We start from the raw sequence: 55,156 nt of genomic DNA, 5'->3' as shown, positions 1-55,156 counted from the left end.
ACGGATTGCTCAATAGCCGTTCATGCACTTGATTCTATTAACGCAAGGAGCGAACTTATGAAATCAAACTCTTTTCTTTCTAACAACATCGCAAACATCCCTCCCCGCCTGCTTATNCCTTTTACTGCAACTAACTCTTCGAGGCGGGCAAACTCACCATAGCGCTCACGATAGTCAACAATGGCTTCAGCTTTTTTTAAACCTACGCCTTTCAATGCTTTGGCAATAGTTTGAGCATCTGCGCTATTGATGTTTATGGCCTTACTGGTTTGTATTGAACTATTTGGTTCATTGTCTGCATAGCTAATATTGCTGAAAGAAAGCAGCAAGCTAAACAAAAAAGGGATAAGCAGGCGGGGAGGGATGTTTGCGATGTTGTTAGAAAGAAAAGAGTTTGATTTCATAAGTTCGCTCCTTGCGTTAATAGAATCAAGTGCATGAACGGCTATTGAGCAATCCGTGTCAAAGCTTGTGTCATGCAAGTTCGATATTAACGGCTTCAGAGGCGATAGTGAATACTAATTCTATGATTATTCCTAATTAATTTAACTCACTGACACAATTAGCGACAATCACTATTGTATTCACTAAGGACTTGGTTAAAATGAAGTCAGGCGCTCGCAGAAGCGCTCAGAAACTGGAGAATGATAAGGATAAATCGGACGTGCTAAGTAAGTTGTTACACCTTCCCCGGTACCAGAAACGCCTGGTTACGGTTTTTGCAGACAGTCTTTGTCTACCTTTCGCCTTATGGATGGCCCTAAGTTTACGTTACGATGAACTTTATTTGCTTGAAAATAGCTCCGTATTGTTAGTCGCTTTTGTCACCGTTTTTACCAGTATTTTTGTTTTTGCGCGTCTCGGTTTATATCGGGCTGTTATTCGCTATATGAGTAATCATGCTTTACTGGCGATTATTTCTGGTGTTTCTATCTCTGCTATTATGTTGGCGGCTTTGGGCTTTTTATTTCAGGCGCCGATTCCTCGTTCCGTTCCCATTATTTACTGGTGTTTAGCGATGATCTTTGTCGGAGGGACGCGTATGTTAGCTCGCTCTCTGGTACACCGCGATATGATGAAATCCAAAGATCGGGTGATTATCTATGGTGCGGGTAAGTCTGGCTTGCAGCTAAGTTCGATACTTTTTCATGGCAAGCAGGTTCAGCCAATTGCTTTTATTGATGATGATATTAGTAAGCACGGTAGCATTCTTAACGGTATCCGCGTTTATTCACCCGAGAATATTTCTGAGGTGCTCAAGCGTTATGGTGCGCAGAGTATTTTGTTAGCCTTGGGCCATGCTTCCAGGGCTCGAAGAGCTGAAGTGATAAAGGGCTTGGAGCAGTACCCGCTTGCTGTGCAGACCATTCCACAAATTAATGATGTTGTCAGCGGTAAGGCGCGAATTGAAGAAATTCGTGATGTTGATATTGAAGACCTGCTTGGGCGTGATGAAGTCGCGGCCGATAGGGCCAGGCTTTCGGGTTGTATCTCAAATAAGGTGGTGATGGTCACTGGTGCGGGGGGGTCAATTGGCTCTGAGTTGTGTCGCCAAATCGTCAAGCTAAACCCGCGAAAGATTGTCCTGTTTGAATTGTCTGAATTTGCCCTTTATCAAATTGAGCAAGAGATTTCCAAGTATATTCAAAAACATACATTAAAGACTGAAGTGCATGCCATTATGGGCTCTGTGCAGAAACAGCATCGCATGGAAGTTATCATGAAGAGCTACGCTGTCGAAACGGTCTACCATGCCGCAGCTTACAAACATGTTCCTTTGGTAGAACACAATGTCATTGAAGGTGTTCGCAATAACGTCTTTGGCACTTGGTATTGTGCCGAAGCGGCGATTAAAGCAGGGGTAGATACCTTTGTGTTAGTTTCAACCGATAAGGCTGTTCGCCCGACTAATGTGATGGGCGCAACCAAGCGTTTATCGGAGCTTGTACTTCAAGGCTTAGCCCAGCGCCAGAACGATACACGTTTTTGCATGGTTCGCTTTGGCAATGTATTAGGTTCTTCGGGTTCTGTTGTACCGCTGTTTCGTAAGCAAATTAATGATGGTGGCCCGGTAACGGTAACGCACCCTGATATTACTCGCTATTTTATGACCATTCCTGAAGCAGCCTTGTTGGTACTTCAAGCAGGCTCAATGGGCGAGGGCGGTGATGTCTTTTTGCTTGATATGGGCGAGCAGGTTCGAATTGCCGATTTGGCAGGTAAGCTGATTCGCTTAATGGGCCTTGAGGTGAAGGATGATGATAATCCAAATGGTGATATCGAAATTCAGTATACCGGCTTACGACCAGGCGAGAAGTTATACGAAGAGTTGTTGATTGGCGACGACCCTTTACCAACCAGTCATTCTCGAATTATGAAAGGTCGTGAGATCTCATTACCTTGGGTTGAAGTAGAAGCCTTGCTTGAGAAGATTGATAAATACTCTCATCTATTTGATTGTTCTTCAGTGCGTGAGACGCTACTTAAAGCGCCTCTAGGGTATAACCCATCGAACGAGATTGATGACCTTGTTTGGAAGCAATCTCAGCATGAGTTGATACCCGAACATAATGCTTCAGCGAATGAAGAAGCACCCGTAAAGCCAAAAGTGGTTTCGATTTCAAAATCGCCCAAAAAACTGGCCTGATTTACTGCGCTGCCAAATGAGGGTGGCGTGAGCAGAGTTATCTCGCTTTTTAGCACTACTTTATATAGTGCTAATAGTGCTAATAGTGCGGCGGGGGCGGCTCCTGCTCAGTGCTTGCGCTGCCAGATTTAAGTTCCCCAAGCCCTTCTTTTAATAGTCGGTTCGCTACCCACAAATCTTGGATTTCCCTGTCCTGCTTAGTGATTACATCGTTGAGGGTGTTCAGTAAATCATCTTGAAACGATAGTTTAACTTCGAGCTCACTGATTCGTTCATTAAGTTTTTCGATAAGGGCTTCGGGTAATTCTGATTGGCTCATGTTTTTACTATCTTAAGTATGGAGAGAGGGCGCTATTGTAATACATATTACCCGGTGCTCAAGAATTTAGTGTGTTGACTGTAGAATCGAATAAGTTCTAAGCAAGATATTGTGTGAGCCAAAAATCTGTTATCATGCTCGGCTTGCGTTGAGTCTGGTCGTGTTTATACAGGTCAATGCAGCGTTACCTGTCGATTGCCAATACTTTTACAGGGTTGTTCACAGGTGGGGGATGCAGATATTTTTTCCTTAATGGTGTTTGCTGAACCAATTCCACTATTTTAAGAGTTTGTTTAACGAGAAAATTTACATGTCTACACAGAGTTTATCTAAAAAATTATTAGTAAGTGCGGTTGTTGCGCTGCCATTTCCTTACGTTATGTTGGTATTGGCTTCGTCTGCTTCAGTATTACCACAAGGCCTTACAGCCGAGAATTTCCTTTCAGGTGAAAATGGTAGCGGCTTTTACGCTTTGGTTTGGTTGATGTTTTTTGCTGCATCTGCCATTTCGCAAATTGCGGCACAGTCTTCGTCTTCTTCTGCTTCAAGTAACAATGCGCAAGAAGCATCTGAGTCTGATGACGACGATGATACACCTGAGGGTGTAGAGTCCGGTACCGTTAAATGGTTCAATGTGAATAAAGGTTTTGGTTTTATTACGACCGATGCGGGCGAAGATGTTTTTGTTCACTTCCGTTCAATTCGTGGTCGCGGTCGTCGCTCATTGCGTCAAGGCCAAGCAGTGCGCTTTGATTTGAGTGAGGGTGAGAAGGGTATGCAGGCAGACAACGTTTCGGTTGCCAAGTAAGCCTCTAGCTCTTTAGCTTCTACAGAAAAGGCTTATCCCCAGCGGATAAGCTTTTTTTCGTTTCGGGTGATGGCATTCCAATATTCACCTGCTTCATCTTCCCCTTCTTGCCAGCTATGTGCGGCACACCTGACCTCAAGTTCATACATCTCTAACAGGCTTAGTGCGCAGGCTTCATCATTGTCCCAAGGTGTTTCAGACGATTTGAACCAAACACTGCAATAAGACTTTCCTGCTGCACAGGGCGTAACGACGATAGGGATCTTATTCCCTTCGCGTGAAAGGGTGCCCGAGATACTTTTCTTTTCGGATAAGCTGCTTGCTTCAAGGTTGATATCGATGGTTGTAAAGTGAGTATTTAGCCAGGCGAGCAATTCACTGTTGTTTATGTTCTTTATGTATATTTCTATATCGGGCGTTATCATTTATTTGTCCAAGAAATTCTGGATTCTGCTTACGAGAAGGCGAATATAGCAGTAAAAGGCGATGATAGCGCTAGGCACGCTAAGAATAAGACCAATTAGCGCAAGTAATTCCTGCTTTTCAGATGCGGGCAAGAGAATATTAACGTATACAATTGTTCCGAGGCCTGCCAGGGTACAAATGGCACTGATCAGAAAGTATTTAAAATAATTCTGCTGATTATGTTTTTTAGACGACACGGTAGTGGCTTTTAAACTCTTATTAGTGATCAGTACTGATAGTGGCTGATTTACTTCTTCTGAAATATATCAAACTGTATGTCTAGCTGTAAGTCTAGAGTATCAAGGGACTCAAGTAGAGCTCTTTTTTCCGGTTTACAGCGCCAGTAATGCGGTGTCATTGAAAACAAGTTAATGATGTCTTGTGAGCTAGGTAGTTGAATTGTTTGCTCAAAGTAATCAGTCTTCACATGCTGAAGGCTCGTAGGGAGGCTTTCAAATTCTGTTCGCGTTTCGGCTTTGAGTTCATCGTAGATAACACGGCGAAGCTCTATTAGATGTCTAGGGCCGGTATTTACAAGGATCACATGACCGCCGGGGCGAACTGTGCGAGATATTTCTTCCAGGTCAAAATGGAAAAACAGGCCGCTTACCAGATCTTGAGAATTGTCGGCCAAGGGGATATTCGCAGCGCTACCTACCCACCAGTTAATTGATTTGTCGCGCCGGCAGGCTGATTTAATTGCAGGTGTCGAGATATCAATACCGCTTGTGTATACCTCTTGAAAATAACTAAGCAACTTGGTGTGGAGCTTGTGAGTGTAATAGCCTTCGCCACATGCTAAGTCGCAATAGTGGAAGGCTTTTTCAGAATCTTTAGCTAGCGCGTCTTCAGCATGGTGAATAAATCGCTCGGCAAGATTAGCGTAGTAGCCTTGATCAAGGAAGTCACGACGAGCGGCGACCATTTCAGTCGTATCTCCCGGGTGCTTACTCCGCTTATTTTGGCTTAATAATAAGTTGTGGTAGCCCTGCTTGGCGCGATCAAACCTATGCTTGTTGCGACAGCATAGGCCTTTTTGATCGTCTGCAAGAACGAGCTGCTCCTTACAAACGGGGCAGAGTAAATAGGGGCTTAGAGTATCCATAGTATCTTAGCGCTTGGCTTATGTTAGCAGGTGCTCCAAGATCTGCTCGTAAATCACTGACAAGTCGTTCAGGTCGGTGATACTCACGTGTTCATCAACTTGGTGAATCGTTGCGTTGAGCGGCCCAAGTTCAAGCACTTGTGCGCCCGTTGGTGCGATAAAACGGCCGTCAGAGGTTCCGCCTGAGGTTGAAAGCTCTGTGTCGATACCTTTAACTGTTTTTATCGCTTTAACCGCTGCGTCGACGAGTGGGCCCGCTGCGGTTAGGAAGGGCTCTCCGCTTAATGTCCACTGGATATCGTAATCCAGCTTGTGTTGCTCAAGCACTTTGACGACACCTGCTTTAAGTTGCTCGGCGGTGACTTCAGTAGAAAATCGAAAGTTAAAAAGTGTCTCGACAGTACCGGGTATCACGTTCGTCGCACCGGTACCGGAATTGATATTGGTGATTTGGAATGATGTCGCGGGGAAGAATTCATTGCCACTGTCCCATTCAAGTTTGCATAGGTCGTCAAGGGCAGTCATTGCCAGGTGAATAGGGTTGTTCGCCAAGTGCGGGTAGGCAACATGTCCTTGTTTGCCTTTAATGGTAAGTTTTGCGTTTAAAGATCCGCGGCGGCCGTTCTTGATCACATCACCGAGCACCTTGGTACTGGATGGCTCACCAACCAGGCACCAATCAATTTTTTCATTACGCGCCTCCAATGTTTCAACAACCTTAACGGTACCGTTTGTTGCTGGTCCTTCTTCATCGCTGGTAATTAAGTAAGCGATAGAGCCTTTATGGTCGGGATGTTTTTTAACAAAGCGCTCACAGGCGGTGATAAATGCAGCCAGGCTACCCTTCATATCAGCTGCGCCACGACCATGTAGCATATCTCCCTGAATACGGGCCGAAAAGGGTGAGTATGTCCACTCTTGTTCAGGGCCAGTAGGGACAACATCGGTATGACCGGCAAACGCAATTAAAGGTGCTTCGTTACCTTTGCGAGCCCAAAGATTGGTCACATCCTCAAAGATCATTGTCTCGGCTTTGAATCCGAGAGGAGCCAAATGACGCATCATAATATCCTGACACTCACAGTCTTCTGGTGTGACAGAGGGCTGCTGTATAAGTGCTTGGCTAAGTTGGATCGTGTCAGTTGTGGTATCACTCATAATTTGGCTCGTCGTTTTAATCGTTTTGTATATGCAAAAAAGCGCATCCATAGATGTAAGCATTAAAAAGCTTTGATTATGAGTGCGCCTTCAAGAACTGTCCTGTTAGGGCAGTGTTAGTTGCTTAGCCAGATACTAGTTGTTGGCGTGAAGCTCTTCATTCAGTTCAATGGCAGTCTTATTAGTTAAGCATTCAACTCGACCATTTGCCGAGTTTCGGCGGAACAGTAGGTCGGCTTTATTTGCTAGATCACGTGCTTTAACCGTCTCAACGACCTGGTTTTCAGCGTCAAGCATAACTACTTTTGTACCGGCAGTAATGTAGAGACCTGACTCAACAGTACAGCGATCACCTAAAGGAATGCCGATACCTGCATTGGCACCTATCAAGCTGTTCTCGCCAACCGCAATGATGATGTTACCGCCACCAGATAAGGTACCCATGGTAGAGCAGCCACCGCCAAGATCAGAGCCTTTTCCTACCATAACACCCGCAGAGATACGGCCTTCGATCATGGAAGTGCCTTCTGTACCTGCATTAAAGTTTACAAAGCCTTCGTGCATGATCGTGGTGCCTTCACCAATGTAGGCGCCAAGACGTACACGGGCTGTGTCGGCAATACGGACGCCGCCAGGTACGACGTAGTCGGTCATCTGTGGAAATTTATCAACAGACTTAACTTCAATCAATTCACCGGCTACGCGTGCTTCAAGTTGCTTTGCTGTTAATTCAGATAGGTCAATAGGGCCTTTATTTGTCCATGCAACATTTGGCAGTAAACCAAAAATACCGTCAAGATTAATGCCGTGCGGCTTAACCAGGCGATGAGACAAAAGGTGTAGTTTTAAATACACTTCAGGCGTGCTGCTAGCCTTGCCATCTTCTTCGATAATAACCACTACAGCCGGGCTTTTTGAGCCTTTCATTTGGCTTGCGATGTCAGAAAGCGCTGCGATTTTTGCTAGCTCTTCAATCTGCTCATCATTTAATTCTGTTGTTGTATTGCCGCTTTCAAGGCCTAGTGTTTCTTGGATGCTAGCAACCAAAGAGGAGTCAGGTTGGAATTGTGGTGCTGGGAAGAATGTTTCAAGCCACTCGCCTGCGCCGTTTTTGCTACCGATACCAAGTCCTAGTGCAATTGTCATGGAATACTCCTAATTAAGTAATATGTATAAGTTGTTTAAGAGAAGAGGGCTGGCCTCGTCTTTTTATTTAGTCGTTTGTCTCGAATAAATGGGCGTAACTATCAGCCTTGAATCCAAGATGAATTTGATTGTCGATCTTTAAAACCGGACGCTTAATCATGGAATTATTGCTCTGAATTAGGCGAATAGCTTTTGCGTTGTCTATATCGCTTTTGTCCTCATCGCTTAGTTTACGCCACGTTGTACCACGTTTATTGATTAGTTCATCCCAAGGTACCTGGCTAAGCCAATCTTCGAGGCTTTGCTCATCAATAGGCGTCTTCTTATAGTCATGAAATTCAAAATCAATATCATGCGATTCCAGCCACGTTAGCGCTTTCTTCATGGTATCGCAGGCTTTAATTCCGTAGATTTTTACTGTACTCATTGTTTTACCTTGTACGAAAGTTGTTTGTGGAAAGAGCGTTAAAGAGATTCAACGAATTCACGAATTCGAGTTGCCGCTTCGATGCACTCTTCTTCACTGGCAACTAAGGCCATTCTGATTCTATTTTTACCCGGATTTAGACCCTTGACGGTACGAGACAAATAGCTGCCCGGAAGCACGGTGACATGCTTTTGTTGATATAGCTTTTGAGCAAACTCTTCATCCGATATCGGTGTCTCTGGCCAAAGGTAGAAGCTCGCATCACTTTGCTTGATGTTCAGTACCGGGCTTAAAATTTCAAGAACTGCCTCGAACTTTCGTTTGTAGGCTTTACGGTTCTCTTGTACGTGAGCTTCATCGTTCCAGGCTTCAATGCTTGCTAACTGGTGTTGAATCGGCATTGCGCAGCCGTGATAAGTTCGGTATTTCAAGAAGCCTTTTAACAAGTCTGCATCACCTGCAACAAATCCTGAGCGTAGGCCGGGCAGGTTTGAGCGCTTTGACAAGCTATGAAAGACAATACAACGCTTATAATCATCTCTTCCTATTTCGGCGCAGACCTCTAGCAAACCAGTCGGAGCTTGGTCTTCATCGCAATAGATCTCCGAATAGCATTCGTCCGATGCAATAATGAAGTCATGCTTGTCGGCTAGTTTTATGAGCTTTTTAAGCGTTTCAGCGGGCGTGACAGCGCCTGTCGGGTTGCCCGGAGAGCACATGAATAGAATCTGGCAGCGGTCCCAAGTGCTATCGGCGACTGAGTCGTAGTCGGGAATGAACTGGGTATGCTCTAGTGTAGGAAGTAATTCAAGCTCAGCCCCTGCAAGATAGCTAGCGCCCTCATAGATCTGATAAAAAGGATTAGGGCTCAGCACTAAAGCTTGATTACTGGCTTCTCTATCGATGACCGCCTGAGTAAAAGAAAAAATTGCCTCTCGTGTGCCGTTTACCGGAAGAATATTATCTTCGCTGCAAAGAGTGCCGGGCTTTAGATTAAAGCGTTGTGTCGCCCAGTTTGTCATGCTCTTTCGAAACTCAGGTAACCCTTTTGTGCTTGGGTATATTGCGACTTTGCCTAGGTTATTGGTGATGCTGTCGAGCACAAACTGCGGAGAAGGGTGCTTCGGTTCACCAATAGACAAGGGAATAGCTGAATAATCTGCTGATGGTGTTACTTGCCCGAGCAGTGCTTTAAGCTTTTCAAAGGGATAGGGCTGAAGTTTATTCAAGTCTGGGTTCATGAGGTTATTTCTACCTGCTCATCTAGAAGTGTACATATGTCGTGCTGTAAGGCCTCGCAAATCATTGCGTCACTAAGCGGTTGACCGTCTGTGTCGGTAATGAAGAAAACGTCTTCTACTCGCTCGCCCAAGGTGGCAATACGTGCATTGATCAATGATAAATTATGCTTTAGAAGTGCCTGACCAATCCGTGCGAGTAGGCCTGGACGGTCAGGCGTTACAACCTCCATCACGGTACGCTGATTAATCATGTCATTGCTGAAAGTCACTTCCGTCGGGAAGGCAAAATGCTTCAGTTGGCGCGGCGTGCGGCGGCTGATTATCTCGGGGTAGTCTTCCGGGTCGTCGAGCTCTTCTATCAAGCGTGAGCGAACTTGCTCTTTTCGTTCTACATCGTTTGCTAAGGGCATGTTGTGCGCATCGGTAACAATAAAGTGGCTCAAATTGAACTCACCTCTTGATGCGCTTATGCGGGCATTTAAGACGTTAAGGTTCAGCTGCTCAAGTACAGCGGTGGTGGCGGCAAATAGATCGTCTTTGGAACGTACATAAACCATAACATGGCTGAAACCGTCACCTTGCATGGTTTGGGTGTCGCGAATGATGATCAGTGGTTCACTTGAGCTGCCATGATTAAGTACTTCAGAGATTTGCCAGACAATGTCGGCGGTTGAATCTTGAAGGAAGTAGTCGTCTTCAAAGGATTCCAATAAAGCATCGATTTCGGGTGTGGTATAGCCGCTATCGATGAGTAGGGTTCGGACTTCGCGTTTAGTGGCTTCTATCCAGTCATTGCGATCAACAGGCTTATCTGTGCCGCGACGTATTGCGCGCCTGGTTTCGATATATAACTGCTGCATCAGTGTCGCGCGCCAGCTGTTCCACAAGGTGTGATTGGTCGCAGAAATATCACAGACAGTCAAAATATATAAGTACTCAAGGTGAGTAAGGCTAGGAATTAGTTGCGCAAACTGATGAATAACTTCAGGGTCATCAATATCTTTCTTCTGCGCTGTCATAGACATTAGTAAGTGGTTTTCGACCAGCCAGGAAGTGAGTCGTGTATCGCGCTCGCTAAAATGATGGTTCTGACAGAAGTTTTCAACATCGATGGCGCCAAGTTCGGAATGGTCTCCGCCTCTCCCTTTAGCAATGTCGTGATAGATACCAGCAGTATAAAGGATTTCACGTTTAGGGATATAACGGTATAAACGACAGGCAAGTGGAAACTCTTTTTTTGCCTCAGGGTAGTCAAGATGAATCAGGTTCTTGATAAGCTGAATCGTATGCGCGTCAACTGTATAGCAATGAAACAAGTCATGCTGCATTTGGCCGATGATCTGTCCAAACTCAGGTAAGTAGCGGCCCAGTACATTGTACTTAAGCATGGCGTTTAAGGTTTTATGAAGGTCGTGCGGTGTGCGCAGTATCTCCATAAATAAGCTTGTGTTAGCCAGGTCGTTTCGGAAACTGTCATCAATAAGATATTGATGTTCACGGATTTGACGAATTGTCGTGGTTTTTATGCCAATGATCTGAGGGTTTTGTGCGAGTAGCAAAAAAATCTCTATCAACGCATAAGGTGAGCGGTCAAAAATATCTTCTGACTTAGCTTCAATATAGCCGTGATTAATTTGGAATCGTTTACCTAGTTCTTGGACACTGTCATCACTCTCGGGGTTTAGATAAAACTCATCAAAGTACTGAAGTATCACGTCAGTAAGTTCGGCTAAACCCAATACGATGCGATAGTAGCGTTGCATCATTTTCTCGACACCGAGCTTTTGCTCGTCATCTTCAAAGCCGAGTATTTCTGCAAGCTTGCGCTGGTGTTCAAATAGCAGTCGGTTTTCGTTGCGGTCGGCAATAATCTGCAGGCCATAACGAAGGGTAAGAAGAAAGGTCTCGCCGCTGACTAGCATGCGGAATTCTTCGTCTGTCAAAAAGTGGTAGCGTGAGCGTGTGCTGGGAGCTTCAGCACCAAAGTGGCGCTTAGAAATCCAGGTAATGGTCTGAATATCTCGCAAGGTGCCAGGGGAAGATTTCAGATTTGGTTCGAGGTTGTATTCGGTGCCGCTATATTTCAGGTGGCGTGCACTTTGTTCTTCGCGTTTAGCTAGAAAGTAGGCTTTAGAGGTATAAACTGCGTCGGAGTAGACCTTGTCTGAAATAATGCTCAGCAGTTCAGGGTCACCATCGATAGTGCGCGTTTCCAATAGGTTGGTCGCAATGGTGACATCGCTTTTAGCGGCTTCAATGCATTCATCAATCGTTCTAACGCTATGGCCGATGTCTAGTTTCAGGTCCCATAATAGTGTGATAAAGTCAGACAGTTTGGTGCCCAGCTGATCATCAATTTCATTCCTTACCAGGATAAGTAAGTCAATGTCTGAATGTGGTTGCAGCTCGCCTCGGCCATAACCGCCAACAGCAATAAGGCTAACATGTTGGTCGAACCCGAAGCGTGCCCATAAACCTTTAAGAATATAATCCATGAGTTTGGATTTAACTTCGATAAGCTGACGGATATCTTCGTTTGCCAGATACAGCTGATCAAGGACTTGCTTACTATCTTCCAGGATTGTCCGAACATTCAGGGCTGGTTGTGAGCAAGTACTTAAGTCAGAGACTAATGTTTGCATGTCCAGGCTAGATGCGTGGGTGAACTTTTCGAAGAGCGAGCTGTGTTGCGTCATAGTTTTATCGGCTTGTGCTTAACTTAGCAGACCTTCCTCTTCCTTACGTAAGGTCAGTATTTCACAACCGTCTGAGGTAACTAGCAAAGTGTGCTCCCATTGCGCAGAAAGCTTGTGATCTTTGGTCACGACTGTCCACTCATCTGGTAAGAGTTTGCAGTGGCGTTTGCCTTGGTTAATCATTGGCTCGATAGTAAAGGTCATGCCTTCTTTTAGCTCAAGGCCGGTGCCTGGTTTACCATAATGCATGACCTGCGGCTCTTCATGGAAAACAGCACCAATGCCATGGCCGCAATACTCGCGTACTACAGAATAGTAATTGTTTTCAGCATGCTTTTGAATAACAGCGCCAATATCGCCTAGTCTTGCACCCGGCTTAACAAGGGCAATGCCTTTGTATAAACATTCTTGCGTAATTTTGCATAGTCTTTCGGCAGCAATGCTTCGCTTGCCAATGAAAAACATTTTACTGGTGTCACCGTGGTAGCCATCTTTAATGACAGTGATGTCGACATTTACTATGTCACCACTTTTTAGCACTTTCTTGTCGCTTGGAATACCGTGGCAGATGACATGGTTGACCGAGGTGCAGATAGACTTTGGAAAGCCTTTATAATTAAGTGGTGCGGGAATGGCGTTTTGAGTATTAACGATGTAATCATGACATATCCTGTCTAGTTCACCGGTTGAAACGCCAGCAACAACGTGCTCTTCGATCATTTCCAGTACTTCGGCGGCGAGTCGCCCGGCAACCCGCATCTTTTCAATTTCTTCGTTGGACTTGATGGTAACTTTAGTATTCATAACTCGAAAAGAGAGCCTTTTGTCTAAGGGTTGTTATGGTGTCGGGAGAGCATTATAGCGCCATTTGCGACACAGACTTTTATCAAAAATGCGCCGCATTCTACCTCGAAAGGGGAGTTAATTGAATAATTATTGTTATTTGCTGGTGGCTGCTCGATTTATATTGTTAAAGGTTGAACGTAGAATGGAGTGGCCTGGCCTGCTATAAATGTAGGAATGCGCTTTTTATTTTGAAGAGGATATGGTATAAAGCGCACGCAAATTTCGGGAACTCACATCCAGCAGGGTGTCGGTAATCTCGATTGACTTAAATCCGCACACGTTTCGACACATTGATCTGGGTGCTGTGTTCTGCTTCTGCTACGGTGGTTTTGGTTCATGGTTGATTAATGGGACTCGTGGAGGTCTAACCCAAACATATTAAAGGAAAAGAACATGGCATCAGTATCTATGCGTGACCTGCTTAAAGCAGGTGTACACTTTGGTCACCAAACTCGTTACTGGAACCCTAAAATGGGTAAGTACATCTTTGGTGCTCGTAACAAAATTCATATCATTAACCTGGAGCAAACAGTTCCTGCGTTTAATGAATCTTTAGCTTTCGTTAAAAAGCTGTCAGAGGGTAAGAACAAGGTATTGTTCGTTGGTACTAAGCGTGCTGCTGGCAAGATTGTTAAAGAAGAGGCAAGCCGCGCTGGTATGCCTTACGTAAACCACCGTTGGTTGGGTGGTATGTTGACTAACTACAAAACGATTCGTCAGAGCATTCGTCGTTTCCGCGATCTTGAGACTCAAAGCACTGATGGTACTTTTGATAAGTTGACTAAAAAAGAATCTTTGATGCTGACTCGCGAAATGCAGAAGCTAGAGCGTAGTATTGGTGGTATCAAGGATATGGGTGGTCTACCTGACGCATTGGTTGTGATCGATGTTGATCACGAGCGTATTGCGATCAAAGAAGCTAACAAATTAGGTATCCCTGTTATCGGTATCGTTGATACAAACAGTGATCCAGATGGTGTTGATTACGTTATCCCTGGTAACGATGATGCGATCAGAGCTATTCAGATTTATGCAAAAGCTTTTGCTGATGCAGTGCTTGAAGGTTCTTCAAAAGGTGGTGAGTACGTTGAAGTGGCGGAAGAGTCAGCGGCATCTGAAGAAGGCGAAAAAGCAGCAGAGTAATCTTTCTGTAAGCGTTTTCTTATAAAGTGCTCAAGGGTCGGTTTTCCGGCCCTTGTTTTCATTCGTTATTAATAATGCTTCGGTTCTTATTTGGTTGAAGGTGTGTTCCGCTTGCGAACATTTTAGCGCCTTTTGGGCCCAGGTAATGGAAGCAAATTTTTTAATTTTACAGCCGCTTGGGTTGTAACGGTAAAGAGGAATTGACATGGCCGCTATTAGCGCATCAATGGTAAAAGAACTTCGTGAGCGTACAGGTCTTGGTATGCTTGAGTGTAAAAAAGCACTTGCTGAAGTAGACGGTGATATCGAAAAGGCAATTGAAGAGTTGCGTAAGAAAAGTGGTATGAAGGCAGCTAAGAAAGCTGGCCGTACAGCTGCTGAAGGTGTGGTTGTGGCTAAAGTATCTGCTGACAACGCTTCTGCAATGTTAGTTGAAATTAACTCTGAGACTGACTTTGCTGCTAAGAACGAAGGTTTCCTTGCGTTTGCAAATAACGTAGCAGGCGCTGCATTTGAAGCAGGTTCTACTGATGTTGCTGGTCTTCTTGATTCAGAGCGTGAAGCTTTGGTTCAGAAAATTGGTGAGAACATTTCTCCTCGTCGTGCTGTTAAGTCTGAAGGTGAAGTTGTGGGTGCTTATGTTCACTCTAACAATCGAATTGCTTCGATTGTTGCGCTTAAAGGTGGTACGCCTGAGTTGGCAAGAGATATCGCTATGCATGCAACAGCGGTTAATCCTCGTGTTCTTAACCCTGAAGATATGCCTGAAGAAGAGTTGAATAAAGAGAAGGATATCATTAAGGCTCAGCCTGATATGGAAGGTAAGCCAGATGCGATCGTCGAGAAAATGATGGGTGGTCGTATTAAGAAATTCCTTAAGGAAAACAGCTTGGTTGAGCAGCCTTTCGTTAAGAATCCTGAAGTTACAGTTGGCCAGTTGGCTAAAGATGGCGGTGCAGAAGTTGTTTCTTTTGTCCGTATCGAAGTAGGTGAAGGTATTGAGGTTGAAGAGGCTGACTTCGCTGCAGAGGTTGCGGCTCAGCTTAAAGGCTAATTTAGTCTGTTTACATGGGTTTGTTAACAGGTAAATGTTGAAAAGATAGTTCCACTTTTTACCAATCCTGATACAATTCCCAACCGTGCCGTATAAGAAGGGTGATATAACCATTTTTCTTATGCGGCATTATTGTATCTGGCAATTGGTTTTTATCTTAAAGTTGTCTGGGGAGTACTTGCTCATCTGGAAAGACTGTTTTTAGTGGGGGCGACTCCCCCGAAATTAAGATACGTCATATGCATATTAAGCAGGTTCTTAACCTGTATTTGTTAACTACGCTTTAAATGCCGAGAGTGATTCATGCCTGTAAATCTCCAGCCAAAATATAAACGAATTCTTCTAAAACTTAGTGGTGAAGCTCTAATGGGCGATGAGGACTTTGGGATCGATCCAAAAGTACTTGATCGCATGGCTTTAGAAATTGGTCAGCTGATTGGTATAGGTGTTCAGGTTGGCATGGTCATAGGTGGTGGTAACTTGTTTAGAGGTGCTGCCCTAAGCCAGGCTGGAATGGATCGTGTTACTGGTGATCATATGGGTATGCTGGCTACGGTTATGAATGCCTTGGCGATGCGTGACGCATTAGAACGATCCAATATATCAACGCGTGTTATGTCAGCTATCCCGATGAGTGGTGTTGTTGAGCATTACGATCGGCGCAGAGCGGTTAGAGATCTTAAAGATGGTGATGTTGTAATATTCAGCGCAGGAACGGGTAACCCTTTCTTTACAACTGACTCTGCTGCATGTCTACGAGGTATTGAGATTGATGCTGATGTTGTATTGAAGGCAACAAAAGTAGATGGTGTCTACAACGCTGACCCGATGAAAGATCCGACAGCCGTGAAGTATGATGCTTTGAGTTATGATGAAGTCTTGGATAAAAAGTTAGGTGTAATGGATCTAACGGCAATTTGTTTGTGCCGTGATCACAATATGCCTGTTAGAGTATTTGATATGAATAAGCCTGGGGTTTTGCGCAGTATTGTAGTGGGTGAATCCGAGGGTACATTGATCGAGGCAGCTGCCGACGAATAAGATCGAGCCAGTTATATAAAGAATAAAGGAAAGATATATGTTAGATGAAATTAAACAAGATGCTGAAGAGCGTATGGCAAAAAGTATTGATGCGCTAGGTGTTGCTTTTGCCAAGATTCGTACTGGTCGAGCGCACCCAAGTATTTTAGATAGCGTATCAGTTTCATACTATGGTGTAGATACACCGCTAAAGCAGGCGGCTAATATTAGTGTTGAAGATGGCAGAACTTTGGCAATCTCTGTTTGGGAAAAACCAATGGTGCCAGTGGTCGAAAAAGCGATTATAGCAGCTAACCTCGGCTTAAACCCGTCAACTTCTGGTGACTTAATACGTGTGCCAATGCCAGCTCTAACAGAGGAAACTCGTAGGGATATGGTTAAGCTAGCAAAAGCAGATGCCGAGAGTGCAAGAGTATCTGTTAGAAATATTCGCAGAGATGCTAACTCCGATATTAAAGAACTTTTGAAAGAGAAAGAGATTTCAGAAGATGAAGAAAAAAGAGCAGCAGATGGTATCCAAAAACTAACTGACACTTATGTTGCTAAAGTTGATGCTTTATTGCAGGAAAAAGAATCAGACTTGATGGAAGTATAAAAACTGCCTGTTTCGGGCGAAAGTGTGTCCAATGCTTTCGCTCGTTAAATTTCGTGTTATTAAGTATTGGGTTGGATAGATAAATTGAGTGAGCACATTCCTCTAAGCTCAGGGAGTAAACCTAGACACGTTGCTATCATTATGGATGGTAATAATAGGTGGGCTAAGCAGCGCAAAAAGATAGGGATTTCTGGGCACAAGGCAGGCGTAGATGCGGTTAGAGATGTCGTTAAAGCTTGTGTTGAGGAAGATATAGAGGTGCTGACTCTATTTGCCTTTAGTAGTGAAAACTGGAGGAGGCCCGCCGAAGAGGTTGGTGCGTTAATGAAGCTTTTCCTTTTTGCCTTGCAGCGAGAAGTTAAGAAACTGCACTCAAATAATATCCGCTTGCGAATTATTGGTGATCGAGAGCCGTTTAGTGATGTGCTTCAGGAGCATATGGCGAAAGCGGAAGAACTAACAGAAAATAATGATGGTATGACTCTGGTCGTTGCCGCTAACTACGGTGGGCACTGGGATGTCGCGCAAGCGACGCGGAAAATTGCCCATAAAGTTGCTTCCGGCGAGATTGCGGCTGAAGATGTGAGCGAAGACTTAATTCAATCACATATCTCTTTGGGTGACTTGCCTTTACCTGATTTAATGATTCGCACTGCGGGTGAGCAGCGCATCAGCAATTTTATGTTATGGCAATTGGCCTACGCAGAATTCTATTTTTCCGATTTGTACTGGCCCGATTTCAAGAAGGAACAGATGCTGGAAGCCTTAAAAGCCTATGCTGGACGAAAGCGGCGCTTTGGGCAAACTGATGATCAGTTGGATCAGGCCGAGTAAATAATCACGGGACTCTTTTTGTGTTAAAACAACGAATAATTACAGCTTTAATTCTTGCTCCACTTGTTTTGGGGGGTGTTTTTTTACTGCCTCCAGAGTATTTTTCTTGGTTTGTCGCAGCTATTGTTATTTTAGGTGCCTGGGAATGGGCTAACCTTTCAGGCGTGAGCGCTTCTGCAGCGCGAGTGGTTTATGCTCTCGTTATGGCGGTTTTCCTATTTTTGCTTGTCGGCAGTATGTCTCTTCCCTGGGTATTAACACTTTCTGTTGCATGGTGGGCCTTGGCATGTGTTCTGGTCATGACTTTTCCAGAATCATCTTCCCTGTGGAAGGGGAAAATAGTTCAGTTACTGCTTGGTTTTGTTGTGCTTGCTCCTTTGTGGAAGGCTTTAGTTTTTCTACGCTCAAGTGAATATGCGCCCTTAGCTGACTTAAATGTTCTTTGGCTTATTTTTTATATCTTGATGTTAGTGTGGGCCGCGGATACGGGGGCTTATTTCGCTGGCCGAGCTTTTGGTAAGAAGAAATTAGCACCAAAAGTTTCCCCTGGAAAATCGTGGGCTGGAGCCTGGGGCGGTCTGGCTGCTTGTCTATTGTTATCTCTGATTGCTAGTAATTTGCTAGAACATAATTTCGCAATGACTATACAGTTTGCAGTCATTTCAATTATTACTGGTTCAATCTCAATAATTGGTGACTTAACAGAGAGTATGTTTAAGCGACAACGCGGTATTAAAGATAGTAGTAATCTGCTTCCTGGTCATGGCGGTGTGCTTGATCGTATTGATAGCTTGGTTGCCGCGATTCCAGTGTTTGTCTTTGCTTTATACAATCTCTCTTGGGTCGCCTAGTGTTATTCTACTTTTCGCAAACTCTCAGTAATTCAGGTTATTAAGTGTCGACTATTCAAAGTGTATGTGTCTTGGGGGCGACCGGCTCTATTGGTCTAAACACGCTCGACGTGATTAGTCGGCACCCAGACAGGTATCGGGTATTTGCTCTGACGGCGCATCGCAGTGTCGAGCAAATGCTAGCTCTGTGTTTGAAGCACTCCCCAAGTATTGCGGTTATGGTGGATGAAGATGCTGCGCAATGCTTGCAGGGTGAGTTGCTAAAACATGCTTCTGATATCAAAGTTTTGGCAGGTGCGGAGTCTCTGGAATGTGTGTCCGCACATGATGATGTTGATGTCGTCATGGCTGCAATCGTTGGTGCAGCCGGGCTAGAGGCGAACCTTGCTGCTGCTAGAAAAGGTAAGAAAGTTTTACTAGCGAATAAAGAGTCCTTAGTTATGTCTGGCCAGCTCTTTACGGAAGAGGTGAGTCGTTCAGGTGCAACGCTATTGCCTATCGATAGCGAGCACAACGCGATATTTCAATGTCTTCCTGGTTCCTATCAGTGTGGCCAGTCTTTAGAACGAGAAGTGCAGCGTGTATTGCTCACTGCCTCAGGTGGGCCTTTCAGGGGGTGGTCTCGTGATCGCCTTAGTACGGTGACGCCAGAACAGGCCTGCGCACACCCAAACTGGCAGATGGGAAGTAAAATCTCAGTAGATTCTGCCACGCTTATGAATAAGGGTTTGGAGCTAATCGAAGCGTGTTGGTTGTTCGATATCAGTCCGAAAGATATCGAGGTTCATGTTCATCCTGAGAGTATTGTTCATTCCATGGTTGAATACTTGGATGGCTCGGTCATAGCGCAAATGGGAAGCCCCGATATGCGTACACCAATTGCCTATGGCTTGGCGTGGCCCGAAAGAATTGCCTCAGGTGCCATTTCATTAGACTTATTTGAAGTTGCTCAACTAAACTTTGAAAAGCCTGATCTTGAAAACTTTCCCTGCCTTAAGTTGGCTCAAGAGGCTTTTGATGTTGGTGGTACTGCGTGTACGGTCTTAAATGCTGCGAATGAAGTTGCTGTCGCGTCCTTTCTAAAAGGTAATGTCTCCTTTACTGCTATCCCTGATATTATTGCGTCAACATTAGAAGATGCCTCAATCGCTCCAATAACATCAGTTAATCAGATATTGTCTGTTGATGAAGAGGCTAGAGTTATAGCTCAACAGCAAATAATGAAGAAGAAACGGCCTTAATGAAGATGAGCCAGTATATTTAATGACACTGATTCAGACCATACTCTCGCTAATTATTACGCTTGGTATTCTAGTTACGATCCATGAATATGGACATTACTGGGTTGCCAAGCGTTGTGGTGTCAAGGTCCTACGATTTTCAGTAGGCTTTGGGCGCCCGATTTTTATGTGGAAAAACAAGGATGGAACCGAGTTTGCCATTGCTAGTATTCCTTTAGGTGGCTTCGTCAAGATGCTTGACGAACGCGAAGCCCCTGTAGAAACCGCTTTGCTTCCTTATGCTTTTAATCGCAAGCCTGTCTCGCAGCGTATTGCGATAGTGTCAGCAGGCCCTATCGCGAACTTTCTATTTGCTATTGCAGCTTACTGGCTGATGTTCATTATTGGCTTCAGTGCCTTGACTCCAACAATAGGTGAAATTGATCAGGAGTCGGTTGCAGCAAGGGCTGGTTTGTATCCTGGTCTTGAAATAACTCAGGTGGATGGGCGAGATACTCTGAGTTGGCGCTCTGTCAGTATGGCTTTAGTGAACCGTATCGGCGACAGCGGTGATATTGAATTATTCGCTAAGGCTGGTGCTAGTGAGACTGCTGATGGTTATACATTAAGTGTTGAAAACTGGATGTTGGACCGTGAGCCACATGGACTGCTTAAGGACTTAGGTGTCCACCCATTAAAGCCGCCTGTTCCCGCAGTAATGGGGAGTGTCTTAGCCGATAGTCCGGCTGAACAGGGTGGCTTAAAAGCGGGCGATAAAGTAATTGAGGCCGGCGGTAAAGTTATTGAAGACTGGTTTGCTTTTGTCGATGTAATCAAAGTCTCTGCTGAAAAAGATGTTGTCGTTAAGGTTGAGAGGAGTGGAGAAAACAATGGGCTTATTGTCGAGACTCTGTCACTTAGACCAGAAGTATTTATACGTGAAGACGGTGCCTCGGTTGGTCGTTTAGGAGTGAGTGTTCAGCCCTTTACTTACCCGAAAGAGATGATAAGAACGATAAGCTACGGTCCTCTTGAATCCCTGATGCAGGCGAGTGAACAAGTTTGGGCTGATTGTGTTATGACACTTAACGCGATCAAGAAGATGATTATGGGCTTAATTTCTCTTGATAACCTGAGTGGCCCGATAACCATCGCTCAAGTAGCAAGTGAGTCTATCGAGTCAGGTTCTGAAGAGTTTTTGCGTTTTCTAGCTTTATTAAGCGTAAGCTTAGGAATCTTAAATTTACTGCCCATTCCTGTCTTGGATGGAGGGCATATTTTTTACTATTTGATCGAAGCTGTAAAAGGCGAACCACTATCTGAGAAATGGCAGGTGTTGGGTTTAAAAGTAGGGGTGTCATTTATATTGATACTTATGTCTCTAGCTTTATATAACGATATTATGCGTTTGTAGTGGTTATTCATTAATAGGATTGTCTGTGTTTGGCGTAAAAAAAATAATTCGTAGTTGGCTTGCTCTGAGCTTATTGATTCTAGCTATCGCCCCCTTAGCTGCTAAAGCAGAAGCTTTTATTATCAATGATATTCGTGTTGATGGTCTTAAGCGGGTATCAGCCGGTTCGGTATTTTCTGCGTTTATCCTAAGTGTTGGTGAGACTGCTAGTGAAGAAAAGATAGTTGAAGCAAGTAAGGCGCTATTTAAAACCGGCTTGTTTACAGATATCGAAATCGCCCGTGAAGATAGAGATTTGGTCATTATTGTTCAAGAGCGCCCCTCAATCTCGAAAATCGAAATTGAAGGAAATAAGGATATCTCTGAAGAAGATTTGCTGGAAGGGCTCAAAGCTGCCGGGATGGCAGAAGGAAAAGTATTCAAGCGGGTAACGCTTGAGCGTCTGGAGCTCGAAATCCTTCGCTCTTATGTTACACAAGGTAGATACTCTGCTTCTGTAGAGGCCGAAGTTAAAGAATTACCTCGCAACCGTGTGGCAATCAAGTTGAATATCAACGAAGGAGAAGTTGCCTCAATTCTTCATATCAATATCGTTGGTAACCAAGCATTTTCTGATGAAGAACTAATTGAGCTGATGGAGCTCAAGATGCCAAGTTTTTGGTCAGTATTTACCAGTGATGATAAATACTCAAAAGAAAAGCTGAGTGGCGATTTAGAGCGTATACGTTCTTTCTATCTGGATAATGGTTATATCAAGTTTGCCATCGAGTCGACTCAAGTTTCGATTTCACCACATAAAGAAGATGTTTTCGTTACGGTTAATATTTCAGAAGGCCCGTTATATACGTTAAAGGACTTCGACTTGAAGGGAGACCTTGTTCTAGAGAAGGAAGTGTTAGAAAAGCTTGTTATGTTAAAACCGGGTGACGTATTTTCACGTCAGAAACTGACACTTACATCTGACCTTATCTCTCGTGCTTTAGGTGCAGAAGGTTATACTTATGCAAATGTTAACGCTATCCCTGAGGCGCATGATGACTATACCGCTTCGGTTACTTTCTTTGTTGATCCTGGTAAACGGAATTATGTAAGAAGAATCAATTTCCGTGGTAACACTTCAACACGTGATGAAGTCTTACGGCAGGAGATGATTCAAATGGAAGGTGGGTCTGCATCAACGGACTTGATCGAAGGTTCTAAAGCTAAGCTTGAGCGTTTGGGCTTCTTTAGTACTGTTAATATTGATACGCCCTCAGTACCGGGCACGTCAGATCAAATTGATGTGAATTACTCGGTTGAAGAAACTTCATCCGGTAACCTTTCTGCAAGCTTGGGTTTTTCTCAGGGTTCCGGTTTTTCACTTGGTTTGAGTGTTTCTGAAAGTAACTTTTTTGGCTCCGGTAAGAAGGTCTCTTTTGGCGTGAATACCACTGAGTCCGTTAAGTCTGCTAACTTTTCCTATCTCGATCCTTACTTCACTGTCGATGGTGTGAGTCGAGGGTTTAGCTTTTTTGCTAGAAAAACTGATTTTGACGAAGATGACCGTTCAGATTTTGTTATCGATGAAACGGGAGCATCGGTAACCTTTGGTTATCCTATCAACAGTATTTCTCGCTTGAAGTTCACTTTTGGTTATACCAATACTCAGCTATCTGCAGGTGAGGATGTGCCGCTCGGAATCAATACTTTTGTTTCTGAATATGGTACGAGTTTTAATACTTACAGCTTTACCGGGTCATGGACCAGAAGCACATTGAATCGCGGGCAGTTTCCAACGCGCGGGTGGGGACAGGGCCTAACGCTTGAAGTGTCGGTACCTTTCAGTGATCTATCATTTTATAAACTTAACTACCGCTCAAATACCTACTTCCCAATCGATAAAGATCATGACTTTGTATTCAGGATTCGCAATAAATTGGCGTGGGCTGATGGGTATGGTGATACCAGCATACTTCCATTTTACGAAAACTATTTCACCGGTGGTATTACTTCGGTGCGAGGTTATCAAAGAAATTCGCTTGGTCGTCAGTCGGTTCCTAGTCAGGCTGGTGGGTCTACAGACCCCTTTGGCGGAAATCTCCTAATTGAAAATAGTGCTGAGTTGATCTTCCCTGTACCGTTTGTGAAAGACCAGCGATCGCTACGCCTATCGTACTTTGTTGATAGTGGTAATGTTTTTGATACAGCAAGGGGATATGATTTTGATGGGAATGAGATTCGTTGGTCGACTGGCTTGAGCTTACAATGGATAACCTTTATCGGGCCCTTGGGCTTCAGTTTTGGTAAGACGATTAATGACATTCCCGGGGACGATACGCGGTTCTTCCAGTTCTCCCTAGGGCAGCCTTTCTAGTTACTAAGTAAACATAAAATAGATCGTTGGAGGTCTTTAATGAAATTATTTAAGCAAATTATTTTGATGGGAAGTATTGCTTTCTTCTCTATGTCGGCACTTGCTGAAATGAAGATTGGTCTGGTTGATATGAGAGCTGCCTTATTTTCTTCAGATGCAGCAAAAGAGTTCACTGAGTCAATGGTGACCAAATATAAAAAACAGGACCTTGAAGTTCGTGCTATCGGAGAAGAAGGTCAGCGCTTGGAAATGCGCTTAAAAAATGACGCTGCAATTATGAGTGATAATGAAAGAGCGAAAATGGCATCTGATCTTGAAGAAGCGATTCAGGAATATAAGTACCGCAAAGGTAAGCTTGATAAGGCTTTGGCAGAAAGACGGAATGAGTTTTTGAGTGATTCAAAGCCCAAAATCGATCAAGCGATCAACGAGCTAGTAAAAGAAGAAAAACTGGATTTGTTGATTCCTCGTGAAGCGGCTTTATATGCCAATCAAGAAATGGATTATACAAATAAAATTATCGAGAAGCTTAACAAGCTAAACTGATCTTTCTATATTTCGTGAGTTTAATCAGATGAAGCAAAATGCCTTTACCTTAAAATATTTGGCGGACTATGTGGAAGGAGAGGTTCGAGGTGATGCGTCGATAAGCATCTCGGGCCTTTCGACTCTGCAGTCGGCTAAGTCAGGTGATTTAAGCTTTTTAGCGAATCCTGCCTATGAGAAATATTTAGCGGATAGCCAGGCCGGTGCCGTGATTGTTACCCCTCAGGTAGCCGAAGCATACGATGCAGATTTGATTATTCATGATAACCCTTACCTGGCGTATGCGCGTTTAACTCACTTGTGGGACAGTACCCAGCTTGACCTTAGTGCGGGTTCAGATATCCACCCTTCGGCTGTTGTGCATGACACTGCTGAGGTCGCTGAAGGCGTTTTTGTGGGAGCTGGCGCAGTAATTGGTAAAGGTGTTTTCTTAGGGGCTGGTTGTGTAATTGGTGAAAATACGACAGTTTCTGATGACTCGCGGATAGGTGAATGCACTCGACTTTATCCAGGCGTCAATATCTATCACGGCGTGACGATTGGTGCGCGCTGCATTATTCATAGTGGTGTCGTGATAGGCTCAGATGGATTCGGCTTTGCTCCTAATAAGGGAGGCTGGGAAAAAATAGTTCAGCTAGGTGGTGTTGTAATTGAGGACGATGTCGAAATCGGGGCTAATTCGGCCATTGATCGTGGAGCTTTGGACAATACAGTAATCGAGAAGGGCGTTAAGCTCGATAATCAGATTCAAATTGCTCACAATGTCCGTGTTGGCGAAAATACTGCCATGGCAGCATGTTGTGCTGTTGCGGGGAGTACGACGATCGGAAAGAACTGTGTTATCGGCGGCGCAAGTGGTATAGCGGGTCATTTAACGATAACTGACGATGTGCATATCACTGCAATGACGATGGTGATAAAAAGCTTGAGTGAGCCTGGCGTGTATTCGTCTGGAACGGGCGTTCAGCCTAATGCTCAATGGCGGAAAAGTATTGCAAGACTTCGGCAGCTCGATAAAATGGCTGGTCGTTTAAAAGCATTAGAGAAGATTGTTGCCGACAAGTAAATAGTTTTGATCTGCTGGCGATACTGCCTGAACTTGCTTTAAAAGAGTCGAATCTCATGATTATGGATATCAATGACGTTAAAGAATATCTTCCTCACCGCTACCCTTTTTTATTAGTGGATCGAGTTACAGAGGTTAAAGCCGGAGAATGGATCAAGGGCTTTAAAAATGTGACGGTAAACGAAAACTACTTTCAAGGACATTTCCCTGATCAACCAATCATGCCTGGTGTGCTTGTGCTGGAGGCACTAGCGCAGGTTTCAGGCATACTCGGCTTTATTACGACTAACAAAAAGCCAAGTGAAAACTTAATACACTATTTTGCCGGAACAAATAAAGCGCGCTTTAAAAGGCCAATTGTTCCGGGCGATCAACTGGTACTAGAATCTCATTTGATTGCAGCAAAGCATAACATCTGGAAGTTTGACTGTACTGCATATGTAGATGGTGAGGTTGCTTGTATTGCAGAAATTATGACAGCGGAGCGAGAACGTTAATGACAATCCACCCTGATGCCAAAATCCATTCAGACACTAAAGTTCACCCTCAAGCAATAGTAGAAAAGGGGGCAATAATTGGTGCTGGTGTGGAAGTTGGTCCTTGGTCGTATATTGGTGAAGGTGTCGAGATAGGGGAAGGTTCACAGATACTTTCTCATGTGGTTGTTAAAGGGCCGACAACGATTGGTCGGAATAACAAGATCTTTCAGTTCGCCAGTGTTGGAGAAGAGTGCCAGGATAAAAAATATGCTGGAGAGCCTACCCGATTAATTATTGGCGATAATAATATTATTCGTGAAAACTGTACTATTCATCGCGGTACTACTCAGGACCAGTCGGAAACGATCATTGGTAGTGATAACCTCTTCATGGCTTATGTACATGTAGCGCATGACTGTGTTATCGGTGATAACTGTATTTTTGCTAATAGCACAACCCTGGCGGGCCATGTTCATGTTGCAAGCAATGTGATTTTGGGTGGCGGAACGATGGTTCATCAGTTCTGTAAGATCGGGGCGCATAGTATGAGTGCTGGCGGGAGTATTGTTCTACGTGATATTCCTGCTTTTGTCATGGCTAGTGGTCAATCTGCCTCGGCTCATGGTCTGAATACCGAAGGTTTGAAGCGAAGAGGGTTTACCGCTGATGATATTCGGGAGCTAAAGCGTGCCTATAAAGTTATCTATCGTCAAGGCTTGAACTTGAAGGATGCGCTTATTGAGCTAGAAGAGGCAGCGGCTTCGTCTGCACATGTTGCTCACTTCGTTGAAAGTATCAAGAACTCATCTCGGGGCATTATTCGTTAGGCTGATATGAAGGGTAGCGCTGAAGAACACCAATCGGTTCAAGAACAACTTTCAGATAACGTTGTATCTGAACGTCCAGTGACTATCGCAATGGTAGCCGGTGAAGCCTCCGGAGATATTTTAGGTGCGGGTTTGATCAAGTCCCTGCTTAAGCGTTATCCCAATGCTCGGTTCGAAGGTATTGGTGGCCCTTTAATGCTAGCTGAGGGTTTTAACTCTCATGTACCAATGGAACGGCTTTCTGTTATGGGGCTTGTTGAGGTGCTTGGGCGTATTTTTGAGCTGATTGGTATTCGGCGTCGCCTAAAACAACATTTTCTAAAATCACGCCCGGATGCTTTTATTGGCATTGATGCCCCTGACTTCAATATAGGCTTGGAATTGGCCTTGCGCAAAAAGGGCTTGAAAACCGGTCATTATGTTAGCCCCTCTGTTTGGGCATGGCGTCAGAAGCGTATTTTTAAAATAGCGCGTGCAGTCGATCTGATGTTGACTCTCTTTCCGTTTGAGGCAAAATTTTATAAAGCGCATGACGTTGCAGTACGATTTGTTGGTCACCCTCTGGCTGACAGCATTCCAGAACATTCAGATAAAAGCTCGGCTCGTGAGGCTTTGGGCTTGGATCAAAATGCGAAACTGGTAGCACTGCTTCCCGGAAGTCGAGCAGGTGAGATTTCTTATATAGGTAAGAGCTTTCTTGATACTGCGTGTTGGTTGTATGAGCGCGACCCCAATATCAAATTTGTTTTACCTTATGTTAATGAGGCGCGCAAAGAGCAAATTTTATCCTTGTTAGACGATTGCGAGGTAAACCTGCCGCTAACCTTGATTTCAGGTCGCTCGCGTGAGGTGATGGCTGCAAGTGATGTGATTGTATTGGCGTCGGGCACTGCAACGCTCGAAGCGATGCTGGTAAATCGTCCAATGGTTGTATCCTATCGAGTCTCCAAGATTACGCACTATATTATGAAGCGCTTACTGAAGGCTCCTTTCATATCATTGCCTAATTTGCTGGCTGGTCGAGAGCTTGTTCCCGAGCTAGTTCAGGATGATGCTCAGCCAGAATTAATTGGAAAGCAGGTAATGGAGCGCTTTTTACCTTCTAAGGCAACTGAAACTCAAGAGTCGTTTAGTGAACTGCATAAAAGCTTGAGGTTAAATGCAAGTGAACAAGCCGCTGACGCGGTAGTTAAGCTGATAGAAAGTGGCAAATAAGGAAGTATTGTGACTAAGGAATATGAAGCTTTTGTTTGTCAGTATAATGGTGAGCTGCTTGCTGGTGTAGATGAGGTGGGTCGTGGGCCTTTAGTTGGGCCAGTCGTAGCTGCCGCAGTTATTCTCGATCCAGCAAACCCTATTGAAGGTTTGGCTGACTCAAAGAAACTTTCTGAAAAAAAACGCGAGATGTTGTTTGATGAGATTCATGAAAAAGCATTAGCGTGTAGCATTACTCGGGCCAGTGTCGAAGAAATTGATGAAATCAATATTTTGCATGCATCGATGTTGGCAATGAAAAGAGCGGTCGAATCGCTTTCAATAAAACCGGAATATGTTTTGATTGACGGCAATCGCTGCCCTCAACTAAATATTCCTAGTGAAGCAGTGGTAAAGGGTGACTCACGAGTTGCTTGTATTGCGGCTGCTTCAATTATCGCAAAAGTTTCAAGGGATAGAGAAATGAAAGAGTTGGATAAGGAATATCCAGGTTATGGCCTTGCACAGCATAAAGGCTACCCCACTAAAGCGCACCTAGAAGCGCTTCGTCAATTAGGCGTCAATAATCTGTATCGGCGTTCATTCAAACCTGTAAAGCAGCTTCTCGAGCACAAATAAATAAAAACTCCTAGTGCTTGTTTCTTAGACTCTGGCGGATTTTTTGTGAACTTTGTGCTGTATCACCTGTCATCGATTTCACATTTTTTATCATTTGTCGAAAAGTTGACGCTTTTTGTTGCTAAATAATGATGTTTATCCGTCAATTTAAGTGTTCTGGCGCTAAGATTTCCTTACTCAAGATCGAAATTTAATAGTGGAATCTTCTCATGCATACATTTTTCCTCAACACTGGTGAAAAGCGAATTGCCGCTCTTACAAAGAACCTATTAGCTTCAAGTGTGGCCATTCTTTTAACGGCTTGTGGTTCTGGTGGCGGCAGTGAAGAGTCAAATTCCACTCCGGATGATGGTAATACCAATACCGTGACTACAACGATTAGCGGTACCGCTATAAAAGGGGTCGTTTCAGAAGGCTTGGTAAACTTATACTCAGTAGAAGAGCAGGGTGGCAAGACTATTCGTTCTGTTAATCCAATGGTGAGTCCAGTCAGAACAGACTCTAATGGTCGCTACACCTTTAATCTTGAGCAGGAAATTTCACAAGGCTCAGTTGTTGTCGAAGTGACAGCTGATAGTCGAACCAGAATGAAGTGCGATACAACGGAAGGTTGTATTGATAATGATGGGCAAGGCGTTTCTTTTGGTGAAAGCTTTAACCCAGGGTCTGGCTTTAGTTTGCGCTCGGTTGCTTCAGGTATTGTGGCAGGGCGGGAGTATAATGTTCATCTTAGCCCATTAACGCATATGGCGGCAGCTCATGCGGAGGCTAAATCTATTGGTTTGACAGCTGATAGTATTCAGGAATCTATCGCTCACATTGAAGACTTGCTAGATCTAGATGCTGGTGCGATGCGTTTGGCGCCAGCAGATTTAACTGCTATTGAGTCGTATAGTTCAATTACAAAAGCAGAACTGGAAATGGGTGTTTTGTCAGCCTCTTTCTTGTCAATGGTTGAGCTGGGTCGTTGGGATACGATTGAAGAAGTAATCGAACATGTAGAGGAAGTGATTGCCAGTGATGGCGTTCTAGGGGCTCAAAGTACTGAGGGCGATGAACAGATTACTCTGGATGAGGTTTTTCTAGAGGCAAGCGAAATTGCATTAGATCTAGAGCAAGCGCTTCCAGATAGTGAACATGCCGAGACATTTGCGGCGGTTAGACAGGAAACGAATGATTCCTATAACGACGTAGCAGAGCTTAACGAGACTCCTGACCTCGAAATTATTAGCCAGCCTCAAGGTGTAATTGTTGATGAGTTGGAAGAGGTCTTATTAAGTGTGGGAGCTACCGGTGGCGAGCTAAGCTATCAGTGGCGTAGAGATGGTGTTGAGCTTCAAGGGGCGGTACTAAGTTCACTATTGATTTCAGCTGCAGATACTTCCGACTCAGGCAGTTATGATGTTCTGGTGAGCGATGAGTCAGGTACCCTGGAGTCTTTGACTGCTTTAGTAGTAGTTAACGAATTGCCACCAGTAGTTGTGATAGACCCTGTTCAAATTTCTACGCAACCTACTTCTGTTAGTGTAGATGAAGGAGAGGGAGCGGTACTATCTGTCGCTGCGAGTGGCGGTGGTGAGTTGGTGTATCAGTGGTTTAAGGGTGGGGTAGCGATTAGCGGCGCGACCTCAAGCTCACTCTCTTTCGCTTCAGCTTCAGTCTCAGATAGTGGTGTGTATAGTGTCAGCGTGACGAATTCGGTAGGCTCGCAAACATCTGTTAATGCGACGATTCAGGTGAATGAAGTGATTTCCATTGCGCCTGTCGTCATTGCTTCGCAACCGCAATCTACCGCTATTGATGAGGGTGAGACGGCAGTGCTGTCGATCGTTGCGACAGGCGGTGGTGACTTGAGTTATACCTGGCGTAAAGATGGTGTTCAGATATCAGGTGCTAACGCGAGCTCATTAAGTATTGAGGCTGCCTCTGTTGCAGATGCCGGAGCTTATGATGTCATTGTATCCAATTCTGTGGGGCAGCAGGTGTCGTCAGTTGCTAATGTAGAAATTAATGAGCTTGAGGTTTTACAGTCGATAGCCTTGGAGTGGTCAATTCCAGAAGAAAGAGCGGATGGTACTGCTCTAGATTTAAACGAAATTGACAGTTACCTTATTCGATATGGTACAGATGCATCAAACTTAGCTCAAAGTGTTGTTGTAGGTAGTGGCTCGGATACCAGTGCGCAGATCGATGATATGGTAGCAGGCACTTATTATTTTGTGATTTTGACTATCGATATCGACGGTGTTCAGAGTGAGGAATCGGAAATAATTTCCTTAACGATCTGAGATCAGTTAACGTTGATCAGTAACTAAGGCTAAGGCGATAATGTTGTAATTATCGCCTTTTTTCGTTTCCATGGGGGCGGATCTTAACTTGCATTGTTTGTGTGTATTGCTTCATTATTGAGTGCTTGAATATCATTAGGTGGCATGGCGTGAACGAACGGTTTCTAAATATTGCTAAACAACTAAAAGATGCTAATGACAAGCAGGATTGGGCGCTTTTAACTGAGCTCGATGCTCAGGTGCGTGTCGAGCTTCAGGCAGTTATTGCTAGTATGCGAACTAAAGAAGATAGGGCACAGCTTTTATCGATCTTGAGGCGCTATGAAAAAGTTTACTCTCTGGTGCTAAAAGATAGCTTGAAGCATAGAGATGAGATCTCTATGGAACTTAAGCAGATTACCCGCGAAAGTAAGGCTGCGAATACCTATCTGGATTCGTCTCAATATAAAGCTTGATTGAGTTTTATTGCGCTGGCAATAACTTATAAGATAAGTGACAAAATTTTGAACATTTATTTATGTGGCGCTTATTTCGTCTTTTTTGCGCCACTTAATTGACTAATTAATCTATCCGTACTTTAATTGCTAGATATCGAATATTGAAGAATAATCGCTTTTTGCAATTAACCGCTCGAGCGTACTCATGGGTGCAAAAGTTTACTGTTTTGCTCTATTCATTACTTCAAGTTAAACCCAAAAAATAAACAACTATAAGGTCCATCTATGGCCCAGGATATGAAAGTTTTGGTTATGCATAATAACCAAGAAGTGCTTCGTGATATCTCTGTTATTTTATCCTTTCTTGGTGAAAGTGTTCTTAGCGCATCCTTGTCAGGTTGGCGCTCTACTATTGAAGAGCATGCAATTGAGCCAGAGCACTTAAGTGTCGTTTTTTTGGGAGCAGACTCGGAGCCGGTTGAGCAGATCGTTAAAGATTTACATGAGTGGGATGAGGGTGTTCCTGTGCTAGGGCTAGGTGATGCTGCTCTAGACGGGCTTGATGATATTCTTAGACGAAAGGTCATTGCGCAACTTGATTATCCTCTTAACTATAATAAGACGCTAGATAGTTTATATCGTGCCCAGGTTTATCGTGAACAATACTCGGCGCAAACAGGGCGTGGTAAGCAGCGTCAGGTAGAGCTTTTTAGAAGTCTTGTAGGTACTAGTCGCGGCGTTCAAGATGTTAGAGCTTTAATGGCACAGGTTGCGGATAAAGATGTGAGCGTCTTGATTACAGGGCAATCGGGTACTGGTAAAGAAGTAGTTGCCAGGAACTTGCATTATAATTCGCACCGTAGAAACAAGCCTTTTGTGCCTGTCAACTGTGGTGCTATTCCGGCGGAGTTGTTGGAAAGTGAATTGTTCGGTCATGAAAAGGGTGCTTTTACCGGCGCCATTACTGCGCGTGCAGGTCGATTCGAACTGGCTGAAGGTGGTACGCTTTTTCTAGATGAAATTGGCGACATGCCGCTGAACATGCAGGTTAAGATTCTAAGGGTCTTGCAGGAGAGGACATTCGAAAGGGTTGGGGGAAATAAAACATTAGACACTGATGTTCGTATCATTGCGGCAACGCATAAAAACCTTGAGGATATGATTACCAGTGGTGATTTCCGTGAGGACCTTTATTACCGTTTGAATGTATTTCCTATTGAGATGCCTGCACTAAAAGATCGTGTTGAAGATATCCCTCTTCTGCTCAATGAGCTGATTTCAAGGATGGAGACTGAGAAGCGTGGCTCAATCAGATTTAATTCTGCTGCAATACTGAGTCTATGTCGTCATGAGTGGCCTGGAAATATTCGTGAGTTGGCTAACCTTGTCGAGCGCCTGGGTATTATGCACCCTTATGATGTTGTTGGTGTTCAGGAGTTACCGCAAAAATATCGCCATATAGAAGAAACTGATGACGTTGTTCAGACCGATGATCTGCAGCTACAAAATGCCCCTGGAATGGCGAGTATGGATTCACCAGCCTTGTTGCCTGTAAATGGTATCGATCTAAAGGATTACCTGGCAAATTTGGAAAAGTCGCTTATTCAACAAGCTTTGGATGAGGCTTCTGGTGTGGTTGCTCGCGCTGCCGAAAAACTTCGTATACGTCGTACAACTTTGGTTGAAAAGGTGCGCAAATACGGCTTGAATGCCTAGGTATTATATTTCTTAACTATTCTTGCTCAGTCAAAAATATGTCAGCACGCAGTTTTGCGTGCTTTTTTCGTTTTATGGCGTCATAAAATTGTCTTATCTTTCGGGTTGTTATCATATTGCTACAATTAAGTTGCTGATAATAAAGAAAAAAAATACTTTGGCCTACATAGTGCTTAGATCAGGTTGTTAAAGCTTATTTGAGCTGCGCAGAGCGTTTGGCTGACAAATAAGCGAATAGTATTCCACACTGTTTTGACTGAATGATGTAGGTAAGCCATGGGACAACAAAAACTAGCAACCTGGATAGATGAACCTGCTTTTATTAGCTCGGAGGCAATCAATGCACGTGTTTCGCGCGTTGCGCATGATAGTTCTGGCAGCACTTCAATAGAGGGTAATGCTGCATTCAAATTTCAGGGACAAATTGACTCTACTCAAGATAACGGTGAGCAGAAAGTCGAAGAAGCTTTGTCCTTGTTTGACCACTTGTCTTCGCAATTAACCTCATCATACCGAAACCTTGAGAACAAGGTTAGTCAACTCAAGAGTGATCTTTCACTTGAAGAAAGTCAAAAGCAAGCACAGCGCAAGGAAAAAGAAGACCTAGCTAATCGCTTGTCTACCTTGTTGGAGGTGCTTCCGGCAGGTGTTGTTGTTCTAGATGAAAAAGGTTTAGTCACAGAATGTAATCCTGCGGCAATGGATCTACTTGGCGAACCGCTGAAAGGTTTGGCCTGGGTCGATGTTATTGCGAGAAGTTTTTCGCCAAAGCACGATGATGGACACGAGGTTTCTTTAAAAGATGGCCGAAGAGTGAAAATTGAAACTCGTTCTATGTCATCCGGGCCGGGTCAGCTGGTACTCCTTAGTGATCTGACTGAAACAAGATTGTTGCAGGAGCAAGTAAGCAGGGCCGAACGTTTGAGCTCTTTGGGTAAGATGGTTGCTAGCCTTGCTCATCAGATTCGTACGCCCTTATCTACAGCAATGTTGTATGCGGGCCACCTTTGTCAGCCTGAATTAGATGAATCGATGCGCGTGGACTTGTCGGAAAAAGTAATGTCTCGTTTAACGCATTTGGAACATCAGATTAGGGATATGCTTATCTTCGCGAAAGGAGATGAGCGCTTAGTTGAACGTATGCCGCTAAATGATTTCATACTCGCGCTTAAGCTTGCAGCCGTTCCAGTGATGGATGCCGCAAGTGTTGAGAGCGAGTGGGATATAGAAGCGTCTAATGCTGAAGTCTTATGCAATAAAGATGCCTTGGTAGGGGCTTGTCTTAATTTGGTAAATAACAGTATTGAAGCTTGGGAATGTTCTGCAGTTAGCAAGGAAACGCCATTAACAATAAAGATTAGTGTTGGGGTTAAGGAGGATGGGGCTGTGTGTCTTGTGATTAGAGATAGCGGTCCTGGTATTCCTGGCCAGCACAGGAGTAAGATTTTTGAACCGTTTTATACAACCAAGCAAAAAGGGACTGGCCTTGGGCTGGCGGTAGTTCAGTCTGTTGTTAAGGCGCATAAAGGTAATTTCAGAATGCGTTCATCCAAGAAAGGGGTGACTGCAATGATTGACCTGCCGTCAATTAATGTTACTCCTACTAATAATAATTTTGCTCAGTGTTAAGAGGTAAATAAGTCATGTCAGCGACCAAAGTATTAATTGTGGAAGATGATAAGGAATTAAGAGAAGCACTGTGTACAACATTACAGCTTGCAGGGATGGGCTTCGTAGAAGCGGACTGTGCTGAGAATGCATTGAAGGAGCTTGAAAACGCGCATTTTGATGTAGTGATAAGTGATGTAAATATGCCGGGAATGGATGGCCACGAGCTCTTGCAGCAGGTTAAGTTAAAATATCCTGGTTTGCCGATGATGCTTATCACTGCCTATGGTCAAATTAAGCTGGCTGTTGAAGCTATGCAAAGTGGTGCCGCAGACTATTTAGTAAAACCTTTCGAACCAAAAACCTTAATTCAATCAATTATTAAAATTTTGGGGCTTGGTGATACATCTGAAGAAAAGTCTAGTGATGAGAAAGGGCCTGTTGCTGAAGATCCATTCTCTAAGCAATTTTTTGAAGTCGCTCGCAAAGTTGCTGAATCTGATTCGACAGTAATGATTTCAGGTGAAAGTGGTACGGGTAAAGAAGTATTGGCGAGATATATTCACGAGTCATCATCGCGAAAGAACAAACCTTTTGTTGCTTTGAATTGCGCAGCAATCCCAGAGAATATGCTAGAAGCAACACTGTTTGGCCATGAGAAAGGGGCTTTTACCGGCGCGTATGCAAGTTCGCCCGGTAAGTTTGAGCTTGCCAATGGCGGAACCTTATTGCTAGATGAAATATCTGAAATGGATCTAGGCTTGCAGGCAAAACTACTTAGGGTTCTGCAAGAACGTGAAGTGGAGCGAGTTGGCGGAAGAAAAGCGATTCCTTTGGATGTACGGGTATTGGCGACGACAAACCGTGATTTAAAAGAGTACGTAAACGAAGGAAAGTTTAGAGAAGATTTGTATTATCGTCTGAGCGTGTTTCCCATGGCCTGGAAGCCTTTGCGAGAGCGTCCTATGGATATTTGGCCGCTGGCTAAACGCTTGCTTGCTGAGCATTCTAGCAAAATGAAGCGTGAAAAAATGGAGTTTGGTGAGGGTGTAGAGACTTACTTGTCTCAATACCATTGGCCGGGAAATGTCCGAGAGCTTGATAATGCGATTCAGCGTTCGCTGATTATGGCCTGCAATGGTGTGGTTAAGGTTAGCGACCTATGCTTGGATTTATCCGAGTCGGCTAACTGGATACTTGAATCCAAGCAAGAGGTTCCGACTGAGCAAGTTAGGTCGGTGCAGGTCGAGGTTGAGCCAAACTCTCGAACAGGTTTAGGTAAAGATCTAAAGCTTCGAGAATATCAAATAATTATCGATACCTTGCGTCAAGAAAATGGCAGAAAGAAGAATGCTGCCGAGAAGCTAGGTATTAGCCCAAGAACCTTGAGGTATAAGCTTGCTCAAATGAGAGAGCAGGGTATCGATATTGCAGCTGAAATGGCTGCCTAGGTATCGAATTGAGTGTACGGGTGGCTCTGCTAGTTGCCTGTTACAACAGGATTTCGTCAATCTGCTGATGATCTGTATGGGAGCGTATGCTCCCTTTTTTTGTTATTGCTAAGAATTAGCAATGCTATCATGTTAAACCTTCCAATCTATCTATAATTTCAGCTTGTCTGTGAATTGGCCCGCTTTATGCAGTTACTAACTTAAGCGTATTTTTAGTAACGAAATTTTGACAAGGGGGATGTATGTCTGGGATTAACTCCGTAGGGGCTAGAGCAGATATCAATCAGGTGCTGGCTGAGATGAAAAATCTGCGTGCGCAGGTTCAGAAAACTCAGGTTCAGACTGAAGAAATATCTCCTACAAAAATTAATGCCACCCAGGAAGCGAGCCAAACACCTAAATTCAGTGACATGCTGTCTAGTGCGGTTGGCTCGGTCAATGATACACAATTAAAAGCGGGTCAAATGGCTAAGGCTTTTGAGCAGGGTGACCCAAGCGTTACGCTTTCGCAGGTAATGGTGCAATCTCAGAAAGCATCGGTATCTTTTCAGGCGTTGACGCAAGTAAGGAATAAGGTTGTACAGGCGTATCAGGATATTATGAAAATGCCGGTTTAAGTGTTTGCTTCTCGTTTGTAATGATTGGTATTTGAACAAGCACTGCTTATTTGGATTTTAGTAAAAGGTTAACTTATGGCACTCGCACCCACAGATACAGGTACAGACTCAGCATTGCCCGCTCAGGTGGGTGGTATCTCGGGTGAGCCTGACGTTGTCGGCACTGAAAGTGACTTGATGACCGGTATAAACCGGCTTGGAATCTTTCGGCAAGTAGGTTTGATGGTAGGTTTGGCCGCGAGTGTTGCCCTCGGTTTGGCGCTTGTTTTATGGCTTCAGGAGCCGGACTATCAGCCGTTGATGAGCTCGGTAGAAGCTCAGGACCTGGAAGAAGTTTCAAGCATTCTTAACTTGAATGGTGTTGACTTCAAGATGGATCACCGTACCGGCATATTGCTTGTTGAAGCGGGCAGGGTTCATGAAGCAAGAATGAAGCTGGCAGCGAATGGCATTACAAGCGATAACAGTGTCGGCTATGAGATCCTTGACCAGGATCAGGCCTTGGGTACTAGCCAGTTTATGGAGTCGACACGATTTAAGCGAGGCCTGGAAGGTGAGCTGGCGCGATCAATATCCAGTTTCAGAAATATCCGTAGCGCCAGAGTTCATTTGGCTATTCCGAAGAGGTCGGTGTTTGTTCGTGACTCAAGAGAACCTAGTGCATCAGTTTTGATCGAGACCTCTTCTATGCGGCCAGTGACACGTGAGCAGGTTGACTCGATTGTTAATCTCGTCGCCGGAAGTGTGCCGGAAATGGATATGAGCAAAGTTACTGTTGTTGATCAAAAGGGTAATCTATTGTCTCGGAACAACGAGTCCGAAGAAGACAAGCTGGTTTCAAGGGAGTTTGAGTATTCGCGTAAAATGGAAAAAGTTCTAAATGAGCGAATTACAGGTATATTGAGTCCTATCCTCGGGGCGGATCGTTTCAGGTCAGAAGTCTCGGCTGATGTGGATTTTACCCAGGTTGAAGAAACGGAAGAGTTTTACAACCCTGACATGCAAGCAGTCCGAAGTGAACAAACCTTGGATGAGCAGCGCCAGATGATGACAGATGGCGGTGTACCAGGCGCGCTTGCTAATCAGCCTCCCGCAGCGGGTGCTGCCCCTGAAGTAGCCAACGGTGCTGGCGCTGGTGAAGGAGGTTTACCGACAAATGTGCGTAAGCAAACCACTCGCAATTTTGAGGTGGACCGCACAATCAGCTACACACGTCACCAGCAAGGTAGGCTAAAGCGCTTAACGGTTGCTGTAGCAATTGATGATATACAGAATATCAACCCGGAAACAGGTGAGGTAAGCTATACTACATGGACGGCTGAAGAGCTTGAGCGTTTGACGCTATTGGTAAGGAATGCGGTAGGGTACTCAGCCGCACGAGGTGATAGCGTAAATGTGATTAATACGCCTTTTGCACCTAAGTTTGTGGAAGCCGTACAAGAGCCGGAAATATGGGAACAGGCGTGGTTCAAAGAGCTGGTGCCCAAAGGCATAGCAATGTTGTTCGCCTTGATTATTATCTTTACCGTCATTCGACCAGTGTTTAAGAATCTTTCTGAAGCTGGCGCTCAAGCGAAAGAGCTTGCTTTAGCGGGAGATGAGGACGGTTTGGCACAGATGGATGCCATGAGTGAAGGTGAGGCAGGAGAACGAGTTACTTTGAGTGCCTCTGATGAGTTTCTGTTACCGGGGGCTTCGGAAGGTTTTGATCGACAACTTAATGCCTTGAAAGGTTTGATTGCTGAGGACCCTGCTAGGGTTGCTCAGGTAATTCGTCAATGGGTAAATGTAGATGACTGATGGTGACGGCGATAAAAAGCTGCCAAAAGTTTCGCGGGTAGATGCTGCTGCGATTTTACTAATGAGCCTGGGTGAAGCGGACGCTGCCCAGGTTTTGAAGCATATGGGGCCAAAAGAAGTACAGCGGGTGGGTACCTCTATGGCGGCATTGAAAGATATTAGTCAGGAACAGGTCGAAGGGGTAATGATCGAGTTTCTGGAGGCTGTCGGATCCCAAACGGGTATGGGAATCGGTTCTGATGAGTATATCAAGAATATGCTGACAGAGGCTTTAGGTCAGGACAAGGCGGATAGCTTAATTGACCGAATTCTTGTTGGTGGTAATACAACTGGTTTAGATACGCTTAAATGGATGGATGGTCGTGCTGTAGCGGAGCTTATACGTTATGAGCATCCACAGATTCAGGCCATTGTATTGTCATATCTTGAATCAGATCAGGCTGCTGAAGTGCTAGGCGTATTAGACGAAAAGGTACGTCTTGACGTTATTATGCGTGTCGCTTCTCTCGAAAGCATTCAGCCACAGGCTTTGCAAGAGCTGAATGATATTCTCGAAAAACAGTTCTCGGGTAACGCTGCGACTAAGACCAGTAAGATCGGTGGTGTCAAGTGTGCGGCAGATATTATGAACTTTATTGATACAACTATTGAAGCCGACTTGATGGATAGTATCAAAGAAGTTGATGCTGAACTCGGTACTGAGATAGAAGAGCTGATGTTTGTCTTCGATAATCTCAAGGATGTTGATGATAGAGGGATACAAACGCTCCTCAGGGAAGTCTCCTCAGATATTCTTATTGTTGCACTCAAGGGTGCTGATACTGAATTACAAGAAAAAATCTTTAAGAATATGTCTAAGCGTGCTGCCGAATTACTCCGTGATGACCTTGAGGCGAAAGGTCCTGTTAAGGTGAGTGAGGTAGAAGGTGCGCAGAAAGAGATACTCACCATTGCTCGACGCTTGTCTGAATCCGGTGAAATTGCGCTGGGCGGATCTGGCGAAGCGATGATATAGCATGAGTGACAAAAACAAGCGTGTCCCTTTAGGTGAACTGAGCGCCTACGAACGCTGGGAGCTGCCGAATATTGGCGATCCCGGTCGTGCGGCTAGTCAGGCAGAAAACGCCAGAAAGGAGAAAGTCAAACCACCGACTGCACAGCAAATTGAATCAATAACTAAGCAGGCATATGACTCCGGCTTTGAAGAAGGCCATCGAGATGGTTTCGCTAAAGGTTCAGAGGACGGTCGTGCTGCGGGTCATGCAGAAGGTTTGGAGGCCGGTAAAAGTGAAGGTTACGAACAAGGGGTTGCCCAAGGCCAGGGTGAAATTGCCGAAAAATTGTCACAGCTAGATGCCCTAATGAACCAGTTGGTTAACCCCATTCAGCAGCAACAGCAAGTCGTTGAAGAGGCGATGTTAAATGTTGCGGTTGCGCTTTCCAGAGCAGTGATTCACCGAGAGCTCAATATTGATAGTGCAAGCCTTACACTGGCTTTGTCTCGAGTCATGGAAGGTTTGCCAGCGCTGGACTCAGGGGCAATGTTAAAGGTCAATGAGCAGGATTATGAAACTGTTTCAAAAGCACTAGAGGCTTTAGGTTCTGGTATTGAGCTAGTGAAAGATCCAAGTGTTATAGCTGGTGGCTTCTTACTGAAGACTTCAGCTCAGGTGATTGACTATACCGTTGAAAAACGATTTCAAAAAGCTGTTCAGAGTATGCTGGATACCGCTGTCAATAATACAGCTTCAGGTACTCAAGAAGTGCCAGTGACGATTGATAGTCTGAGTGACTATTCGGCTGACACCTTGAAAGAGGAACCTGAAACAGGCGATGATGAACTGCGCAAGCTTGATCATGAAATACAAGATTCCGAGTTGCCGGGCACCGAGGATACCGAGGACACCAGTACTTCTGGGGAATTAGATGAACAACTAACACCTGGCCCTGAAGATGAGTGATCTGCTTGAAATCAACACTGCTAGTAATATAGCTGCGAATCTTGGTGTACTGGCTGATTCTGTTCCGACGCAGGTGGCACCACAATTTAGCGGGCGCTTGACGCGCATGGTCGGTCTTACCTTAGAGGCTGTTGGTTGCCAAAGTGTTGTTGGTGATCGTTGCCTTATTCATTCTGTTTCGGGTGACTTGATCGAGGCTGAAGTGGTCGGCTTTGAGGATGATCGTACATTTTTGATGCCACTTGTTGCTGCGGATGGTTTGAAGCCGGGTGCCCTGGTTACGCCAGCTGACTCCATTGGTGAAGTCGCTGTAGGGTGGGGCTTGCTTGGGCGTGTGCTTGACGGTGCCGGAAACGTATTGGATGACCACGGTCCATTAGAAGCTGAAACCCGTATACCTTTTAATGGTGCGGTGATTAACCCGCTTGCCAGAGCGCCAATTCGTGAGTCCTTGGATGTCGGGATTAAAGCCATAAACAGTCTCTTGGCTGTCGGCGTTGGTCAGCGAATAGGCTTGTTTGCAGGTAGCGGTGTTGGTAAAAGTATGCTCTTGGGTATGATGACCCGATTTACTACGGCCGATATTGTTGTCGTAGGCTTAATCGGAGAGCGTGGACGTGAGGTAAAAGAGTTTATTGAGGATATCCTGGGTGAAGAAGGGCTAAAGCGTGCAGTGGTAATTGCTTCGCCTGCTGATGACTCGCCTTTGATGCGTCTGCGAGCTGCGATGCTAACGACTCGGATAGCGGAATATTTTCGTGATCAGGGTAAAAACGTGCTTTTGTTAATGGACTCACTGACTCGATATGCGCAAGCGCAGCGTGAAATTGCATTGTCTGTGGGGGAGCCTCCCGCGACAAAGGGCTATCCACCCTCGGTGTTTGCCAAACTGCCTCAACTCGTCGAACGTGCGGGGAATGGTAAGAAAGGAGGCGGTTCCATTACTGCTTTTTACACGGTTCTCACTGAGGGTGACGATCAGCAAGATCCTATTGCAGACGCCGCCAGGGCTATTTTGGATGGTCATATCGTGCTCTCTCGTAGCTTGGCCGAAGAGGGCCATTATCCAGCGATCGATGTCGAGGCTTCGATCAGTCGAGTTATGCCTCATATCATCAGTGCTGAGCATTTACAGAATGCACAGCGCTTCAAACAAATCTATGCAAGGTATCAGCAAGCCAGAGACTTAATTAGCGTCGGAGCTTATGTTAAAGGTTCTGACCCACAAACTGATTTTGCTATCGAAAGAATTGAAAAGATGAAGCAGTTCCTGCGGCAGGGATTAACTGAGGAGTCTGAAGCGCCCAGAGCGATAGCGGAAATGTCACAAACGATTGCTGCTGCAGCTCAAGCGCAATAATCTAGCTTGCGCTACAGTCTATAAGGTTGTCTATGAAGAAGTCGCAGCGTTTGAAGGTAGTTCTTGATCAGGCAGAGCGAAACGAGCAAGCGGCTTTGGAGCAGATGACAGCTGCAAAGCGCTATTTGGACGATCAGACTGCGCAAATGGATAATCTCAAACAATATCATAATCAATACCTTGCTGATATGAAGCGAGGCCTTGGTAGCGTCCAGAGCGTTACTCAATTGCAGTCAAGCTTGCACTTTGTTAATCAAATTGATGTCGCAATCCAGCAACAACAGCTTGTTGTTGATCAGGGACAAAAAGCGTTCAATATTACCAAAGAAAAGTGGTCAGCTTTGCACCAAAAAACCAAAGGCTTGGCAGACCTTATTCAGCGCTACAAGGATGAGGAAAACGCACTTGCCGACAAGCGTGAGCAAAAGCAGTTGGAAGACGCTCTTCAAGCCAGGATGTTTCGCCGAAAATAGATCGCTGCATCAAAGGCTTGGCTTAATAATAAGCTTCATTGATGATCAATCCTTTCTATAGCCTCTCATTGCCGATCTAGGGATAAAAAATCAGTTTATGATTTGTGGTATTCCTGAAAATAGCTACTAAAGTTAGTTGAAGAAATAACTATTTGGTGAGATTTAGGCTGATTATGAGTGAAGCAGCAATTGAGTTAGAAGGTGTTGTGAATATCGCTAAGGTTGAGTCGCTACATCATGAGATGGAAGAGATTCTTAAATTAGCATCTCCAACCGTTATCAGTGCGGGAGAAGTATCGAGAGTGGATACTGCAGCCTTGCAATTATTTGCTTCCTTTTTTACTTCAATGCGTACTGCTGAGGCTGAAGTTTCTTGGGGAAGCGTGTCCGAAGAGTTGCAAGCGGCTGCTAAGTTAGCGGGCTTGGAACAAATGCTAAATCTTAACTAAATGTTTTTGAATTTTGATTTCTTAGGGAAATTGCTTAATCGTCGCATACGGGAGAACGTAGATGGCAACAATATTGGCGGTAGATGATTCTGCCTCAATGAGACAAATGGTTTCATTCACTCTTAAAGGTGCTGGCTTTGATGTGATAGAAGCTGCAGATGGACAGCAAGCACTAGATAAAGCAAAAACTACTGCTGTTGATCTGGTTTTATCCGATGTGAATATGCCTGTAATGGATGGTATTGAGTTAGTTAAGAACCTCAGAACCTTACCGGATTATAAGTTTACTCCAATCTTAATGTTGACCACCGAATCAGCTGGCGATAAGAAAATGCAGGGTAAAAATGCTGGCGCTACGGGTTGGTTGGTAAAACCGTTTAACCCAGAGCAGCTATTAGCGACTATCAAGAAAGTAATGGGCTAAGCTTTACCTCTGTAATGTACAGCGCTACCAAGAACAAAAAATCGTTAATGTAACTACGCGTAGACAGGCCAATACAATGAGTGTTGATTTAAGTCAGTTTCATCAGGTGTTTTTCGAAGAGAGTTATGAAGGGCTTGATGTTATGGAGTCTGCGCTTCTTAATATCGATATCTCGAATCTCGATTCTGAAGCGATAAACGAAATATTCAGGGCTGCACACTCGATTAAGGGTGGTAGTGGTACCTTTGGTTTTAATGAGATTGCTGAATTTACACATGTTGTAGAAACGCTGCTTGATCTTATTCGTTCAGACCAGTTTGTTATGGAAGTGGATCATGTCGATCTGTTTCTGAAGTCTGTCGACTGTATCCGAACTATGATCAATGAGCTTGAGGCCGGTCAAAGCTGCGAAACCAAGTTGGCAGATGAGTTGCGAGTACAGTTCAACGCTCTGCTGGAAGGTGGCAGTGAAACAGCAGAAAACTGTGAAAGTCCTAGCGAGGAAACCGACGAAGGTTCTGATGGTTGGACTATCTATTTTAAACCCGACGCAGATGTCTTGCGCACTGGTAATGACCCAGTACGTATGTTTCGTGAACTGTCTGAGTTGGGTGAAGTCGAGGTTTCCAGTGTTGTTGATGAGCTGCCAGAACTTGGCTCGCTAGACCCCGAAGCATGCTATCTAGCTTGGAATATTGTACTTAAGGGTGATGCCGAAAGAGCTCAAATAGACGAAGTCTTTGAGTGGGTCGTTGATGACTCGGATATTCGAATTGAGAAAATTGATTCGCAAGCTTCTGAAGAGTCTGAGGTAAATGCTGAAGCAGCAGAGCCAGCGGTTGTTGCTGAAGCTGCGGTTGGTGTTTCAGCAGTTAAGACAGAAGATGTGCCCGCGTCTAAGTCGAGTGTTGAATCTAGTGCCAGTGTTGAGAAAGCGAGTAAAGCGCCAGCGCCTGTTAAAAAGGAAAGTAAGCCTGAAAGCGTTTCAATCCGTGTAGGCACAGACAAAATCGATAGCCTGATCAATATGGTCGGCGAGCTTGTAATTACCCAGTCAATGCTAAATGAACTGGGCAAAGACTTTACGGTCGATATGATGCCGAAGTTGATGGAAGGTTTAGAGCAGCTAAGTCTTCATACCAGAGAGCTTCAAGAGAGTGTCATGCGTATTAGGATGCTTCCTATTAGTTTTGCATTTTCACGTTTCCCTCGCCTCGTTCACGATATTAGTAAGAGTCTTGAAAAGAAAGTTGAGCTTGTTCTGCTTGGTGAGCAAACTGAACTGGATAAAACAGTGATGGAAAGAATAGGCGACCCTCTTGTTCACCTTGTTCGAAACTCACTTGACCACGGTTTAGAGTCGCCAGAAGCGCGTCTTGCCGCTGGCAAAGATGAAACCGGTAAGATTACCCTTAACGCATTTCACCAGGGCGGTAACATTGTTATTCAGATTATTGATGACGGTGCCGGCCTCAATGAAGATCGAATTTTATCGAAAGCAATCGAAAACGGTCTTGTTTCGCCTAACGATCATCTTGAACCAGAGCAAATTCACGACTTAATTTTCCAGCCTGGATTTTCAACTGCTGCAGAAGTTACCGATATTTCGGGGCGTGGCGTTGGTATGGATGTTGTGCGCAGAAATATACAGGACTTAAATGGTTCGGTCGAGGTTGAGTCGACTCCAGGCAAGGGGAGTATGTTCTCGATACGCTTGCCACTGACTCTGGCAATTTTGGATGGTCAGCTAATTCGTGTTGGTCAGCAGGTATATATTTTTCCTTTGGTATCTATTGTCGAATCGATTGAGTCTCAGGATCAGATGATACATCGCGTTTCTGGTGGCTGTGACGTCCTTCGCCTTCGAAACGAATATGTTCCGATTATTCGCCTTTGGGATATTTTTAACGTTCAGGCAGATCATGAACGGGTTGATGATGGTCTCCTCGTTATTGTCGAGGGTGACAATATTAAGGTAGCGGTGTTAGTTGACGACTTATTAGCTCAGCAGCAAGTGGTCATCAAGAGTTTGCAGGAAAACTATCGTTCAGTCCCTGGTGTATCCGGCGCAACGATACTTGGGGATGGTACTGTATCACTGATCCTGGATATTAGCGGGCTTATAAAGCTTGCTGGTGTTGGGCGTGATGCCTATAAGAAGATTACCGAGCCAGACGATAGCGAAGCGGCATAAAACAAAAGGTTTAATCTATGTCAGAGCAACAAGATTCAAAGCTAGAACAGATTAATGGTGAAGTCGATGATGCAAAGCAGGATGAGCCAACCGACCAATACCTCACCTTTTTTATGGGGGGTGAAGAGTTCGGTATCAATATTCTTTCAGTGCAGGAGATAAGAGGTTGGGAAGAGATCACCTCAATTCCCAATTCTCCAAGTCAGGTGCTAGGTGTCATGAACTTGAGGGGGACTGTTTCTCCTATCGTTGATTTGCGATATAGCTTTGGCATTAAAGATTTATCTTATACCGATGAAACGGTTGTGATAATCGTTTCGGTAGAAACCGAGTCTAACGCCAAGGTTATCGGAATCGTGGTTGATGCAGTGTCGGATGTGTATAACTTTTCTCATTCTCAAATTCAGCCTTCTCCCGAGCTTTCCCAAACGAGTCAGGCGCAATATGTTAAAGGTTTGGGAAGTACCGAAGAAAAAATGGTGATTATTTTGGAGCTTAGCGAGCAATTGATCGCTGATCCAGATCAGGTTGCCGGACGACAATTACTAGCGAGTTAAGGTTCTTAAGTGGATTCTGATCGATCACGAGAGTTTGCGATGTCCGATGCTGATTTCCAGGAAATCAGCGAGTTGGCCTATAAGTATACTGGCATAGTGCTGGGGCCCCATAAGAAAGATATGGTTTATGGCCGCCTGGCGCGTAGGCTCAGAGATGTTCGTTTGGGCTCAGTAAGTGAATATCTGTCTTTGATTCGTAATGAAAACAGCGAAGAAGTTAGTCGTTTTATTAATGCGATTACGACGAATCTCACATCCTTCTTTAGAGAGAACCATCATTTCGAGTTTCTTGGAGATAAGCTCTGTAAGGAGCTAAAGAATAGCAACGCTGCTTCAAGGCGAATTAGAGTTTGGTCTGCAGGCTGCTCTTCTGGTGAGGAACCTTATAGCATTGCAATGACCATTCGGGATAACTTTGATTTAAGTGGCTGGGACTGCAAAATTCTAGCTACTGACTTAGATTCCAAAGTTTTGGGAAAAGGTCAGCAAGGTGTTTACGGGGTTGAGCGAATTGAATCGCTTCCTCAAGAGATCAAGCGGAAGTGGTTCATGTTTGATAAGAACCACCCGGATATCGTTAAGGTTAAACCTGATTTGCAGGAGTTAATTAGATTTAAGCGCCTAAACTTATTGGAACGCTGGCCAATGAAAGGCCCGTTCGACCTAATATTCTGTCGGAATGTCGTTATTTACTTTAATGAAGAGACTCAAGCAGTTTTGTTCAACAGGTATGCCGATATGCTTAAAGATGGGGGCTATTTGATAATTGGTCACTCAGAGAGCTTGAGTAGAGTATGTACAAGGTTTAAGCCAATAGGTAAGACCATCTACCAGAAAATTTCTTAGTATTGAATGTTGATTGTCGTTCAGGGCAGCAATATTACAGTTAATGTAGGATAGTTAGTAAATGTCACAAAATCACACTTTACCACCACCCCTAGCAGGCTTTGAGCATGTGAACAGGTATTGGGATAAGCGAATGAATGTTCCCGCTGCTAAAATAATGCCGGGTGAGTTCTATGTGAGCAAAACTGGAGAAATGATTGTTACCGTACTGGGTTCCTGTATTTCTGCCTGTGTTCGAGATGTGCAACTTGGTATAGGTGGAATGAATCACTTTATGTTACCAGAGCAAGGGGCTCATTCGACGGAAAAGTGGGGAGCTTCAGAAATAAGCAGTGCCTCCAGGTACGGAAACTGGGCGATGGAATTTCTTATTAACGAAATCCTAAAGCTTGGTGGTACGCGTCGAAATCTCGAAATCAAAGTTTTTGGTGGCGGCAATGTTCTTAGCAACATGACTGACATTGGTAAGCGAAATATAGCGTACGTAAGAAAGTACATTTACGAAGAAAATTTTGAGCTAGCAGCGGAAGATGTTGGTGATATATACCCGAGAAAGGTCTTGTATTTTCCCGATACCGGTGCACTTAAAGTAAGAAAGCTTAGAGAAACAACAAACGATACAGTCTTGCAAAGAGAGATTAGCTATAGCAATGACTTGAAGCAAAAGTCCGCACCAAGCGGTGGTGTTGAGTTGTTTGACTGATTCGCGCAGTAATATGTCGTACTTTTCGTGGAGAAGTAGGTTTGAGTAAGATAAAAGTTTTAATTGTTGATGACTCCGAGCTAATTAGGCAGGTTTTATCTGAAATTATTGGCTCGGCACCAGACCTTGAGGTTGTGGCTGTCGCTGAGCATCCGCTTGATGCTCGTGAGAAAATTAAGCAGTTCAGTCCAGATGTACTGACTTTGGATATTGAAATGCCAAAAATGGATGGCATTACATTTCTGCGAAATTTGATGAGATTGCGTCCCATGCCGGTCGTTATGATCTCTACTTTAACTAGTAAAGGAGCTCCGGCTACGCTTGATGCGCTTTCAATTGGCGCAGTTGACTATATCGCAAAACCACAAGGTGGTTCCTGGGATAACCTTTCGGATTATGCGCTAACAATTCAGAGTAAAGTTAGAAATGCTGCCATTGCGAATATGGCGGCTCATGATAGAGTGCTTTCGTCGAAGCAAGCTTCTAGTGAGGCGACAGAAAAACGTAAATTTGACGGGCGAAAAATTATTTGTATCGGAAGTTCTACGGGTGGAACGGAAGCTCTACGTGAAGTCCTGCAAGGGATGCCAGCAAACTGCCCGCCTATTGTTATGGCGCAGCATATACCTGCTACCTTTAGTGCCTCATTGGCGCAGCGGCTTGATGGACACTGTGAAATCACAGTTAAGGAAGCAAAGAGTGGTATGCCTTTGGAGCCGGGCCATGCTTATTTAGCGCCAGGCGACTTCCATTTAAAAGTTTACGAGAAAAACGGGCGCTTGGTTACCTCTCTATATGATGGAGAGAAGGTCAGTGGTCATAAGCCTTCGGTCAATGTATTATTCGACTCAGTCGCACAGCATTATGGGAAATATGCAGTTTCAGCTATCCTAACGGGGATGGGAAGTGATGGCGCCGAAGGTATGGAAAGAATACTTTCAGTGGGCGGTGCAACTTTTGCTCAAGATGAAGCAACGAGTGTTGTATGGGGAATGCCCGGCGCAGCTGTTAAACTTAACGCTGTGCAAAAAGTGCTCCCGATAAATAAAATTCGAGAAGCGCTACTTAAGGCTTGTGAAAGGTAGCGTTAGGAAATATCTATTTAGACAAAGGTGAGGCATAAATGTCAATCACATCAGTACTTTCAACGGATGATAACTCTCTAACTATTGCGATTAAAGGTCGCTTTGACTTTGCTTCGCATCAGAGTTTTTGTGACGCTTACGAAGGAAAAGACAACGGTGTTAGTGAATATCGCATCGATATGCGCGACGTCAGTTATCTAGACAGCTCTGCTTTGGGAATGTTGTTGTTACTTAAGGATCACGCAAAAGAAAATGTAAAAATCAGCATAGTTCACTGTTCTGATGAGGTAAAAAAGATATTCGAGATCTCTAATTTTAAACAGCTATTCGATATTCATTAAATTAAGTACCATTCTCTAAATAGCGGATATTGGCCCGATATTCGCATAATCCTCCCTAAAGCGTAGTGTAATCAAGTTAGACGACTAACTTGAGCGCCTACAATTCGCTTGTCCTAAAGCTATTTTTTCTAAGTCATAATTAATATGGCTTGAGCGAAACGGGTGGTTGTTGTTCATGCAAAATATATCTCTATCAAACCCTGTATCAGCAGGAAACGCACCAGCAGCGTCAACTAGCGGTCCAGCATTGGGCGCGAGCAGCGAACCGGGTGCATCACCCATAGAGGGTTCATTTGGTGCTACATTAACAGGTGTCTATCAGTCTTCTATAAGTCCTGAGAAACTTGATGATATTGCTGCTAAGCTTGAAGCTTTAGGGCTGGATTCAAGCTTCCTGGATGATATCAACGCATTATTGAGTGGCAATTTAATGTCTCTGGATGCGGCACAGCAAGGCATAGAATTGCCGGAAATGAGTACTTTTCTTTCTAACTCGCTGGCAGAGCTTGAGAGTGGTCTTGGATTTTCAAGTGATGACATACCCGAAGATGTGTTGGCATCTTTGCTAAATACGGTAAATGGGATACAACAAGCCCTTGCACCGGTAAGTGCTAACCTTCCACAAGCATTGACTGGGCTTGATTCAGGTGTGGCGCCAGTAAGTGTTTTGCCTGGCGTATCTTTTCAAAACCAGGATGCTAAGAAGTCTCAGGTGAACCTAAATACGGCAAACCAAATTCAAGCAGCTCCGCTTACCAATTCTAATATTGATTCAGGGCTTGGGTTGTCTCCTCAGAATTTGTCCCAAAATGGCAGTGCTAAGCTCAATTTGGAAGAGGAGGTTGTTAGTCAGGCATTGCAAGGTGAATCAAAGTTTAAGGCGATTGCGGATAGTACTAGTAGTGTTGAAAGCATTCTGGAAAAAACGATTGGTAGTGGTGTAGAGCGTTCATCTTCGCTACTTAAAACAACGTTTTCGGAAGTGCAGCAGAAATTAGATAACGCGCCTTACTCGACAACAGTAATGACGGGTTTGGATGAGGTTGAGTGGGGGGAGGAAGTTGGCCAGAAGATAGTTTGGCTTACGGGAAAGGCAATTCAGTCTGCAGAGATCCACTTAAACCCTGCTGAGCTTGGTCCAATTGATGTAAAAATTTCTGTTCAAAATGATGCAGCAGCCATTACATTTAACGCCCATAATGCTTCAGTCAGGGAAATGCTTGAATCTAACGTTGTGCGTTTACGTGAAATGATGGAGACAAACGGCGTTGAGCTTCAGGAAGTGAATGTCGATGCACGCAGCGGTGATGAGCGTTTTGCATCCAATGATCAGCAGCAAGGTTCTAATGGCTCGGAAGATCAGCAAGAAGATTCTGAAGATTCTAGTAGTGAAACAGCTACGACAGAATCGATTTCACGCTCCTCTTCAAATCTCGTTGACTACTTTGCCTGATAAGTTTTTATCAGGCCCTCTTCATTTTCGCCCTCTTTAAGCTAAACTAATATCAAATAGTTAAAGGCAACAGTTAAGCTTCCGTTTAAACGGAGAACTGTTGTTTTTGGCATACACTTTGCTGGATATCTGTAAAGGTGCTCAGCTGCGATTTGATATGACGGGATTTTGACGTGGCAGAAGAAGAAAACAAAACTGAAGAAGAGCAATCTGGCGAAGGTGGTTCAAAGAAAAAGCTAATTATTATTATTGCGATCGTTGCAATTTTAGCTATTGGTCTATCGGTTGGTGTGACGATGTTTTTGCTTGGTGGCGATGAAGACGCACCAACTGAACCGGTTATTGAAGAAGAAGTAAAGGAGCCAGCTAGCTACATTCCAATTAAGCCAGCATTTTTGGTTACGTTTAATGTCGATGGGCGTCAGCGGTATATGCAGATTTCATTATCTGTTTCTAGTCGTGATGCCAGTGCTTTGGATGCTTTAGACCACCATATGCCTTTGATACGTTCACGTTTATTGAATGTATACGCAGATCAGGACTTTCAACAGATTCGCACTGAGGAAGGTAAGTTAGCGCTTCAAGCTCAGACAGTCGAAGTGATTAATACTGTCTTAAGTAGTGAAGAGGCTGGTGAGATAGAGAACGTTTATTTCACTAATTTTGTATTGCAGTAGTTTTGTTCAAGATGTTTTAAGTTATTTGTTTGGTGTTATTTTCGCGACCGTCAAATAGCTTATTTTGTGATTGCTTAAAAATTCATATAGTCAGGTATTAGTGTGCAAGATTTATTATCACAAGACGAGATAGATGCGTTATTGCATGGTGTCGATGATGGTGATATCGACACGGAGGACGATGCCGATGAAGAAGGTATACGCAATTACGACTTAGCGAGCCAAGATAGAATTGTGCGCGGGCGCATGCCTACGCTCGAAATGATCAATGAAAGGTTTGCCCGCTACACCAGAATCAGCTTGTTTAACCTGCTCCGTAGAAACGCCGACGTTTCTACGGGCGGTGTCCAGATCATGAAGTTTGGAGAGTATATCCATACTCTTTACGTTCCTACCAGTTTAAATATTGTCAAAATCAGACCTCTTCGCGGAGCTGGTTTATTTATTTTTGATGCCAAGCTAGTTTTTAAACTTGTTGATAACTTCTTTGGTGGTGATGGGCGTCATGCAAAAATTGAAGGGCGTGAGTTTACGCCTACCGAGATTCGGGTTGTTCATATGGTACTCGAACAAGTCTTTATCGATATGAAGGAAGCGTGGAGCGCAGTTTTCAAAATTGATTTTGAGTATATGAACTCTGAAGTTAACCCTTCAATGGCGAATATTGTTAGCCCTAGTGAAGTGATAGTAATTAGTACCTTTCATATCGAACTAGATGGCGGTGGTGGAGACCTTCATCTGGCCATTCCATACTCTACCATTGAGCCGATTCGCGAGATCCTCGATGCTGGTGTCCAGAGTGATGTTGACGATGTTGACGAGCGCTGGATGACAACTATTCGGAAAGATCTTTTAGAGGCTAATGTGCCTCTTAATGCGACAGTCCTAGAAGAACAGATATCACTTAGAGATGTTGCCAAGCTTGAAAAAGGTGATGTTATACCGATAGAAATGCCAGAGTTTATTACGCTAACTGCGAATAAGGTCCCTATGTTCAAAGCAAAGCTTGGGCAAAGTGATGGTCAGTTAGCGGCGAAAATTGAAGAAAAAATTGAACGACCCAACCTCATATCCAGTGTAGTTGACGAAAATTTGGAAGAAGAAAATGAGTGATAACGAAGATCAAAGTGAAGACGAAAAACTAGCATCTGAATGGGAAGCTGCAATGGAAGAGTCTGGTGATTCTGAAGGCGGCGAAGGTAGTGTTGAGGATGAGTGGGCGGCGGCAATGGCCGAAGCTGAAGCTATCGAAGGGGATGATGCTGATGATATTAAGTCTGCGCCTCTAGAGTCTTTTGATTCGCGTCCAGCTGCGGCTGCTAACGCTGGTGCTGGTGGCCCAGGCGCTCCCGATCTTGATGTCATTCTGGATATACCTGTTACGTTATCGATGGAAGTCGGTAATACCTCCATTCCGATCAGAAACTTATTACAATTGAATCAAGGTTCCGTTATTGAGCTTGACCGCTTGGCCGGTGAGCCATTAGATGTTTTGGTCAATGGCACACTAATCGCTCATGGTGAAGTTGTTATGGTTAATGATAAATTCGGTATTCGACTGACTGATGTAGTAAGTCCAACTGAACGTATCAGGCGTTTAGGGTAGTTTTGTGGGCTTACTGATTCGCCTTTGTGTGGTGTTCATACTGAGCACCAGTATTGTGTATGCTAATGAATCCTCAGATTCTACGAATCCTGGCACTGAGCCACAGCAACAATTAGTTGAGTTAGACGATACGTTAAAAACTGAAAACGAAGTTGTCAGCTCAAATACTGAATCGACCCACCTTAGTAAAGCTCGTGCACCAGAGTACGACCCGATAACGAGTTGGCCTATTGTTGTCGCTACTTTATTCGCAATGGTGGTCTTCATTTTTGTCTTGGCTTGGTTTGCTCGCCGATTTAGCGGATTTAATATTGCTAAAAATAGAGAAATGGAAGTGCTTTCGTCTCTTCCGCTTGGTGCAAGAGAAAAAGTTAGTTTAGTTCGTGTAAAAGGGCAGACACTTCTTTTGGGTGTTACCAATCAGCAGATTTCTTGTTTGCATACTTTTGACAGCGATTCTGATCTTAGTGATAACGCTCAAGAAGGTGGTGGTCGTGGTGCACATTCCGATTTTTCGACAACTTTAAAAGGCTTGCTCACTAAAAGTACGCCTGAGGAGCAAGGCAGCTCTGAGCTTAACTCTCAAGAGGGTAAGCTATGACAACGAAGTCAAAGTTTTCAGTGCGTACTTTTGCACTCCTAGCACTAGGTGTCGTTCTGTCATTGTTGTCATTTTCAGCTTTTGCTGAAGGTGCGCAAGGAAGCCCGGGTATTCCTGCTCTAACCCTGGTAAATAATTCTGATGGTTCGCAGACCTATACGGTGACGATCCAGGTTCTTGCGCTAATGACTGCGCTAACCTTCTTGCCTGCGATGCTGATGATGATGACTTCATTCACCCGAATAATCATCGTTTTCTCAATACTTCGCCAGGCCTTGGGGCTACAACAAACCCCTTCAAACCAGATAGTTTTGGGTTTATCGCTGTTTTTAACGATCTTTATTATGACGCCTGTTTTTGAAAAGGTTAATGAAACGGCTATCCAACCTTATATGAACGAGCAGCTAGCACCTGTTGATGCCGTTAAAGCCGCAAGCTTACCATTTCGAGAGTTTATGCTGACGCAGACAAGAGAAGATGATATTGCGCTGTTTGTGCGTATATCGGGTGCTGAATACAATACGCTTGATGACTTGCCGTTTTGGGTGTTGATGCCTGCCTTCGTAACAAGTGAACTGAAAACCGCCTTTCAAATTGGCTTTCTGCTGTTCCTGCCTTTTCTAATTCTCGATATGGTCGTGGCGAGCGTACTGATGGCAATGGGTATGATGATGTTATCACCTATGATTATCTCCTTACCTTTCAAGATAATGTTTTTTGTCTTGATTGACGGTTGGGCTCTGATAATGGGTAGTTTAGCCGCCAGCTTTGGAATATAACGAGGTAGATTAAGATGACGCCAGAGTTAGCAATTGACCTTGTAAGGGATGCCGTATTTGTAATTTTGATTTTGGTCACTTTAATACTCGTACCCGGCCTAATCGTTGGCTTGATGGTGAGTGTTTTTCAGGCTGCAACACAGATCAACGAGCAAACGCTAAGCTTCTTACCAAGGCTTCTGGTGACCTTGTTTGTGCTTATTGTCGCGGGTCCGTATATGATGACAAAAATTCTCGACTATTCAGAACGCTTATGGACTAGCATTCCATTACTGATCGGGTAAAAGATGGAATTTACCGACGCACAAATTGGCGCTTGGGTTGGGTCCTTCTTGTGGCCCTTATTCCGTATTGCCAGTTTCTTGATGGTGGTTCCGGTAATCGGAACACGGTTGGTGCCAATGCGTGTCCGAATTGGCTTATCCTTTGCCTTAACGCTAATCGTTGCTCCATTGATTGACCCTGTCCCTGTGATTGACGCTCTGTCAATCGGTTCTTTTTTGATTGTGCTTCAGCAAGTTGTTATCGGTACCTTAATGGGCTTCATGTTTGTGCTACTGATGCAGTTGTTTGTGGTGGCGGGGCAAATGATTTCGATGCAAATGGGTTTGGGTTTTGCTTCGATGGTTGACCCAACGAACGGTGTTAATACACCAATCCTGTCTCAGATATTCCTGATAGGCGTAACCTTAACGTTTCTTGCAATGAATGGTCATTTAGTGATGATTGAAGTGATTGTTGAAAGCTTTAGGGCGTGGCCGATTTCAGCAAGTATTATAGGTGAAAACTCGATAGAGCCTTACTTATTGTGGGATATGTTGATGAGGATTAACTGGCTCTTTGCTTCGGCTCTGCTGGTTGCGCTGCCAGTAGTAACTTCGGTATTGATTGTTAATATCTCCTTTGGAGTTATGACAAGGGCGGCACCGCAGATGAATGTATTCTCGCTCGGTTTTCCAATCGGTATGATTTTCGGTTTTTTCATTCTTTGGGTGGGTGTCGGAAATGTTGATACGCTTTTTATTCGTTTTAGCGAGCATACATATATTTATCTGCGCGATGTGATGGGGGCTTAGAGCGCTTATGGCAGAGAACGATAGTAGTCAGGATAAAACCGAAGAACCCACCGGCCGGAAACTCGAAAAAGCGCGAGAAGAAGGTCAGGTTCCCCGATCAAAAGAGTTAAATACAACTTTTTTACTGATTGTCGGGGCGGGGGGCTTGTTAATTTTTGGTAGCGGTATCGCAGCATCTTTAACAAAGATCATGACTGCTAGTTTTTCGTTTTCTAGAGAGGCGACACAAGATACAAGCCAGATGGGAATGTATCTCGCAAGAGCCGCGGTTGAAGTTGCAGAAGGTATTTTGCCGTTTCTAATTTTGTTGTTTGTATCGGCTATTGCAGGGTCCGTTGCTTTGGGTGGTTGGCTTTTCTCAACTAAAGCTCTGGCGCCTAAGTTTAGCCGAATGGACCCAATTAAAGGCTTGGCGAAGATGTTTTCCCTCAAGTCCTTAGTGGAGCTCATAAAGGCGATTGCAAAGGTGTCATTGGTTGTCGCAGTTGCAGTTTTGATTATTCACTCGCAATTGCCAACGCTTATCGGGCTTGCCGATCA

Annotated in this window: 55 protein-coding genes; 45 read left to right on the top strand and 10 right to left on the bottom strand. The window is 44.4% G+C overall.

Features of this window, described 5'->3' with window-relative positions; all coding sequences use genetic code 11:
- Positions 1-20 precede the first annotated feature (20 nt).
- Complete coding sequence (locus tag A3729_RS19380; protein WP_068634188.1) at positions 21-404, bottom strand: helix-hairpin-helix domain-containing protein; 384 nt, start codon at positions 402-404, stop codon at positions 21-23.
- A 200-nt stretch (positions 405-604) separates the two neighbouring features.
- On the opposite strand from A3729_RS19380, the gene A3729_RS19375 reads away from it, so the two are divergent.
- Positions 605-2,647, top strand: coding sequence for a nucleoside-diphosphate sugar epimerase/dehydratase (locus A3729_RS19375; protein WP_068512903.1), 2,043 nt, complete (start codon positions 605-607; stop codon positions 2,645-2,647).
- A gap of 79 nt (positions 2,648-2,726) precedes the next feature.
- Here A3729_RS19375 and A3729_RS19370 read toward each other — a convergent pair whose 3' ends face one another.
- Positions 2,727-2,966 (bottom strand): SlyX family protein, encoded by a 240-nt coding sequence (locus tag A3729_RS19370; RefSeq protein ID WP_068512900.1) that lies wholly within the window; start codon positions 2,964-2,966, stop codon positions 2,727-2,729.
- A gap of 310 nt (positions 2,967-3,276) precedes the next feature.
- Between A3729_RS19370 and A3729_RS34370 the strand changes: the two genes are divergently transcribed.
- Positions 3,277-3,774: a cold-shock protein gene (locus tag A3729_RS34370; protein ID WP_068512899.1), complete on the top strand. Its 498-nt coding sequence runs from the start codon at positions 3,277-3,279 to the stop codon at positions 3,772-3,774.
- A 32-nt stretch (positions 3,775-3,806) separates the two neighbouring features.
- Here A3729_RS34370 and A3729_RS19360 read toward each other — a convergent pair whose 3' ends face one another.
- From A3729_RS19360 to map, 8 genes are all read right to left on the bottom strand, one after another.
- Positions 3,807-4,199, bottom strand: coding sequence for a hypothetical protein (locus tag A3729_RS19360; RefSeq protein ID WP_068508916.1), 393 nt, complete (start codon positions 4,197-4,199; stop codon positions 3,807-3,809).
- A 287-nt stretch (positions 4,200-4,486) separates the two neighbouring features.
- On the bottom strand, positions 4,487-5,344 hold the full coding sequence (locus A3729_RS19350) for a putative RNA methyltransferase (RefSeq protein ID WP_068512897.1): 858 nt from the start codon (positions 5,342-5,344) through the stop codon (positions 4,487-4,489).
- An 18-nt stretch (positions 5,345-5,362) separates the two neighbouring features.
- Complete coding sequence (dapE, locus tag A3729_RS19345) at positions 5,363-6,502, bottom strand: succinyl-diaminopimelate desuccinylase (RefSeq protein WP_068512944.1); 1,140 nt, start codon at positions 6,500-6,502, stop codon at positions 5,363-5,365.
- Positions 6,503-6,637: 135 nt separating this feature from the next.
- Positions 6,638-7,648, bottom strand: a complete 1,011-nt coding sequence (gene dapD / locus A3729_RS19340; RefSeq protein ID WP_068508236.1) for a 2,3,4,5-tetrahydropyridine-2,6-dicarboxylate N-succinyltransferase — start codon at positions 7,646-7,648, stop codon at positions 6,638-6,640.
- Positions 7,649-7,715: 67 nt separating this feature from the next.
- A complete protein-coding gene (locus A3729_RS19335) occupies positions 7,716-8,075 on the bottom strand; it encodes an ArsC family reductase (protein ID WP_068508235.1) in 360 nt (119 codons plus the stop codon).
- A gap of 38 nt (positions 8,076-8,113) precedes the next feature.
- Positions 8,114-9,316 (bottom strand): succinyldiaminopimelate transaminase, encoded by a 1,203-nt coding sequence (dapC, locus tag A3729_RS19330; RefSeq protein WP_068508234.1) that lies wholly within the window; start codon positions 9,314-9,316, stop codon positions 8,114-8,116.
- Positions 9,313-12,012: a [protein-PII] uridylyltransferase gene (gene glnD, locus A3729_RS19325; RefSeq protein ID WP_082880342.1), complete on the bottom strand. Its 2,700-nt coding sequence runs from the start codon at positions 12,010-12,012 to the stop codon at positions 9,313-9,315. The genes dapC and glnD overlap by 4 nt, the downstream gene beginning before the upstream one ends.
- An 18-nt stretch (positions 12,013-12,030) precedes the next feature.
- Positions 12,031-12,816: a type I methionyl aminopeptidase gene (gene map, locus A3729_RS19320; protein ID WP_068508232.1), complete on the bottom strand. Its 786-nt coding sequence runs from the start codon at positions 12,814-12,816 to the stop codon at positions 12,031-12,033.
- Between the two features lie 435 nt (positions 12,817-13,251).
- On the opposite strand from map, the gene rpsB reads away from it, so the two are divergent.
- From rpsB to A3729_RS19105, 43 genes are all read left to right on the top strand, one after another.
- The gene (gene rpsB, locus A3729_RS19315; protein WP_068508230.1) at positions 13,252-14,001 is read left to right on the top strand and encodes a 30S ribosomal protein S2; all 750 of its coding nucleotides are present in this window, start codon (positions 13,252-13,254) and stop codon (positions 13,999-14,001) included.
- 205 nt (positions 14,002-14,206) lie between these two features.
- Positions 14,207-15,055 carry a translation elongation factor Ts gene (gene tsf, locus A3729_RS19310; RefSeq protein WP_068508228.1) on the top strand — a complete coding sequence of 283 codons (849 nt, stop codon included), beginning with the start codon at positions 14,207-14,209 and terminating at the stop codon, positions 15,053-15,055.
- A 303-nt stretch (positions 15,056-15,358) separates the two neighbouring features.
- Positions 15,359-16,096, top strand: coding sequence for a UMP kinase (pyrH, locus tag A3729_RS19305; protein WP_068508227.1), 738 nt, complete (start codon positions 15,359-15,361; stop codon positions 16,094-16,096).
- A gap of 37 nt (positions 16,097-16,133) precedes the next feature.
- Positions 16,134-16,691, top strand: a complete 558-nt coding sequence (frr, locus tag A3729_RS19300) for a ribosome recycling factor (protein WP_068508225.1) — start codon at positions 16,134-16,136, stop codon at positions 16,689-16,691.
- A gap of 75 nt (positions 16,692-16,766) precedes the next feature.
- Complete coding sequence (gene uppS / locus A3729_RS19295) at positions 16,767-17,525, top strand: polyprenyl diphosphate synthase (protein WP_068508246.1); 759 nt, start codon at positions 16,767-16,769, stop codon at positions 17,523-17,525.
- A 20-nt stretch (positions 17,526-17,545) separates the two neighbouring features.
- A complete protein-coding gene (locus tag A3729_RS19290) occupies positions 17,546-18,376 on the top strand; it encodes a phosphatidate cytidylyltransferase (protein WP_068508223.1) in 831 nt (276 codons plus the stop codon).
- 44 nt (positions 18,377-18,420) lie between these two features.
- Entirely contained in the window at positions 18,421-19,617 is a 1,197-nt protein-coding gene (ispC, locus tag A3729_RS19285; protein ID WP_197470010.1) for a 1-deoxy-D-xylulose-5-phosphate reductoisomerase, read from the top strand.
- 22 nt (positions 19,618-19,639) lie between these two features.
- Positions 19,640-21,010, top strand: coding sequence for an RIP metalloprotease RseP (gene rseP, locus A3729_RS19280; RefSeq protein WP_068508221.1), 1,371 nt, complete (start codon positions 19,640-19,642; stop codon positions 21,008-21,010).
- A 25-nt stretch (positions 21,011-21,035) separates the two neighbouring features.
- On the top strand, positions 21,036-23,363 hold the full coding sequence (bamA, locus tag A3729_RS19275; protein ID WP_231877470.1) for an outer membrane protein assembly factor BamA: 2,328 nt from the start codon (positions 21,036-21,038) through the stop codon (positions 23,361-23,363).
- 39 nt (positions 23,364-23,402) lie between these two features.
- A complete protein-coding gene (locus A3729_RS19270; RefSeq protein ID WP_068508219.1) occupies positions 23,403-23,909 on the top strand; it encodes an OmpH family outer membrane protein in 507 nt (168 codons plus the stop codon).
- Positions 23,910-23,937: 28 nt separating this feature from the next.
- Positions 23,938-24,975, top strand: coding sequence for a UDP-3-O-(3-hydroxymyristoyl)glucosamine N-acyltransferase (gene lpxD, locus A3729_RS19265; protein WP_068508218.1), 1,038 nt, complete (start codon positions 23,938-23,940; stop codon positions 24,973-24,975).
- 56 nt (positions 24,976-25,031) lie between these two features.
- Positions 25,032-25,472, top strand: coding sequence for a 3-hydroxyacyl-ACP dehydratase FabZ (gene fabZ / locus A3729_RS19260; protein ID WP_068507400.1), 441 nt, complete (start codon positions 25,032-25,034; stop codon positions 25,470-25,472).
- Positions 25,472-26,281, top strand: coding sequence for an acyl-ACP--UDP-N-acetylglucosamine O-acyltransferase (gene lpxA / locus A3729_RS19255; protein WP_068508215.1), 810 nt, complete (start codon positions 25,472-25,474; stop codon positions 26,279-26,281). The genes fabZ and lpxA overlap by 1 nt, the downstream gene beginning before the upstream one ends.
- Before the next feature lie 6 nt (positions 26,282-26,287).
- Positions 26,288-27,496, top strand: coding sequence for a lipid-A-disaccharide synthase (gene lpxB / locus A3729_RS19250; protein WP_082880474.1), 1,209 nt, complete (start codon positions 26,288-26,290; stop codon positions 27,494-27,496).
- A gap of 9 nt (positions 27,497-27,505) precedes the next feature.
- Positions 27,506-28,114, top strand: a complete 609-nt coding sequence (rnhB, locus tag A3729_RS19245; protein WP_068508214.1) for a ribonuclease HII — start codon at positions 27,506-27,508, stop codon at positions 28,112-28,114.
- Between the two features lie 209 nt (positions 28,115-28,323).
- Positions 28,324-30,402 (top strand): fibronectin type III domain-containing protein, encoded by a 2,079-nt coding sequence (locus A3729_RS19240; RefSeq protein WP_068508212.1) that lies wholly within the window; start codon positions 28,324-28,326, stop codon positions 30,400-30,402.
- 149 nt (positions 30,403-30,551) lie between these two features.
- Positions 30,552-30,857 (top strand): hypothetical protein, encoded by a 306-nt coding sequence (locus A3729_RS19235; RefSeq protein ID WP_068508210.1) that lies wholly within the window; start codon positions 30,552-30,554, stop codon positions 30,855-30,857.
- A gap of 294 nt (positions 30,858-31,151) precedes the next feature.
- Complete coding sequence (locus tag A3729_RS19230) at positions 31,152-32,555, top strand: sigma-54 dependent transcriptional regulator (RefSeq protein ID WP_369808198.1); 1,404 nt, start codon at positions 31,152-31,154, stop codon at positions 32,553-32,555.
- A 276-nt stretch (positions 32,556-32,831) separates the two neighbouring features.
- The gene (locus tag A3729_RS19225) at positions 32,832-34,184 is read left to right on the top strand and encodes a PAS domain-containing sensor histidine kinase (RefSeq protein WP_082865320.1); all 1,353 of its coding nucleotides are present in this window, start codon (positions 32,832-32,834) and stop codon (positions 34,182-34,184) included.
- Between the two features lie 14 nt (positions 34,185-34,198).
- The gene (locus A3729_RS19220) at positions 34,199-35,614 is read left to right on the top strand and encodes a sigma-54 dependent transcriptional regulator (protein WP_068508206.1); all 1,416 of its coding nucleotides are present in this window, start codon (positions 34,199-34,201) and stop codon (positions 35,612-35,614) included.
- Between the two features lie 242 nt (positions 35,615-35,856).
- Complete coding sequence (fliE, locus tag A3729_RS19215; protein ID WP_068508204.1) at positions 35,857-36,231, top strand: flagellar hook-basal body complex protein FliE; 375 nt, start codon at positions 35,857-35,859, stop codon at positions 36,229-36,231.
- 75 nt (positions 36,232-36,306) lie between these two features.
- Positions 36,307-38,031 carry a flagellar basal-body MS-ring/collar protein FliF gene (gene fliF, locus A3729_RS19210; protein ID WP_068508202.1) on the top strand — a complete coding sequence of 575 codons (1,725 nt, stop codon included), beginning with the start codon at positions 36,307-36,309 and terminating at the stop codon, positions 38,029-38,031.
- Positions 38,024-39,046 carry a flagellar motor switch protein FliG gene (fliG, locus tag A3729_RS19205; RefSeq protein ID WP_068508201.1) on the top strand — a complete coding sequence of 341 codons (1,023 nt, stop codon included), beginning with the start codon at positions 38,024-38,026 and terminating at the stop codon, positions 39,044-39,046. The genes fliF and fliG overlap by 8 nt, the downstream gene beginning before the upstream one ends.
- A 1-nt stretch (position 39,047) precedes the next feature.
- Complete coding sequence (locus tag A3729_RS19200) at positions 39,048-39,992, top strand: FliH/SctL family protein (protein ID WP_068508199.1); 945 nt, start codon at positions 39,048-39,050, stop codon at positions 39,990-39,992.
- Positions 39,985-41,352: a flagellar protein export ATPase FliI gene (gene fliI / locus A3729_RS19195; RefSeq protein WP_068508197.1), complete on the top strand. Its 1,368-nt coding sequence runs from the start codon at positions 39,985-39,987 to the stop codon at positions 41,350-41,352. Before A3729_RS19200 ends, fliI begins: the two co-directional genes overlap by 8 nt.
- A gap of 32 nt (positions 41,353-41,384) precedes the next feature.
- Entirely contained in the window at positions 41,385-41,825 is a 441-nt protein-coding gene (gene fliJ / locus A3729_RS19190; protein ID WP_068508195.1) for a flagellar export protein FliJ, read from the top strand.
- A gap of 173 nt (positions 41,826-41,998) precedes the next feature.
- Positions 41,999-42,274 carry a lipid asymmetry maintenance protein MlaB gene (locus A3729_RS19185; protein WP_068507368.1) on the top strand — a complete coding sequence of 92 codons (276 nt, stop codon included), beginning with the start codon at positions 41,999-42,001 and terminating at the stop codon, positions 42,272-42,274.
- A 61-nt stretch (positions 42,275-42,335) separates the two neighbouring features.
- Positions 42,336-42,698, top strand: a complete 363-nt coding sequence (locus tag A3729_RS19180; RefSeq protein WP_068508193.1) for a response regulator — start codon at positions 42,336-42,338, stop codon at positions 42,696-42,698.
- Positions 42,699-42,774: 76 nt separating this feature from the next.
- Positions 42,775-44,892 (top strand): chemotaxis protein CheA, encoded by a 2,118-nt coding sequence (locus A3729_RS19175; protein WP_068516564.1) that lies wholly within the window; start codon positions 42,775-42,777, stop codon positions 44,890-44,892.
- Positions 44,893-44,909: 17 nt separating this feature from the next.
- Positions 44,910-45,449 (top strand): chemotaxis protein CheW, encoded by a 540-nt coding sequence (locus A3729_RS19170; RefSeq protein ID WP_068516563.1) that lies wholly within the window; start codon positions 44,910-44,912, stop codon positions 45,447-45,449.
- Positions 45,450-45,458: 9 nt separating this feature from the next.
- Positions 45,459-46,295, top strand: a complete 837-nt coding sequence (locus A3729_RS19165) for a protein-glutamate O-methyltransferase CheR (RefSeq protein ID WP_231872224.1) — start codon at positions 45,459-45,461, stop codon at positions 46,293-46,295.
- 61 nt (positions 46,296-46,356) lie between these two features.
- Complete coding sequence (cheD, locus tag A3729_RS19160) at positions 46,357-46,998, top strand: chemoreceptor glutamine deamidase CheD (protein WP_068516172.1); 642 nt, start codon at positions 46,357-46,359, stop codon at positions 46,996-46,998.
- A gap of 41 nt (positions 46,999-47,039) precedes the next feature.
- A complete protein-coding gene (locus tag A3729_RS19155) occupies positions 47,040-48,083 on the top strand; it encodes a chemotaxis response regulator protein-glutamate methylesterase (protein WP_068516560.1) in 1,044 nt (347 codons plus the stop codon).
- A 38-nt stretch (positions 48,084-48,121) separates the two neighbouring features.
- Entirely contained in the window at positions 48,122-48,424 is a 303-nt protein-coding gene (locus A3729_RS19150; RefSeq protein WP_068516558.1) for an STAS domain-containing protein, read from the top strand.
- Between the two features lie 175 nt (positions 48,425-48,599).
- Positions 48,600-49,877 (top strand): flagellar hook-length control protein FliK, encoded by a 1,278-nt coding sequence (locus A3729_RS19145; protein WP_068516555.1) that lies wholly within the window; start codon positions 48,600-48,602, stop codon positions 49,875-49,877.
- Positions 49,878-50,050: 173 nt separating this feature from the next.
- On the top strand, positions 50,051-50,554 hold the full coding sequence (fliL, locus tag A3729_RS19140) for a flagellar basal body-associated protein FliL (RefSeq protein ID WP_068513649.1): 504 nt from the start codon (positions 50,051-50,053) through the stop codon (positions 50,552-50,554).
- 96 nt (positions 50,555-50,650) lie between these two features.
- Positions 50,651-51,667: a flagellar motor switch protein FliM gene (gene fliM / locus A3729_RS19135; protein WP_197470043.1), complete on the top strand. Its 1,017-nt coding sequence runs from the start codon at positions 50,651-50,653 to the stop codon at positions 51,665-51,667.
- Positions 51,660-52,160 carry a flagellar motor switch protein FliN gene (gene fliN / locus A3729_RS19130; protein WP_068511675.1) on the top strand — a complete coding sequence of 167 codons (501 nt, stop codon included), beginning with the start codon at positions 51,660-51,662 and terminating at the stop codon, positions 52,158-52,160. Before fliM ends, fliN begins: the two co-directional genes overlap by 8 nt.
- Positions 52,161-52,164: 4 nt before the next feature.
- Complete coding sequence (gene fliO, locus A3729_RS19125) at positions 52,165-52,761, top strand: flagellar biosynthetic protein FliO (RefSeq protein ID WP_068511678.1); 597 nt, start codon at positions 52,165-52,167, stop codon at positions 52,759-52,761.
- Positions 52,758-53,540 (top strand): flagellar type III secretion system pore protein FliP, encoded by a 783-nt coding sequence (gene fliP, locus A3729_RS19120; RefSeq protein WP_068554009.1) that lies wholly within the window; start codon positions 52,758-52,760, stop codon positions 53,538-53,540. The genes fliO and fliP overlap by 4 nt, the downstream gene beginning before the upstream one ends.
- A gap of 14 nt (positions 53,541-53,554) precedes the next feature.
- Positions 53,555-53,824, top strand: a complete 270-nt coding sequence (gene fliQ, locus A3729_RS19115) for a flagellar biosynthesis protein FliQ (protein ID WP_068511910.1) — start codon at positions 53,555-53,557, stop codon at positions 53,822-53,824.
- A gap of 3 nt (positions 53,825-53,827) precedes the next feature.
- Positions 53,828-54,616 (top strand): flagellar biosynthetic protein FliR, encoded by a 789-nt coding sequence (fliR, locus tag A3729_RS19110; protein WP_068511913.1) that lies wholly within the window; start codon positions 53,828-53,830, stop codon positions 54,614-54,616.
- 7 nt (positions 54,617-54,623) lie between these two features.
- The coding region (locus A3729_RS19105) for an EscU/YscU/HrcU family type III secretion system export apparatus switch protein (RefSeq protein WP_197475931.1) at positions 54,624-55,156 on the top strand (533 nt) is incomplete at its 3' end.

The organism is Oleiphilus sp. HI0043, from assembly GCF_001634935.1.
The sequence above is the reverse complement of the archived record's forward strand: the minus strand, read 5'-3'. Positions and strand labels throughout refer to the sequence as shown.

Excerpts from the sequence above, each read along its gene's own strand:
- A3729_RS19145 (WP_068516555.1), top strand. The coding sequence starts at position 48,600 with ATGCAAAATATATCTCTATCAAACCCTGTATCAGCAGGAAACGCACCA.
- cheD (WP_068516172.1), top strand. The coding sequence starts at position 46,357 with ATGTCACAAAATCACACTTTACCACCACCCCTAGCAGGCTTTGAGCAT.
- A3729_RS19270 (WP_068508219.1), top strand. The coding sequence starts at position 23,403 with ATGAAATTATTTAAGCAAATTATTTTGATGGGAAGTATTGCTTTCTTC.
- A3729_RS19170 (WP_068516563.1), top strand. The coding sequence starts at position 44,910 with ATGTCAGAGCAACAAGATTCAAAGCTAGAACAGATTAATGGTGAAGTC.
- A3729_RS19360 (WP_068508916.1), bottom strand. The coding sequence starts at position 4,199 with ATGATAACGCCCGATATAGAAATATACATAAAGAACATAAACAACAGT.
- A3729_RS19180 (WP_068508193.1), top strand. The coding sequence starts at position 42,336 with ATGGCAACAATATTGGCGGTAGATGATTCTGCCTCAATGAGACAAATG.
- A3729_RS19230 (WP_369808198.1), top strand. The coding sequence starts at position 31,152 with ATGCATAATAACCAAGAAGTGCTTCGTGATATCTCTGTTATTTTATCC.
- A3729_RS19350 (WP_068512897.1), bottom strand. The coding sequence starts at position 5,344 with ATGGATACTCTAAGCCCCTATTTACTCTGCCCCGTTTGTAAGGAGCAG.
- map (WP_068508232.1), bottom strand. The coding sequence starts at position 12,816 with ATGAATACTAAAGTTACCATCAAGTCCAACGAAGAAATTGAAAAGATG.
- dapC (WP_068508234.1), bottom strand. The coding sequence starts at position 9,316 with ATGAACCCAGACTTGAATAAACTTCAGCCCTATCCCTTTGAAAAGCTT.
- lpxB (WP_082880474.1), top strand. The coding sequence starts at position 26,288 with ATGAAGGGTAGCGCTGAAGAACACCAATCGGTTCAAGAACAACTTTCA.
- lpxA (WP_068508215.1), top strand. The coding sequence starts at position 25,472 with ATGACAATCCACCCTGATGCCAAAATCCATTCAGACACTAAAGTTCAC.
- fliN (WP_068511675.1), top strand. The coding sequence starts at position 51,660 with ATGAGTGATAACGAAGATCAAAGTGAAGACGAAAAACTAGCATCTGAA.
- A3729_RS19150 (WP_068516558.1), top strand. The coding sequence starts at position 48,122 with ATGTCAATCACATCAGTACTTTCAACGGATGATAACTCTCTAACTATT.
- rseP (WP_068508221.1), top strand. The coding sequence starts at position 19,640 with ATGACACTGATTCAGACCATACTCTCGCTAATTATTACGCTTGGTATT.
- A3729_RS19240 (WP_068508212.1), top strand. The coding sequence starts at position 28,324 with ATGCATACATTTTTCCTCAACACTGGTGAAAAGCGAATTGCCGCTCTT.
- A3729_RS19370 (WP_068512900.1), bottom strand. The coding sequence starts at position 2,966 with ATGAGCCAATCAGAATTACCCGAAGCCCTTATCGAAAAACTTAATGAA.
- A3729_RS19220 (WP_068508206.1), top strand. The coding sequence starts at position 34,199 with ATGTCAGCGACCAAAGTATTAATTGTGGAAGATGATAAGGAATTAAGA.
- A3729_RS19185 (WP_068507368.1), top strand. The coding sequence starts at position 41,999 with ATGAGTGAAGCAGCAATTGAGTTAGAAGGTGTTGTGAATATCGCTAAG.
- A3729_RS19175 (WP_068516564.1), top strand. The coding sequence starts at position 42,775 with ATGAGTGTTGATTTAAGTCAGTTTCATCAGGTGTTTTTCGAAGAGAGT.
- A3729_RS19225 (WP_082865320.1), top strand. The coding sequence starts at position 32,832 with ATGGGACAACAAAAACTAGCAACCTGGATAGATGAACCTGCTTTTATT.
- pyrH (WP_068508227.1), top strand. The coding sequence starts at position 15,359 with ATGCCTGTAAATCTCCAGCCAAAATATAAACGAATTCTTCTAAAACTT.
- fliR (WP_068511913.1), top strand. The coding sequence starts at position 53,828 with ATGGAATTTACCGACGCACAAATTGGCGCTTGGGTTGGGTCCTTCTTG.
- glnD (WP_082880342.1), bottom strand. The coding sequence starts at position 12,012 with ATGACGCAACACAGCTCGCTCTTCGAAAAGTTCACCCACGCATCTAGC.
- dapE (WP_068512944.1), bottom strand. The coding sequence starts at position 6,502 with ATGAGTGATACCACAACTGACACGATCCAACTTAGCCAAGCACTTATA.
- rpsB (WP_068508230.1), top strand. The coding sequence starts at position 13,252 with ATGGCATCAGTATCTATGCGTGACCTGCTTAAAGCAGGTGTACACTTT.
- fliI (WP_068508197.1), top strand. The coding sequence starts at position 39,985 with ATGAGTGATCTGCTTGAAATCAACACTGCTAGTAATATAGCTGCGAAT.
- frr (WP_068508225.1), top strand. The coding sequence starts at position 16,134 with ATGTTAGATGAAATTAAACAAGATGCTGAAGAGCGTATGGCAAAAAGT.
- fliG (WP_068508201.1), top strand. The coding sequence starts at position 38,024 with ATGACTGATGGTGACGGCGATAAAAAGCTGCCAAAAGTTTCGCGGGTA.
- fliE (WP_068508204.1), top strand. The coding sequence starts at position 35,857 with ATGTCTGGGATTAACTCCGTAGGGGCTAGAGCAGATATCAATCAGGTG.
- fliF (WP_068508202.1), top strand. The coding sequence starts at position 36,307 with ATGGCACTCGCACCCACAGATACAGGTACAGACTCAGCATTGCCCGCT.
- dapD (WP_068508236.1), bottom strand. The coding sequence starts at position 7,648 with ATGACAATTGCACTAGGACTTGGTATCGGTAGCAAAAACGGCGCAGGC.
- A3729_RS19200 (WP_068508199.1), top strand. The coding sequence starts at position 39,048 with ATGAGTGACAAAAACAAGCGTGTCCCTTTAGGTGAACTGAGCGCCTAC.
- A3729_RS34370 (WP_068512899.1), top strand. The coding sequence starts at position 3,277 with ATGTCTACACAGAGTTTATCTAAAAAATTATTAGTAAGTGCGGTTGTT.
- fliQ (WP_068511910.1), top strand. The coding sequence starts at position 53,555 with ATGACGCCAGAGTTAGCAATTGACCTTGTAAGGGATGCCGTATTTGTA.
- fabZ (WP_068507400.1), top strand. The coding sequence starts at position 25,032 with ATGATTATGGATATCAATGACGTTAAAGAATATCTTCCTCACCGCTAC.
- tsf (WP_068508228.1), top strand. The coding sequence starts at position 14,207 with ATGGCCGCTATTAGCGCATCAATGGTAAAAGAACTTCGTGAGCGTACA.
- lpxD (WP_068508218.1), top strand. The coding sequence starts at position 23,938 with ATGAAGCAAAATGCCTTTACCTTAAAATATTTGGCGGACTATGTGGAA.
- fliJ (WP_068508195.1), top strand. The coding sequence starts at position 41,385 with ATGAAGAAGTCGCAGCGTTTGAAGGTAGTTCTTGATCAGGCAGAGCGA.
- A3729_RS19335 (WP_068508235.1), bottom strand. The coding sequence starts at position 8,075 with ATGAGTACAGTAAAAATCTACGGAATTAAAGCCTGCGATACCATGAAG.
- fliP (WP_068554009.1), top strand. The coding sequence starts at position 52,758 with ATGACAACGAAGTCAAAGTTTTCAGTGCGTACTTTTGCACTCCTAGCA.
- A3729_RS19375 (WP_068512903.1), top strand. The coding sequence starts at position 605 with ATGAAGTCAGGCGCTCGCAGAAGCGCTCAGAAACTGGAGAATGATAAG.